This is a genomic window from Limnobaculum eriocheiris, assembly GCF_021010575.1.
Lineage (GTDB): Bacteria > Pseudomonadota > Gammaproteobacteria > Enterobacterales > Enterobacteriaceae > Limnobaculum > Limnobaculum eriocheiris.
The window spans coordinates 173,015-230,685 of record NZ_JAJNAG010000001.1; the positions used below are offsets into that span (position 1 = coordinate 173,015).

Consider the following 57,671-nt stretch of genomic DNA (forward strand, 5'->3'; position numbering starts at 1 on the left):
AGGGTAATAATAGCCCACAGCGTTGGAATCAGTAGCAGTAGCCTGCGCAGTATATATCTGGTCATTCAGGTTCCTTAGCGACGCTGTTCGGGTAAGTGGGCGGCTTTATTGGCGTCGTACCACCAGGTATCAATACCCAGCGAGCTTTTTGGCCTGATTTCTGGCATTGAATATTTATCCCAGTAGGCGAATCTATCATGGTTGGAATACCACATAGGTATCATCAAATGATGCCAGGTTAGGACCCGATCTAACGCTCTACCCAGCGACAGTAATGGTTTTTCTTGCCCCTGATAGGTAACAATAAGTTGGGTTAGTTCATCTACCGCAGGATCGCTGATTCCCGGTCGGTTATAAGTTGAGTCAATATAGGCAGAGTTCCAGAGGATCATCAAACTGACCGGAGAAGGGTACTCCATAGCGGAATAGCGCTGTGGGATCATATCAAAATCACGAGAACGTAAACGGCTGACAAACTGTGAGCTGTCGACATAGCGCGCTTCCATCTTAATGCCTAATTTAGCCAGATTTTGCTGAAAAGGGAGAACATACATGGCATCACTGCCACTCAACAATAGCAGTTCAAAGGTAAATGGTTGGCCGGTTTGGCTATTAACCAGCACGCTATTTTTTATCTCCCATCCGGCTTCCTTGAGTAGCTGAGTTGCGCGAAGCAGGTTCTCCCGATTATAGCCGGAACCATCGGTAACCGGTGGTTGATAAGGCTTGGTAAACACTTCGGCAGGGATTTTATCTTTCAGCGGCATTAACCATGCCAATTCATCTTTATCGGGAAGGCCGGTAGCGGCATAAACCGTATTTTGAAAATAGCTGCGCGGTTGCTGATAGGCACTGTAAAAGAGCGCTTTATTCATCCATTGAAAATCAAAAGCCAGCGTAATGGCTTCACGTACTTTGGGGTTAGAGAAGATGGGTCGTTGAATATTAAATGAGATCCAGCGGGTATCTTGAGCCGCCTGATTTTCCCAATCTTTTTTTACAATATAGCCCAGGTCAAAGTTTTTGCCTTGATATTGGGTCGCCCATTTCTTGGGTGAAGATTCAACGCGAAAATCGTAGGCACCGGCTTTAAACGCCTCTAACGCAACGTTATCGTCCAGATAGTAGTCGTAGCGAATAATGTCGAAATTGTAGCGCCCTTTATTAACCGGTAGGTTGGCCGCCCAATAATCATTCACTCGCTTATACACAATGTATTGGCCCAGCTTATAGCTATCAATGGTATATGGACCACCGCTAAGGGGCGGTGCATTTAATGGTTCGCCCAAGTTATGCTGCTGCCAGAATTTTTTTGAAAACACCGGTAAGCCACCCACTAAACCAAACATCTGTTCCCGGTCTGGCTTTGGTAAATCAAAACGTACAACCAACGGCGACAGTGCGGTGACTTTTACCCCTTTGTATATGCTGCGAAACTGAGGTACGCCCTCAGTCATAAATTTTTCAAAGGTAAATGCCACATCTTCCGCGGTAATCGGTGTTCCGTCCTGAAAACGTGCCTGTGGGTTAATCTGTACTTCCATCCACTGATAGTTATCAACATAACGGACAGAGGTGGCGATAAGTGGATAAAGACTATTGATTTCATCTTCTGAAGAGGCAAACAGCGTATCGCTAAGACGTTCGCTACCATCCAGAGGATTACCACGTAGCGCATAGCGGTTAAAATTATCATAAGTCCCGATAGCCGCTACGGTAAGCTGCCCCCCTTTAGGGGCCTGAGGATTGGTATAGTCAAAGTGCTGGAAATTTTCCGGGTACTTGGGGGCACCAATAAGTGAAAGAGTGGTTCCCTGTTTAATGATTTCTTTTTTATCTTCAGCGTAACTGCCGGAAGAGGAGAATAGTGATGCAATGCTTAAAACTAACAGAAGAGATGGAGTAATAAGGTTCTTCCATTGATTTGACTGCAACATATTCATAAAGATTTCTGCTCAACATTAAGACCATGAGTTGTGCCGCTGAAGCTTTTCACTTGTAAGACAGACGGTTTCACAGTAGATGATACAAATTATCTTTTAGTATATAGCATGTTATTGAGGTGTGCGATAAAAGGGATCGTAGCAAAGTGAGGAATCAAAAGCGGGTAGAATAACAGATAGCTAAAAACCTGAGCTGAATAATTATTCAGCTCAGGTTTTTGATAGCAGATTAACCTTTGCTCAGGATACGGCGAGCCTGATGGTAACGCGTATTCCAGTATTGCTCATTCAGACTGGAAATTATCACACCGCTGCTGGTGGATGCGTGTACAAAGTTATCATTGCCAATATAAATACCAACGTGACGACCAGTAGAGCCGGAACGGAACAGTACGATATCGCCAGGGCGTAGTTTTTCACGCTTAATTTGCTGACCTACGTTTTGTTGCATTGACGTTGAACGCGGAAGCGCTAAACCAAACTGCTCACGAAACGTGATCTGAACAAAACTGGAACAGTCAACGCCGCTTTTATTGGTACCGCCCATGCGATAGCGGACACCTTTCCAGCCGGCATATTGGTTAAGAATCTTTGACTTAATGTCAACGTTCTTAACCATGGATTCGAATTCATCCTGAGTAGATTGTAGTGACAGTCCTTGTCTCTCTTTTTGTGCCTGAGCATGCTTTGAATTTGATGCTTCGGCGGTTGATGAGAGTGTGCCACAGCCAGATAACATTACGATTGCGGCTACGGCAGGCGCTAATCGTAGAACGTATCTCAGAATCGGTTGAGATTTGACCATTTGTATGGAATTCCTGTGTAGTCCTTAACGACACCGTCGTTATAAAAAAGTTATTTACATGATCTACCGCACCAGGGCGTCAGATACTAATTCGGGCTGGCAAAAAGAGCGGAAAACAGCCCTCTGGCATTGCCAAGAGTACGCAATGAGTACGCACAAACGTCGGGAAGACTACTTGATTCGTTAATTGATTGCGAGTTTTTTCTATCAGGAAAGCGCGCCAGAGCACATTTTTCGATCCTTAACAATCCGCTAAACCGGCAGCTGGAACAGCTACGGGCTTAATTACAGTGCTAATTTTGCAGTCTGTTTTTACCCGGGATCGATCGATTGATAAAATTGATCGTTGCGTCACTGGCGGGAGTCAATAACCACCAGCTTAAACCGACACAGGCCATACTTAATGCACCGACATAAATGTCGGTAAACCAATGAGCACCAACCATAATTCTGGGTAAAGAGAAAATAATAACGTAGCCAACAGCGATGCAAAATGCCTTGCGGGTAAAGTAACGCAGCATAAATGCGGCAAAAATCATTAGCATCAAACCGTGGTCTCCGGGAAAGCTATCTCGCGAAGCGTCTTTCGTTGGAATACCGGACAGTTCACTAACCCGGTTAATATCAGTGAAAGTTAAGGTGGGGCTGGGGCGTCCTACCGGCAATAAACGACCGGACTGGTTAAGCAGCACGGCGGTCAATAACATCACGATACCCATGATGATCATCCAACGTTTACCAGCAGCATCTTGTTTAACAAAGAAATAGAGAAAAAGGCCCCCCATAGCCAGAAGGGATACCGTATCGAAAGCCCGATTATTGGTGATAGCAACCAGCTTTAAAAAGCTGTTGCTGGTGGCCAGGTGCTGATTAAAGTAATGGAAAATGGTGGAATCAATAGGAAACCAGAAACCGTGGTTTTCTGGCAGAAACCAGGAGAGGAATAAACCTATTCCAAATGCATTTAATAGCAAAATTGTAGGGAGATTACGCAAACCCATCAAAATACCTTCAAAAAGTTAACCAATAAAAATGTTGTTAAATAAATAGCATAAAACCTTTCTGGTGCTAAAAACGGTCTGTTACAGAGTGTTAACGCGAGCCTTGAGTAAGGCACTTTGCAGCTCATTCCACGGCGCGTCACTGGTATGAATGAGCTCTACCCGGCTATCCATTGGGGCGACCGGCTGAGTTTCGATTTTAAAATCGAATCCTTGTCGGTTGAAAATTAAGGTCCCCTCAGGGATGCGCATGACACCCTTAACGCGTTCAACAGGAGAAAGACGCACCCAGTCAAGTAGCTTTGTGGTTGAAAAACAGGTCTCGCCATCAAATATCCAACCACAGCTGGTATATCCCTGGCCCTGATTTAGCGCCCGTCGCCATCCCTGATTTCCCGATAAACTTAACGCTGCTAAACCATTAGCCCTTGAATGACTATGATGATGCGGACTGTCAGGTAAAGATTGCTGATTAGTGCGGTCGGTGTTTAATAATGCGCTATCAATTTTACCCTGTTCAATCAGATACAGAGGACGATTCAGTGGATCCTGATGATACCACTGGGTTAATGCATCGCTATCTTGCTGGCTATAGGTGTCTGATTTATTGGCCAGAATGATATCGGCGGCGGCCAACTGGTCGCGGAAGTTATCATTTTCTGTATAACGGGGTTCTGATAGCTGTCGGGCATCAAGTAAACAGAAGGTAGCTTGTAGCGTCAAAAAAGGCTGATAAACCTCAGAGGTTAACAGGTTCAATATTTGTTTAGGATGCCCTAATCCGGTTGGTTCAATCAGCAGGCGATCGGGTTTAGCCTGTTTTAATAACATGTTCAGGCCCACCTGCATTGGCAGTCCGTTAACACAGCACATGCAGCCACCCGGTATCTCTTTCAGCGTCGCACCCCGATTAGCCAGTAAGGCGCCATCAATACCTATTTCACCAAACTCATTAACCAGAATAGCCCAATTTTCAGTTTCTGGTTTTTGCTGAAGTAAGTGTTGAATGGTGGTGGTTTTGCCACTGCCAAGAAAGCCGGTAATAAGGTTAACCTTTGTCACAGAGAAAATACCTTAAAGTGAATATTATGAGAATGATAATTAATGAGTGTGAAACAATCGAGCAATTATTAACGCATTGTAGGCAGTGATGGGTAAATGGAGCTATATCTTAATAGAGGAACATTGATTCAATGTTCAATTGCTTGTTATTCGTTTAAGCGTTGTAAAGCATATCACACCGCTAATCGTTGAGATAAGTAGGGCTCTTTGGTATCGAATGGATATGAATAATATACGGTGAGGAGATAACGGCTAAAGGTTCATGATAATTAAACATGAGACTGGAGAAATTGTGTATGAAATATCAACGCTGGTTTTTCACAAAAGCAGGTTGGTTATTGATTGCATGGACAGCGTCGTTATCAATGGCATCTGCAGCTGACGGTGGCCGTATTACGTTTACCGGTGCAGTGGTGGAGGATGGATGTCAGCTTTCTAATAACCGAACGGAAGTTATTCAAAGCTGTATTCGTGATAATAAGGTAGTGAAAAGCCATTTATCAATTGGCAATATTCAGCAGAGCGCAATGCTAATACCGGCTAATGGCAATAATAAAATGAGCTTTCGCTGGATTGATAAATCGAAAGGATTAGGCATAACGGAAGTTGAGTATAACTAACGATATTTAGTTAGCTGCTTAAGTTGAACAGATGGATTTGAACCAGGTAACGCCATCACTAAAAAGTGATGGCGTTACTGCTTTTTTGTTAGTCTGCACGGCCCATATAGCGGCGCTCAGGGATATGAATACGGATTTTTTCTCCTGAATCCAGATATTCTGGCACCTGAATAACTAAACCGGTACTCATTGTCGCGGGTTTGTTACGAGCACTGGCAGATGCACCTTTGATACCAGGAGCCGTTTCGATAATTTCCATATCAACGGTTTGTGGTAATTCCAGTGCGATAACGCGCCCTTCAACGGTTAATACCTGAATGCCAGGCATGCAACCCTCAGGAATAAACAACAGCTCTTCTTCAATCTGCTCATGCTTAAAGATATAAGGTGTATAGTCTTCATTATCCATAAAGACATATTCGTCACCATCAATATAAGAAAAGGTAACCTGACGACGGCTCAGGTTGATTTCTTCAATAATATCATCGCCTTTAAAACGTTCTTCAACTTTCAATCCGGTAACGATATCGGAAAAGCGCATTTTATACAGGGTGCTGGCACCACGTGCACTTGGGCTCTGTACTTCAATATCGCGCACTAACAACATTTTACCGTTGTAATTAACCGCCATACCGCGTTTTATTTCATTAGCTTTTGGCATAAAAATGACCTGTTCTCACTGATTAAATGACTGGCGACAAATTACTCGTGACGGCTAAAACAGGCAAGCAGAATTCATCATAAGAGAGAAAAAATCGTGGGAGAAGAAAAGGCATCAGAAACGGAGGTGTTGTTTCTGATGCCGACAGGAAATTATTTGTAAACCGGAAGCAGATTTAGCGTTGAGGCTACATGGGCCACAATGTTGAGCAGGCCAAAAAGAATAACGAAATAAACCATCAGATTACCGCCGGGGGCATGATAAGTCGCCTGTGGGAATTTTTTACGGCTGGCATGTGCCATCATGGCTGGTACGATAACTGCCCAAATGGTTGCCGCCAGACCAGCAAAACCGATGGCGTACAGAAAGCCGTCAGGAAACAGCAGGGCAGCCAGCGTTGGCGGTACAAATGTCACCAGCGCTGATTTTGTTCGGCCTGCCGGGGTATCTTCAAATTTGAAGAAGTCAGCAATGTAATCCAGCAGCCCAAGAGAAACGCCAAGGAATGAACTGGCTAATGCCATGTAAGAGAAGGCATTCAGTAACTGTTTCACTAATGGGGTGACTACACCATTATCAAGCTGCGCCAGCAGGTTACCAATGTTTCCGCCTTCAGCAATCACCTGCTTAAAGCCTGAGCGAGGAATATTACCCTGAATAACATACTGCCATAACAGATAGATAATCAGAGCGATAAGGGTACCAATCAACAGACTGCGCACCACGGATTTCGCATCCTGATGATAGTATTTAGCCAGCCCTGGAATATTACCGTGATAGCCAAAAGATGCCAGTAAATAAGGGAAGGCGGCTAATGCATAAGGCAGATACTCGGCGTTGCTTTCATTACGGTTAAACAGAATTTCTGGATGAACCTGAGCGAACATATCACTCACGGAGAAAACAAAGGTAATCACCATACCGCCGATTAAAATGGTATTAATGCGGTCAACGGCCTTAGTGGATAACCAAACGATAAAGGCCACCAGAATAGCAAACAGCAGTCCGGCTATAGTCTGGTTAATGCTTAATACGGAAGTCAGAGTATGGCTGATAATTGAGCCACCGGCAGAAATATAGGCATAGGTCAGAATATAAAGCACAAATGCTACCGACAGGCCATTAATGCTGTTCCAGATATTACCTAACAGACTTTTTACCATAGTGTGAAAACTGGAGCCTACCGGATAGTTCAGGTTTGCCTCCAGCAGCATTAGCCCGGACATAAACATACAAAACCAGGTATATACCAGCATCAGGGTTGAACCGCTGAACCAAACGCCAGAGGTGACGATAGGTATCGAGAACATACCGGCACCGACAGCGGTTCCGGCGATAATCATCGCTCCACCAAATACAGAAGGGCGTTTATTAGGCGTTAGTTGGGACATATATATACTTTCCTGATTGGGTTATATTTCCGTACTAGTTGAATGATACGTGCTTGTATGCTTTTGTAAACAACTATTTCTCCATAATCGGTGCTGATGATGGAGCACTTATCGGTATGAAGACTATTTTTGCTGATGTTGTGGTAAATCGCTGGTTATCGTCACAGCGTACTGCTATGGTCAGACACCAGAATCGTTGAACGCGGATCGTTAAAATGGAATGTCGCACGGGTTGCGGAGCATGCTGTATCGGATTATCAATATCCAGTCCTATTCCTGGCATGCCAGAAGGCAAACCGGCGAATATTCCCTGTATTCATCTTGATGCATCTTTTCGCTGCAAAATTTTCCATCATCCCGATCGGCCCAAAGTCTGCGCCCAACTAAAACCTCGTGAAGATATGTGTTTTTCCCATCGGGATGAGGCGTTACGCTATTTGCAACAGTTGGAAATTCTTACCTCTCCCTGAGGATATTCGCAGTCATTTTGCATCGTGAGTCTCAAATATTCGGGGAATAATAGAGCAATTGAACAAAAATAGCGCTAGAATCACCTGAAACGATCCACCAGCCGAAAACAGGGAAACGCATCTTGCGTTTTTTGTTTTTCTGACGGTGTTGGAAAGCGGAACAGAAGCAAAAAAGAAGAACCAGATGAACAGACGTGTAGCAACCATAACCTTGAATCCGGCTTATGACTTAGTTGGCTATTGCCCAAATATTGTTTTGGGTGAGGTTAATCGAGTCCGGACTGCGGGGTTACATGCGGCCGGTAAAGGCATTAATGTAGCGAAGGTACTAAAAGATCTGGGTATTGATGTCACCGTTGGTGGATTTCTTGGTAAAGAGAATCAGGATGGTTTTCAGCAACTGTTCAGTGAATTAGGTATTGCTAATCGTTTTCAGGTGGTGCCGGGGCGCACTCGTATCAACGTTAAACTAACTGAAGCCAGCAATGAAGTGACGGATTTCAACTTCTCTGGTTTTGAAGTTTGCCAGAATGACTGGCAGCGTTTTATGGCAGATTCGCTATCATGGTTGGGGCAGTTCGACATGGTGGCAGTGAGCGGCAGTTTACCCGCAGGTGTCGATCCGGATTCTTTTAGCGACTGGATGCGCCAACTGCGCAGCGTTTGTCCCTGTATCATTTTTGACAGCAGCCGGGAGGCTTTTGCCGCAGGGTTGAAAGCTTCGCCATGGTTGGTAAAACCGAATCGCCGTGAGTTAGAAATCTGGATGGGACGTCCCCTACCAACATTAGAAGATGTGGTTGAGGCTGCTCATGCATTGCGTGAAGATGGTATTGCCCATGTGGTGATCTCTTTAGGTGTGGAAGGGGCGTTGTGGGTTAATGCTTCAGGTGCCTGGCTGGCAAAACCACCGGTATGTGAAGTTGTCAGCACGGTAGGTGCGGGTGATTCCATGGTTGGCGGTTTGATTTATGGTTTGCTGATGCGTGAATCCAGTGAGCATACTTTACGGCTGGCAACGGCGGTTGCGGTGCTGGCGGTGAGTCAGAGTAATGTGGGTATTAAAGATCGCATGCAGTTGGCATCGATGATGTCACAGGTTGAGTTAAAACCCTTTAACTGATGATACCGAATAAATAAGCTATTCAGCGTGTTAACGAAGTTAGTCATTTGACATCTATATATATTCCGACCGTAAAACAGAGTGCTTAACTCCGTTTTGTGCACGGTCGGTAATTCATCTGTACTTAGCTACTGAGCGCGGATGCGGCTCAAACGGCCTCTGCTACTTTCTGTTGGCTTTTTAACCAGGCTATTTCATCTTTCCAGATATCCGGATTAGTGGTTTCCAGAATCAGTGGAATATTGTCAAAACGCTCGTCGCGCATAATATAGCTGAAGACGGTTTTACCAATATTCCCTTCACCCAGACTGTTATGGCGGTCAACCCGACTACCAAATTCGCTTTTAGCATCATTTAAGTGCATACCGCGCAGATAGCTAAATCCAACAATATTACTGAAGCGGGAAAACGTCTTTTCGCAATCTTCTTCTGTACGCAGGTCATAACCGGCGGCAAAGGCATGGCAAGTATCAATACAAACACCAACCCGGGTTTTATCTTCAACGCCATCAATAATGGCGGCCAGATGTTCAAACTTAAAGCCCAGATTACTACCCTGACCTGCGGTGTTTTCTATAACCGCTACAACACTCTCGGTCCTGTCTAAGGCAATATTAATAGATTCAGCAATGCGCTTAAGGCATTTATCCTCATCGATTTGCATCAGATGGCTACCGGGATGAAAGTTCAGCAGCGTCAGACCCAGTTGTTGGCAGCGTTCCATTTCATCAATAAAAGCATCCCGGGACTTTTGCAGTCCGTCTTCCACCGGATGACCAAGATTAATCAGGTAACTATCATGAGGTAAAATTTGAGCGGAGCTATAGTGATACTGTTCGCAGGCGCTGCGAAAATCTGATATCACCTCTTCAGTTAGTGGAGCAGCTCGCCACTGACGCTGGTTTTTGGTAAACAGCGCGAAAGCCGTTGCCTCAAGCTCATGGGCCCGGATAACAGCCTGATCTAATCCACCCGATGCACTAACGTGTGCGCCAACAAACTTCATATCTATTCTCCTGTGTTGCCAGCCAACATTATCTCATACTTTGGGCGGTAACATCTATTAACAAATAATTAACGTTAACAGAAAACAGGTAATCGATTAAAAACCAAGCTGGTGAACGGCAAGATTAATCAGCGCCCCTCCGGCAATCAGCCAGATAAACAGTAGGGTGGCAAGTAATAGCGGTTTTATTCCTGCCTGACGAATAGCGCTGATGTGAGTGGTAAGCCCCAGAGCAGCCATTGCCATGGAGAGCAGGATGGTGTCCTGGTCGATCAACGTTTTTACTGCTACATGAGGAAGCAGGTCCAGCGAGTTAAAGCCGGCAACCACGATAAACAGTACGGCGAACCAAGGGATCACGATAGCGCTTTTTTGTGCACCCGCTGATGAGGTGTTTTTCTCACTGCGATTAAGATAGCCGGAAAGTAGTAATAAGAACGGCGCCAGCATCATAACGCGAATCATTTTAACGATTACCGCGCTGTTACCGGCGTCGTCAGAGATTGCCCTTCCGGCGGCGACAACCTGAGCCACTTCATGAACGGTGGAACCAATATAGATACCAAAATCGTTATCAGAAAATCCCAGCAGGTGAAATTTCATCTCTAACTGATACAGCCACGGGTAAAGGAACATGGCGATAGTGCCAAATATCACTACCGTTGCGACAGCAACCGCCACCTTACTGGATTCTGATTTAACCACCGGATCTGCTGCCATAATGGCCGCTGCACCACAAATACTGCTACCGGCACCAATTAACAGGGTGGTTTGTCTGTCCAGACCAAAGAGGTGCTTTCCCGCCCAGCAGGCCAGAAAGAAGGTGGTGGTCAGGGTAAGGGCATCAATAATAATACCGCTGGTACCGACATCAGCGATTTGTTGAAAGGTCAGGCGAAAGCCATACAAAATGATACCCAGTCGTAATAATTTCTGTTTGGCTAAATGTACTCCGGCATCGCAAACCGATGAGATTGCAGGATAGACCAGATTACCTAATACCATACCTATTACTATGGCCAGCGTTAAGGCGCTGAGCCCCAGCCGTGCAACCGCAGGTTGGTTTGCCGCATATATAGAGATCAAAGTAATGGCACCGGTTAGTAATAAACCCGGCAACAGGAGTGTTGCGGATTTCAACAGTGATGGTTTTACCGTAGTTAAATGACTCTGTTGCATATATGACGACCTGATTGGCTATGAATAGGTTTACAAAAATAAAGTAATTGGCCATAAAAGAGAAATTGATTATATATTTATAACTAATCGAAATAAGTGGTAAGGAGTAGCGATGCATATCACATTGCGCCAGCTTGAGATATTTGTTGAAGTGGTAAAAAGTGGTTCAACCACTCAGGCATCCTTGGTTTTGGCACTGTCTCAGTCGGCGGTGAGTGCCGCGCTGGCTGATTTAGAAAAGCAGCTTAATGTTGCGCTATTTGATCGGGTGGGTAAACGGCTGGTGGTGAATGAAAATGGTCGATTGCTTTATCCTAAAGCGCTTTCTTTATTGGAAAGAGCCATGGAGGTTGAGCAGCTTTTTCAACAGCAGGATGGCGCGTTACGAATTGCAGCCAGTACCACGATTGGCAACTATATGTTGCCGGAGATGATTGCTACTTATCGTCGGGATTTCCAATCCACACCGCTGGAGCTGATTGTTGCTAATAGCCGGGAGGTGATCCAACTGGTTTCTGATTTTCGTGCGGATTTAGGATTAATCGAGGGACAGTGTCATAGCCCGGAGTTGATATCTCGCCCATGGATGACTGATGAGCTGGTGGTATTTGCCGCCGCAGGGCATGCATTAACGCAAAAAAGCGTAACAATAGAAGATCTGATTAATGCCCCCTGGATACTACGTGAAGCCGGTTCAGGTACCCGTGATGTGCTGGAACACAATCTGATGTCACATCTACCGGGGGCCAGTCCCATTTTAGAACTGGGTAATTCTGAAGCCATTAAACATGCGGTTCGCCATGGTATTGGTATCAGTTGCCTGTCTCGCAGAGTCGTGGCAGAACAATTGGAAAGTGGTTCGCTGGTGGAGTTGAATATTCCTTTTGCGCCTCTTGAACGCAGGTTATATCTGATTTATCACCGCCAAAAGCATATTTCTGCCAGCCTGTTACGTTTCTTATCTTATTGCCAGGTAACGCCACAGATACTGGCAGAGATTCAACAGTCTGATTAAAGAGTAATCAAAAGTACATTATAGGGTTTTACTAATAAGATCTTCGGAATTATGAACGAATCTTATATTGAGAGGTTTGATGTTATCCCGCGATCTATCCTTTGCTACAATCGCGCTCTTTATAAGTAGCAGACAAGTAAATAAATAGGTTAAGAATGGCTCTGGTCGATACAAAAGATTCAAAGGAAAAAAACGTACCGGGATTGCGTCGGGTACTGAAAGCACGTCATTTAACGATGATTGCCGTCGGTGGTTCGATCGGTACTGGTTTGTTTGTGGCATCCGGTGCGACTATTGCTCAGGCAGGTCCTGGAGGTGCGCTGCTTTCCTATGCACTGATTGGCCTGATGGTTTATTTCTTAATGACCAGCCTGGGTGAGCTCGCCTCTTTTATGCCGGTTTCCGGTTCGTTTTCCACTTACGGTGCTAAATATGTTGAACCGGGTTTTGGTTTCGCGCTGGGGTGGAACTATTGGTATAACTGGGCGGTAACCGTTGCGGTTGATCTGGTTGCAGCTCAATTAGTGATGCAGTACTGGTTTCCGGAAACGCCATTTGGGTTGCCAAGTTGGATCTGGAGTGCACTGTTCCTTGGCTTTATGTTTTTACTGAATTACATTTCTGTAAAAGGGTTTGGTGAAGCAGAATTCTGGTTTGCACTGATTAAAGTGGTGACGGTAGTTATCTTTATTGGCCTTGGTCTGTTGATGATTTTTGGCATCATGAAAGGTGGGCCAACCTCAGGCTGGCATAACTGGACTATCGGTGATGCTCCGTTTGCCGGTGGTTTCTCTGCGATGATTGGGGTAGCGATGATTGTTGGTTTCTCTTTCCAGGGAACCGAACTTATTGGTATTGCCGCAGGCGAGTCGGCCGATCCGGCGCGTAACATTCCACGCGCTGTGCGTCAGGTGTTCTGGCGTATTTTGCTGTTCTATATTTTTGCTATTCTGATTGTTAGCGTATTAATTCCTTATACTGACCCAAGCCTGTTACGTAACGATGAAACAGATATTAGCGTGAGTCCGTTTACGCTGGTATTCCAGCATGCCGGTCTGTTATCTGCGGCAGCGGTGATGAATGCGGTTATTCTGACTTCTGTGCTTTCTGCCGGTAACTCAGGTATGTATGCTTCAACCCGAATGTTGTATGCTCTGGCTGCGGAAGGCAAAGCGCCGAAGATTTTTGCTAAACTGTCATCCGGTGGTGTGCCTCGTAATGCGCTGATTGCCACCACGGTTGTTGCGGGACTTTGCTTTTTAACCTCGATGTTTGGTAATCAACAGGTTTATTTATGGTTGCTGAATACTTCGGGAATGACGGGTTTTATTGCCTGGTTAGGTATTGCCATCAGTCATTACCGTTTCCGCCGTGGTTATATTACTCAGGGACATTCACTGGACGCGTTGCCTTATCGTTCTGGTTTCTTCCCATTAGGACCTATTTTTGCTTTTGTATTGTGTTTGATTATTACTTTAGGGCAGAATTACCAAGCCTTTCTGGAAGACAATATTGACTGGGCGGGTGTTGCGGCTACTTATATAGGTATTCCGCTGTTTTTGGCAATTTGGTTTGGATATAAAATAATTAAAAGAACAAAATTTGTCCGCTATAAAGATATGGATTTTCCCAAAACAGAAATTCGGGAAGAGTAATTATTCACCATAATATTTAAGAGCGGCGTATAATACGCCGCTTTTTAGTAGAAATAGTCATCAAGATGTATTATTACTATTGGGTATAAAACTTCAAAAGTGTGATCTACTTATTTGATGAATACTATATTCATATCTCTTTTCACGGTGTTATATTAAACTGTGCTAAGATTGGATAGGTTTCGCTTTGGCGAGGTTGTGCTGATTTTCGTTTTGTATCTTTATTGTAAACAGAACGATCTGAAGTTGTTTAGCGATACTCATTTTATTGCTTGCGTTATATACGATCGACCTTGGTCTGTATCATGCGATACATCTATAATTTATAAAACTGCAATCAATTTTTTAAGGTAACAGATTGATGAAAAGAACATTGATGTTGGCCGCAGTAGGGCTGGTCCTTATTAGCATCAACGGTTGTGCGAAGTTCGAAAAAAAGAACACCCCACAGGCTAATAGTAATGAACAGTCGTATAACCAGCGATTTCAGGGATGCCTTGTTCGTTTAGAGACATTAAAGAAGCTCGATTTTAACAGCTATAATCAGAGCAAAATGATGATGGACTCGAACATGGAAACTGCAACCAAGTATCTTGCTATGCGTTCAACATTGGGACCGGATACAGTAAATGTAATGGATAGCGTTTATCAGGCGAAGCTCGCCAGAACCTGTCAGCATATTGATGGCCAAATCTACTCATTATTGTTAGAGCAAGCAGACAGGAAATAATAGCTATGTTAATTAAACGTTATCACTGTGCATTGGTCCTCAGCGTTTTAACACTACTGGTGTCTGGTTGCGTCGACAAAAAACAAAACGATGACGCATCTTCTGCATTTGGTCAGCCCATCGATCCTTCACAACAGAATATGTTAGGTGGCCTGCAACAATATCTTTCTCAAATTCAAAGACAAGGCAATGCAGGTGACCAGATAGCACAGCGTCGGATGGGTGACATTCTTTTAGCATCAGGTGAAAAAGCACAAGGGCTGGGATGGATTAAGTCCTCAGCAATGAGTGGTAACGTTGATTCTCAGCTTCAACTGGCAGATATGTATGCAAACGGCGTAGATATGATGCCTGATTATGATGAAGCATTTATTTGGTATAAAAAAGCCGCTGAACAGGGTAATGCCCGCGCTCAGGGGCAAGTTGCTTCCGCCTATTTGAACGGCAAGGGCGTAGAGTACAACCTTGAGCAATCCATTTATTGGGATAACCTGGCGGCTAAGCAGGGCATTGCCAACTCTCAAAATAACCTGGGTGCAGCCTATACTCATGGTGAAGGTGTTCCGCAAGATTCGGAGCAAGCGGTGTACTGGTATACCAAAGCGGCTAATCAGGGTGTGACTGAAGCACAATTTAACCTGGCCGGTTCTTATTACTTAGGTCAGGGTATTGCAAAAGACGACCAGCAAGCTTACGCCTGGTACGCGACCGTTGCTAAATATGGTGACAGTGATATCGCTAATACCGCGAAGATGGTAATGGAAAAACTGACTCCGGTTCTGAGTAAAGCCGGTAAGCTGGCATCTTCCAAGAGTCTGGCCCAGCAATATATTTCAATGTATGCACCAACAAGAAAAAATTTAGTATTTACTGAATACTGATAGCGTTTCAGATAAAGCTGGGAAATCTGTATTGTCATTAAATTGATAATATCTGTTTCCCGGTTTTGTTATTTTTGCCTGATACTACTCTATTATCCCCCACGCTTTTACTAAGTATGACCCAGCTCTCTCTTTTGATTTGACACTCCTGATTTTTATGATTGATAATCATTCTCTTTTGCATTATTGTTTGCATCTTTGAAATCTGTAGGGAAGAGGCGTCATCTATGAAGCAATTTGATTATTCTCTGGTAAAACGTTTTAGTATATCCATATTATTAGGAAGTTCGCTGTTATTGAGTGCAGGTGCATGGGCTGAAACGATTACGGATATAGCCGACCGTAAGGTTGAACTCCCTAAGAAAGTCGATCGTATTTTATTGGGTGAAGGCCGCTTAATTTATGCAGTTGCACTATTAGAGGGGAATAAGCCGCTGGACCGTATTGTCGGGTGGCAGGGGGATTTTCGTAAACTTGATCCTCATACTTATGCTGCTTACAAAGCCAAATTCCCTGAGATTGATAAAATTCCACTTATTGGTAACACCACCGCTGAAAGCATCAGCCCGGAAAAAGTATTAACCCTTAAGCCAGATGTGGCTATCTTTGGGTTGTCTGGTCATGGCCCGGGCCGTAACAGCGAGCTGGTTACTCAGCTAGAAAAAGCGGGGGTACCGGTTATATTTATTGATTTCCGTACCTCACCGTTGAAAAACACCGTACCAAGTATGCGTATTCTGGGCAAAGCTTTGCAGCGGGAAGCACAGGCAGAACGCTATATTAAGTTCTATCAGGATAACGTGGCGAAAATCACCAATGTCACTAAAGATATTCCTGAAAACCAAAAGCTAAAAGTATTTATTGAGCTGAAAGCGGCGACCGCGGAAGATTGCTGTGGTACTGCGGGCAACGGAAATATGGGCGACTTTATTGATTTGGCCGGTGGTACCAATATCGCTAAGAATTTATTACCGGGTGCATTAGGTACCGTTAACCTGGAAAAAATTATCGCGACTAGCCCTGACGTTTATATTGCCAGCGGTGCGCGTGGCGCAGATGCGAAGGGCCAGGGAATTAAACTGGGAGCGGATGTTTCTTATGATGTGGCGCGGGCAAGTCTGGATAGCGCGCTAAAACGTAAAGGCATTGACACCCTACCTGCGGTAAAAGAGGGTAGAACCTATGCTATCTGGCACAGCCTCTATAACTCACCTTATAATGTGTTGGCTATTCAGGAGTTCGCTAAGTGGTTCTATCCTGAGAAATTTAAAGGTATCGATACAAATGAGACCATGAAGGCGCTGTATAAAGACTTCCTGGCCATTGAGCCAACAGGTACTTACTGGGTGGGTGCTGTAGGTGAAAATAATAAATAATCTATAAAGCAGCAATGGTTGTCATTGAATGAGCATAAGTAGCAATTTGGCAGTAAAAGCTAATACCCCGGCTGAAGTGGGTGTAATGGGTCGTTACCATCGTATTTTGCGTAAGCGCCTGATGATTTTAGCCATTGTTTTATTGGCGATTATTGGATCTCTTGTGCTTGATTTTATCATGGGGCCTTCGGGCCTCACGATAGCAGAACTGTGGCAAACATTGATACATCCTGAAACCGTCGATGCCGGAACTCAGGTTATCGTTTGGGATATTCGCCTGCCTTATGCCCTGATGGCCATAGTGGTAGGAATGGCTTTGGGTTTGGCTGGGGCTGAAATGCAAACTATCCTGAATAACCCGTTGGCAAGCCCTTTCACTTTAGGGGTTTCTTCCGCGGCTGCTTTTGGTGCTGCGCTGGCTATCGTATTAGGGATTGGTATTCCGGGTATTGATCCTCAATGGTTTATTTCTGCCAATGCGTTCATTTTTGCCTTACTGGCAGCATTTATGCTGGATGCGGTAACTCGCTGGACGCGGGTGGCCACATCGGGCGTAGTGCTGTTTGGTATTGCATTAGTGTTTACCTTTAATGCGCTGGTCTCCATGATGCAGTTTATTGCTTCTGAAGATACCCTTCAGGGGCTGGTTTTCTGGACCATGGGTAGTCTGGCGAGAGCCACCTGGATTAAGCTGAGCATTCTGATTGCGGTATTTCTGGTGTTGTTCCCATGGTCAATGATGAACGCCTGGAAATTAACGGCGTTAAGACTGGGGGAAGACCGGGCTATCAGCTTTGGTATTGACGTTCGCCGTTTACGCCTGACAACCTTACTGCGCATTAGTATTCTGTCTGCTCTGGCAGTCGCTTTTGTTGGGCCGATTGGATTTATCGGTCTGGTTGCTCCGCATATTGCCCGTCTGATTTTTGGTGAAGACCATCGTTTTTATTTGCCAGCCAGTGCGTTAATTGGTGCGCTGGTATTGTCGATGGCTTCTGTTGCCTCTAAAAACCTGATTCCCGGCGTGATCATACCGGTAGGTATTGTGACTTCATTAGTTGGTGTTCCGTTCTTCCTGAGCATCATTTTGCGCCACAGAGGGCAGGTATGATGACTGGTTTACAAGCGAATCACTTTAATGCGGGCTACCCGAGAAAAAAAATTATCACCGATCTCTCGATTCCTGGATTATCAAGAGGGGAAATCACCGTTCTGTTAGGACCTAACGGCAGCGGAAAATCGACTTTACTACGCTCTTTTGCCGGATTGAATCACGCGACTGGCGAACTGTTACTGGATGGTCAGGATTTGATGAAGCAGCCCTTTGCCCAACGGGCAAAAAGCGTGGTTTATCTACCTCAGTCACTGCCTGCGGGGGTGCATCTGCATGTGCTGGAATCCATAGTGGTTGCTCAACGAGCTTCCGGCGGTAGCTATACAGAAAAAGGTGAAACTGAAGTAATGGCACTACTGCAACAGTTGGGTATTTCTCATCTGGCATTAAGCTATCTGGATCAGCTTTCAGGCGGACAGAAGCAATTAGTGGGTTTAGCCCAATCTTTGATTCGTCAACCTTCGCTATTGCTGCTTGATGAACCACTCAGCGCACTGGATCTTAACTATCAGTTCCACGTTATGGATCTGGTGCGTAAGGAGACAGTGAAGCGCAATATCATTACGGTTGTGGTCGTCCATGATATCAATATTGCTTTGCACCATGCCGATCATGTCTTAATGCTACAAAATGGCAATCTTATTGCTGACGGTAAACCTGATGAAGTGATCACCCCTGAAAGTCTGGCGCAAGTTTATGGTGTTCGTGGCCGTATTGAGCGTTGTTCTCAGGGACGACCACAGGTATTAATTGATGGTTTAGTTGAACGTCCAATATATTGAAAGCGTTAGTTGTTTATATTATGGCTAAAGCCATAAATATGATAAGGGCTATGAAAATTCATAGCCCTTAGTTTAATACTACAAACAGTAGGATTACTTAACTGACATTCCCGGTTGAGCACCGCTATCCGGCGTAAGCAGGAAGATATCACTACCGCCAGGGCCTGCCGCCATTACCATGCCTTCAGATATACCAAAGCGCATTTTTCTTGGTGCCAGATTCGCTACCATCACGGTCAGACGGCCTTCAAGGGCTTTTGGATCCGGGTAGGCACTCTTAATACCAGAGAACACCTGACGAATTTCACCGCCCAAATCCAGCGTCAGGCGTAATAGCTTATCGGAGCCTTCCACTTCTTCAGCCTGCTTGATTAATGCAACGCGCAAATCAACTTTGGCAAAATCATCAAAAGTAATGGTTTCAGCGATTGGCTCATCGGCTAACGGACCTGTCGTCGCTGCTTTTGGCGCACCGGACTGCATCGCCTGTAAATCGGCTTTAGATGATTCAATCATGGCATCAACTTTATCGCTATCAATACGATTAAATAACGCCTTGAATCCGTTAACTTTATGACCTGACAACGGCTGTTCAATCTCATCCCAATGCAGTTCCTTATTCAGGAAGGCTTCGGCTCGTTCGGTCAGCGATGGCAGAACTGGCTTCAGATAGGTCATCAATACGCGGAACATATTGATACCCATAGAACAGATCAGTTGAAGGTCTTCATCACGGCCTTCTTCTTTAGCCACGACCCAAGGCGCCTGTTCATCGACGTAACGGTTTGCAATATCAGCCAGCGCCATGATTTCACGAATGGCTTTATTGAACTCACGCTGATCATAGTATTCCGCAATGGTTTTTGCCGACTGAATAAAGGTTTTGTACAGCGCTGAATCAGCCAGTTTTGTGGATAACTGACCATCAAACCGCTTATTGATAAATCCGGCATTACGGGATGCCAGATTAACGACTTTATTAACGATATCTGCATTAACCCGCTGAACAAAATCTTCCAGATTGAGGTCGATATCATCGATACGGGAAGAGAGCTTGGCTGCGTAGTAGTAGCGCAGGCAGTCTGGATCCAGATGCTTCAGATAGGTACTTGCCTGAATAAAGGTACCGCGCGATTTAGACATCTTGGCACCGTTAACCGTAACATAACCATGCACAAACAGATTGCTTGGTTTACGGAACTGACTGCCTTCCAGCATTGCAGGCCAGAACAGGCTGTGGAAGTAGACAATATCTTTACCGATAAAGTGATAAAGTTCGGTACCAGAACCTTCACGCCAGTACTCATCAAAGCTTAAATCACTACGTTTGTTACACAGATTTCTAAATGAACCCATATAGCCGATTGGTGCATCCAACCAGACATAGAAGTATTTGCCCGGCGCATCCGGAATTTCAAAACCAAAGTAAGGGGCATCACGTGTTATATCCCACTGTTGCAGGCCAGTATCAAACCATTCCTGCATCTTGTTAGCCACTTGTTCCTGCAATGCCCCTGAACGGGTCCAGGCCTGTAGCATTTCCTGAAATGCGGGCAAATCAAAGAAGAAGTGCTCGGTTTCACGCATTTCTGGCGTGGCACCAGAAACAACAGAGCGCGGATTAATCAGCTCTGTAGGGCTGTAAGTGGCACCGCAAACTTCGCAGTTATCACCGTATTGATCCGGCGCTTTACATCTCGGGCAAGTGCCTTTAACAAAGCGGTCCGGTAGAAACATCGACTTCTCAGGATCGTACAGCTGAGAAATCGTGCGGTTCTTAATAAATCCGTTAGATTTTAACCGGCTATAGATAAGCTCGGATAACTCGCGGTTCTCTTCACTGTGTGTTGAGTGATAGTTATCGTAACTAATGGAGAAGCCTGCGAAATCCTGCTGGTGTTCACGGCTCATCTCATCAATCATGCTCTCAGGGGTAACACCAAGCTGCTGAGCTTTCAGCATGATCGGTGTGCCGTGGGCATCATCAGCACAGATAAAGTTAACCTGGTGTCCACGCATTCGCTGATAGCGGACCCAAATATCTGCCTGAATATGCTCGAGAATATGACCGAGATGAATTGAACCGTTTGCGTATGGTAGCGCACAGGTCACCAGTATTTTTTTCGCGACTTGAGCCATAGTGAGTGTCTTATCTTTTGTTAAGTGGAATGAATGGGGACTATTGATGTTAACTGATTGAATCACACTCGGCTAGGTGCTATTTCCTTCTGATGGCGATAATTTTTGATTGAGCGCAGACATCGCATCTTTTTTATGGGTGAAACAGTTTATTAAACAGGAATGAGCGCAGAACAAGGTTACGTGTTTTTATTCGTCATCTGTTATGCTAATAGGCAGTATGAGTCGTCATTCATGTATCGCCATGTTTGTCGTAAAACTAGCTGATAATAAAGAGGAGTAGGGATGAGCCAACAATCCCAGGGGTCAGTGACGCCGGAAGCATTAAACCAACAGGTTACAGCGCTGCTTGCCACCTTTACCCATCCAACACTAAAGAAAAATTTGAGCCAGCTTAAAGCTCTTCATCACTGCGCAATGCTGGATAACATATTACATATCGAACTGCATATGCCGTTTGCCTGGAAAACCGGGTTTGAAGCATTAAAAGCGGAAAAGAGTGCTGAGTTGATGAAAGCCACGGGTGCGGCTTCCGTTGAGTGGCGTTTGCATAATAATGTTGTCACGTTGAAGCGCGCTAACGATCAGGCTGGTGTAAAGGGCGTAAAAAATATTATTGCTGTGAGTTCCGGTAAGGGCGGTGTGGGTAAATCCAGTACTGCGGTGAACCTGGCATTGGCACTGGCAGCAGAAGGCGTAAAAGTTGGTATTCTGGATGCCGATATTTATGGCCCTTCAATTCCAACCATGTTGGGAACTGCTCATGAACGCCCAACCTCGCCGGATGGTGAGCATATGGCGCCTATTATGGCCCACGGTCTGGCAACAAACTCCATTGGTTATCTGGTGGAAGACGGTAACGCCATGGTATGGCGTGGTCCAATGGCCAGCAAAGCGTTGTTGCAATTGCTACAGGATACGTTATGGCCTGATTTAGACTATCTGGTCATTGATATGCCGCCGGGAACCGGTGATATTCAACTGACGCTGTCTCAGAATATCCCAGTGACAGGCGCCGTTATCGTTACTACTCCGCAGGATGTGGCATTAGTGGATGCAATGAAAGGGCTGGTGATGTTTGAGAAGGTTCACGTCCCGGTGCTGGGCATTGTTGAGAATATGAGTATTCATATTTGTAGCAACTGTGGCCATCAGGAAGCTATTTTTGGCACTGGCGGCGCCGAGAAGCTGATTGCTAAACATGGTAGCCAGTTGCTGGGCCAGTTGCCGTTGCATATTACTATTCGTGAAGATTTGGATCGCGGCCAACCGACAGTGATTTCAAATCCTGGTAGTGAGCTCAGTGAGCTGTACCGTCAGGTTGCGGCGAAGATTGCAGCGGAGCTGTACTGGCAGGGACATACTATTCCCTCTGAGATTAATATCAGAACCATGCTGTAATTTGCTGCTTGTTTAAGATATACCGGTGTCCGTTTGGGCACTGGCATATTCCTGCCGAAATATTTTCTGGTTTTATCTCTGTTTCATTCATCATCTGAATACGGCATATTGCCGTTTTCTCTGGATAATAAAGCACCTGTTAACGGAGTCTCGCTATTATTAGAGGGATACTCTGGCAAACTGATGATAATATATCAAGATTATTGGTTTTAATTATTTGAAATCATAGCAAGTAGTGAAGTGAAACGACCAAAGACAGGAGAGTTAGCGCCATGAGATTATGCGATCGGGATATTGAAGCCTACCTTGATAGCGGCAAGCTGAAAATGACGCCCCGTCCGCCTGTTGAGCGAATTAATGGTGCAACCGTTGATGTTCGCTTAGGCAATCAGTTTCGCGTATTTCTTGGTCATACGGCAGCCTATATCGATCTGAGTGGACCCAAAGAAGAAGTGTCAGCGGCCCTTGAAAGGGTAATGAGCGATGAAATCAATCTGACAGACGACGAACCTTTTTTCCTGCACCCCGGAGAGTTAGCTTTGGCGGTTACGCTGGAGTCCGTTTCGCTTCCTGATGATATAGTCGGTTGGTTAGATGGGCGATCCTCACTGGCACGTTTAGGCTTAATGGTTCATGTCACGGCACATCGAATCGATCCGGGCTGGCAGGGCAAAATTGTGCTGGAGTTTTATAATTCAGGTAAATTACCGTTAGCGCTGCGTCCGGGTATGGTCATTGGTGCTTTAAGTTTTGAACCTTTGAGTGGACCGGCGGCCAGACCTTATCATCGTCGTGAAGATGCAAAATATAAAGGGCAGCAGGGCGCCGTGGCCAGCCGCATTGATAAAGACTAACTTATTAATTTGATGGATTAAATGTGTTAACCGTTGGGGACAGTATTCCATGAGACGATTCTTAACCACATTGGCGATCATTCTGGTAGTGATAGTTGCCGGAATGACAGCGCTGATTCTGTTGATTAATCCGAATGATTTTCGTGATTACATGGTGAAAAACGTCGAGGATAAAACCGGATATCAGCTAAAAATTGAAGGGGACTTGCGTTGGCATGTCTGGCCTCAGTTAAGTATTCTGGCCGGTCAGATGAGTCTGACGGCTCCCGGTGCTCCCAAACCGATAATTGGCGCAGAGAATATGCGTCTGGATGTTGAGCTGTTCCCTCTGCTATCCCATCAGTTAATCGTTAAGAATGTGGTGTTAAAAGGCGGCGTTATTCAATTAATTCCGGAAACGCAAAGCCAAAAACCACAGAATGCACCCATTGCACCAGCGGGTACTCAAGCGCCTAAATCTCCGGCTGAATCAACAGCATCAGCCTGGTCTCTTGAGCTGAATAAGGTAAAAATTGCGGATAGCCTGCTGGTTTGGCAACGTAGTGAAAACGACATTATCAATGTACGGGACATTAATCTGACGCTGACCCGCACAGATGCCCGTAAAGCAGATGTCAGTGCTAAAGCGCGCATCAATCGCGACCAGCGAGAGTTGAGTTTTTCACTGGATGGTGGATTAAACCTGAACCATTTTCCTCAGGGGTTAGAACTGGCGGTGAACAGCCTTGATTATCAGTTACAGGGTGCCGATATTCCGGTTGAAGGTATTCAGGGCAGTGGTAACTTTAATCTGGCTTATCTTAGTTCGCCACCAGGTATAAAAATATCCCCACTGGCTTTAACCTTTAATGGCAATCATGTTACTGCCGATATCTCTGCCTCACTGGATGACACACCGGTTTATACGCTGGCGGTAAAGGCAGATACGCTGAATTTGGATCAGCTATTTCCTCCTTCAGTGGCTAATGGTAGTAGCGAGGAGGGGGCAGCCACCGGCGCTAAAGAAGCCTCTGCTCCGGTTACTTCTTCTGTCAATGGCCTGACCATTCAGCCTGATTTAACTTTCCTACAGTCATTTAACGCTCAGTTAGAACTTGAGGTTAATAATCTGGTTTATCACGGCGTTCCAGTTAGCGCTGTGGTGATGAAGGGGAGCAATCAGCAGGGGAAAGCCGTAATTAATAATCTACAGGCATCCATAGCTGGCGGTTCGGTGAATGTATCGGGAACGGTAGATGCAACGTCCACGATGCCAAAAATTACCGTTAAACCGATAGTGCATGATGTGGCATTGGAGGATTTGCTGAAAACCCTGAATTATCCACAAACCTTAACCGGCTCGGTGACGGCTCAGGGTACTTTTAATAATGTGGGCAGTAATATCAGCGATCTTGAAAAAGGCTGGCAGGGGTATGCGCATATTAATATCGATCAGGTGCGTCTGCATGGACTGAATATTCAGCAGTTAATTCAGCAAGCGGCTTCCCGTAGTAACAGTGATGTAAAAGGGATGGAGCATTATGAGCGCTATACTGAAGTGAAAAATCTGGTGGTTGATACCGTCTTCAATCAGGGGCAACTTAAAGTCACCCGAATGAATGGTGCATCGGAGTTCTTGACGGTAGACGGAACCGGCGTATTGAATCTGCCGGCTAAATCCTGCGATATGAGATTAAATATTAATGTAACGCAAGGCTGGCAGGGTAAATCAGAAATTGTTTCATTGCTGCAAAAGAGCGTGATTCCTTTACGTATTTATGGGCCATGGAGCAAGTTGAACTATCAGTTGAACGTAGAACAAATACTGAGAGACCAACTGAAAGGCGAAGTGGGTAAAGCCATTGATAAGTGGATGGATAAGAATAAAGATAAGCAAGAGAGCAAAGATATTCAGAAAGTGCTGGAAAAATTAAAGCCGTAATCAAATAAAGAAGGCGCATATTGCGCCTTCTTTATGTCTTAATGATGTTGTTTTTAATAATTACTCATCTTCCGGTTCCGGCTCTGTCAGTGAAGTAATTCGGACCTTCAGAATACGGTGGCTGTTAACTTCCAGCGGTTCATAAAGCCATTCACCAATTCTGACCTGTTCACCGACTTCCGGAATACGCTGAGTATGTTCCATCAGTAAACCGGCTAACGTGTGATATTCACGTTTTTCTTCAATTTCGATTGGAATATAAACCACCAGATCGTCTAATGGCATATATCCATTGGCAATCCAACTACCGTCAGCCTCATGTTGAATATTATGGCGGGCATCGATATTTTCACCATCAACCGGCAGGTTACCTGCAATGGTTTCCATCACATCGGTCAGCGTAACAATACCTTCTACTGAACCAAACTCATCAACTACAAAAGCAAAGTGAGTTTTAGCCTTGCGGAATTGTTCCAGCGCCATCAGTAAGGATACGGTTTCCGGGAATATCAGCGGCTGTTTAATCAACGAACGGATATTTAAGTCAGGATGTTCCAGATGATGTTTTAGCAGATCGTTAACATGAACCACACCCAGCGGTTCATCAACCGAGCCATCTTCCGTTACCACCATACGCGTATGCTGGTTTTTGTGTAGCAACTGACGAATGGTCTCTTCAGGTTCGCTTAAATCCAGATTCTCAATATCATGGCGAGAAGTCATGATACTGCCAACGGAACGTTGAGCCATACCCAATACTCGCTCGATCATACGACGTTCTTGTTGGTTAAACAGACCGTCGTCTTCTTTGGTATCGGCAATCAGGTTTGCACTATAGTTATCCAGCTCGGCATCTTCATGTTTTCCACTCAGCATACGCAAGACAGCTTCTGCGGTACGCTGACGCAGAGGACGGCTGGAAGAGAGATATTTACGGCGGTTGGCTATTGATAGCTGATTAAAGACTTCAATCAGAATAGAGAAACCAATCGCTGCATACAGATAACCTTTCGGAATATGGAAGCCAAATCCGTCGGCTACCAGACTGAAACCAATCATTAACAGGAAGCTAAGGCATAAAATAACAATGGTTGGATGCGCGTTTACAAAGCGTGTCAGTGGCTTACTGGCCAGTAACATCAGACCCATAGCGATACAGACGGCAATCATCATCACCGCCAGATGATCGACCATACCCACCGCGGTAATCACTGAGTCTAATGAGAATACGGCATCCAATACCACGATCTGTGCAACAACCGCCCAGAATTTGGCACCTTTTTGCTGGGTTTGATCGTCGTGGTCCTTCCCCTCTAACTGTTCATTCAATTCCATGGTTGCTTTAAACAGCAAAAACAGACCACCAATCAACATGATCAGGTCACGTCCACTAAAAGGATGTTCAAGCAGGTGGAATAGCGGCGCAGTTAGCGTAGCGAGCCAGGAGATACTGGCAAGTAAACCCAGGCGCATAACTAACGCCAAAACCAAACCGACAACACGTGCGCGGTCTCGTTGATGTTTAGGGAGTTTGTCAGCCAGAATGGCAATAAAGACGAGGTTATCAATACCCAGTACGATTTCGAGCACAACCAGCGTTGCGAGGCCGGCCCAAATTGTTGGATCAGCGATCCATTCCATAAGTCAGGTGGTTACCTTCAGGTTACACAACACATGCTGCTTGAATAATTGTATGGTGTAAACGCGATGACGACAATAATTTATGCCATTGTAAATCATAGCAGAAGTTAAAAAGTCTATTAAAACGTGGCTATTTCACCTTTTTCAGGATGAAAATCACGGTGTTTTAGCAAACAGAAAGCGATATTAATCGCCTATGAAACAAGTACCCAGCCTAAAGGGTAGCGGTAATAAGATTAACACCAGCAATTTCTGTGATAGCAATTTCTGTCGTACCAATTGTAACTTTGGTGGAGTATCATAATTGTTATAAATAAGTTGTTCACTTGTCGTTATTTTTGCAGGTGAATTTGTCCGGTCAGCCAGGAGTTTTTATGTCTAAACAACAAATTGGTGTCGTTGGAATGGCGGTTATGGGCCGCAATTTGGCGTTGAATATTGAAAGTCGCGGTTATTCCGTTTCTATTTTTAACCGTTCCGGCGATAAAACCGATGAGGTTATTGCTGAGAATCCGGGTAAAAAACTGGTTCCTTGTTATAGCGTAGAAGAGTTTGTTAATTCGTTAGAAACCCCTCGTCGTATCTTATTAATGGTGAAAGCCGGCGAAGCAACGGATAAAACCATTGAGTCTCTGAAGCCTTACCTGGCTAAAGGCGATATTCTGATTGACGGTGGTAACACCTACTACAAAGATACCATTCGCCGTAATAAAGAGTTATCTGCCGAAGGTTTCAACTTTATTGGTACTGGCGTATCCGGTGGTGAAGAGGGCGCTCTGAAAGGGCCTTCAATCATGCCTGGTGGACAAAAAGAAGCTTATGAACTGGTAGCCCCTATTCTGGAAAAAATTGCTGCCAGAGCTAACGGTGAACCTTGCATCACCTATATTGGATCTGACGGCGCCGGTCACTATGTGAAAATGGTGCATAATGGTATTGAGTATGGCGATATGCAACTGATTGCAGAGGCCTATTCTCTGTTAAAGCAAGCCGTTGGGTTATCTAATGCTGAACTGGCAGAAACTTTTACCGAGTGGAATAAAGGTGAACTGGATAGCTATCTGATCGAAATTACCGCTGATATTTTCCGTAAGAAAGATGAGCAGGGTAACTATCTGGTTGATGTTATTTTGGATGAGGCGGCACAAAAAGGTACCGGAAAATGGACCAGCCAGAGCTCTCTGGATCTTGGCGTTCCATTATCGCTAATTACTGAATCGGTATTTGCCCGTTTCCTTTCTGCACTAAAAGATGAGCGTGTTGCAGCCTCTAAAGTTTTAACCGGTCCTAAAGCTCAAGCGTTTAGCGGTAATAAAGCGGAGTTTGTTGAGAAAGTTCGTCGTGCTCTCTACCTGGGTAAGATCGTCTCTTATGCTCAGGGCTTTGCGCAACTGAAATCAGCGTCTGATGAATATAACTGGGATCTGAATTACGGTGAAATCGCTAAGATTTTCCGTGCCGGTTGTATTATTCGCGCTCAGTTCCTGCAAAAAATTACGGATGCCTATGCTGAGAATGGCAATATTGCTAACCTGCTACTGGCCAGCTACTTCAAGAAAACTGCCGATGAGTATCAGCAATCTCTGCGTGATGTTGTTGCTTATGCAGTACAGCATGGTATTCCAACGCCAACGTTGTCAGCCGCTATTGCTTACTATGATAGCTACCGTGCAGCGGTATTACCTGCCAACCTGATTCAGGCGCAGCGTGATTACTTTGGTGCGCATACCTACAAGCGTACTGATAAAGATGGCGTGTTCCATACTGAGTGGATGGAATAATTCCTTCCTCAGTAAAATAAGAAGTCATATAGTCGAACTGCCCCCCAAAAGTTGGAGACCCAACAAGTAAGGGTGCAGTTTTTTATTAATACTCAGTAATGCAGAAAATTATCTTTTCAGTAGCAGAACGCGCCCGACTTACGTACTATCATAAGCAGATTTTATGATTCAAAACTGTTTATTTCTTAAGTAAGGGTACTATGATGGAAAACGCTAAACCTTCATTTCAAAATGTGTTGGAGTACGTACGCTTGTCTCGTCGTAAAAACAAACTGAAGCGTGAAATTGTGGATAATGAGAAGAAGATCCGCGATAACCAGAAACGTGTACTGCTGCTGGAAAACCTGGGGGAGTACATTAAGCCGGGAATGAGCATCGAAGATATTCAAGCCATTATTGCCAGCATGAAGAGCGATTATGAAGAGCGTGTGGATGAGTACATCATCAAGAATGCGGAGCTGTCTAAAGAACGCCGTGATATTTCACAGAAAATGAAAGCGAAATCAGACGTTAAATAAGAAACTATTATCAGCCAGTCTATAGACTGGCTGATATTTCCTCTTTTCAGGAAGCCTTTTGGCTTATCCTGAGTCGTAAATCAAAATATAAGATCCAAATACGCTTATGTATTGGCCGTCTGTTACATGCTATTCCAATGAATCAACGCTTATAACTTTTATAAAACTCATTTATCCCCAATAAAATTAGGCACCTTTGTTATTCATCCTGCTTGCTTATCGATAAGTGGGTTTATTTCTGTATTTATTATCATTATCTTGTTTGAAATTTAATTTTGAATAGGTAAGGTTTGTTGGTGGTATTTCGGGATCTGGTCTTATTAGTTTATTAGGGGGAGCCATTATGAGAGGAATAATTGGTTCTTTTGCACTTTTGGGTGGGACTTACCTTGGTAAGTATGAAATTAATGAGCTGGTTAAAGAGTACCACGACGCCTATACCAGTTATTAAACATTTATATATCTGGCAGAACTGTCTGCTGCTTAATAATAAAAGCCATCTTTATAAAAGATGGCTTTTAACGCTTAACACAGCAAAATACGATCAGTTATTACGGATGTACTCATCCATATCACTTTTCAGGTTGTCAGATTTGGTTCCGAAGATAGCCTGAATACCAGAACCTGCAACGACTACACCGGCAGCGCCTAAACTCTTCAGCTTATCCTGATCTACCAGAGCAACATCGGCTACGCCAACACGTAGACGAGTAATACAAGCATCCAGATTAGTGATATTACCTTTACCACCGAAGGCGGTAACCAGCTCACGGGCCATATCGGAGCTGTTGCCGCTGGTTATTTCTGCGGCGGAATCCTCTTCACGACCTGGTGTTTTCAGGTTTAGCTTGATAATAGCGAAGCGGAATATCACATAGTATAACAGGGCATATAGTGGGCCAAGGATAAAGAACATCCAGCCTTTGGTGGACAGATGATAGAACAGGGTAAAGTCGATAGCCCCGTGAGAGAACGTCATACCGTGTTTAACACCCAACAGGATGGTAATCACATAAGCTAAACCTGCCAGGATCGCATGGATAACATACAGAACCGGAGCAACAAACAGGAAAGCAAATTCAATTGGTTCAGTAATACCTGTCAGGAATGAAGTCAACGCGGCAGAGACCATGATACCGCCCACTTTTGCGCGGTTTTCTGGTTTAGCTGTATGCCACATAGCAATTGCAGCAGCAGGTAAGCCCCACATTTTAAACAGGTAGCCACCAGCCATATTACCGGCAGTTTTATCACCCAGCAGGTAGCGTTGAATTTCACCGGTAATCCAGCGACCATTTTCAGCTTTACATGCAGCTTCGCTGGCAATAGTCGTTACAATTTTACTATCAATAACGCAAGCCTGACCTGCTTCATAGAAGAAAGGAACGTTCCAGATATGGTGTAAACCAAATGGAATTAAGGAGCGTTCAACTACACCATAAATACCGAAAGCTAAAGCAGGGTTTTGGTAAGCAGCCCATTGCGAGAATGAACTAATGGCGTTTCCAATTGGAGGCCAAATAAAGGAAAGAACAATACCCAGAGCAATACAGATAAAACCAGTAATAATAGGAACAAAACGCTTACCGGCAAAGAAGCCTAAATAGTCAGGCAACTGGATGCGGTAGAAACGATTAAACAGATAACCCGCCAGACCACCAACTAAAATGCCACCTAATACGCCGGTATCAATTTTAGCAACACCCAGTACTTCGGCCATTACGTTTAGCGTTGCGGCCATAACGCCATAACCAACGATAGACGCCAGACCAGCAACACCGTCGTTATTGGTAAAGCCAAGTGCGACACCAACAGCAAATAACAGAGGCATTTGTTCAAATATTGAACCACCAGCCTGTTGCATAACTTTGGAAACAATTGTTGGTAACCAGCTAAAGTCAGCGGCACCTACACCGAGTAAAATACCGGCAATAGGTAACACTGATACTGGTAACATCAGTGCTTTACCGACTTTTTGCAAATTTGCAAAGAGATTTTTAAACATGGAAAGTGCTCCAGGATAACGTCTGATTTAGTCAGGACGGATTAAGAACAATGAGTCTGAATTTCAGGTCAGGGTATTTATTTTATAGCGTAAAATAAATACTCAGAACATAAGGTGATAGTTGTCACAATTTCTTAAAATTGTGTAAATGCCGAACATAACCCGGTGATTATAAGTCATTTGACTATTTCCCTAACACTATAAAATCTATATAAAAATGAGATTCATGTGTCATGGGGAATGTATGAATAAGTATAGCTGCTGTAAATTTGTTTGTTAAAAAAAGTAGGGTAGAAATGATTTTTATCAGCTAAAAACTCAACGGATAAAACCCACCATAACCAAGAGTTGCTAGTGGGCTGATTTTATTGTGAAAAAAAAGATAATTTTATATGTATAAAAAAACAGTATTGACAAGCTCTGATAAAGGGTTAGATTGGTCTATAACGCAGGCGCAATCAACCTTTTGGGTGATTTTGTAACGCTGGCGTGTTGTCTAAAAAACGCGATAAGGGCCTCGTAGTTAACGCATGTTAATGAGAAGAAGCCGCGATTGGGTATCAATTATGTCATTGCGGCAGAAGTCGGGTCACGGAGTTTAGAGTATCATCGCGTGCCGGGAACGAAAGGGCGCGTGACAGTTTCAAACTGATGATGAATTGAGAACCTGTTGCGTATAGGTGGTGTACTGAAGTTAGTTTAACCCAACAAAGCAAACTAACTTAATGGTTTAAATGTGCAGAAAATTATAGTGTTTCGGTCAATAAATCGGAGGGATTTTTAGCTATAAATACTTAATTTTTCTCTTATGTAAAACGTGTACATCTGGTTTTTAGTAGTAACGATCTGTTGAAGTATTAATGTTTAACTCACAATTTGTTTTACCCTAAAGCCCTGGCTAACACTGGTCAGGGCTTTTTCATATCAATAACTCTATATTTTTAATAGCACCATGGTATTAGTTATCGATAAGCAATATGTATAATAATTTATTGATATCTGCATCCTTATTTGATTGACATCGTTCACGGGCCAGTGAACAGGTTATTTTTATTATTTAAAATGGCATGGTGGTTTATGGCCTATTTGATACTAACGCTGGCAGCCATTTTTTGGGGCGGGAACTATGTTGTTGGTCATTTTCTGGTGGAAAGTGCCGACCCAATCATTCTTTCTGAAGCGCGCTGGGCCATTACGGCGATATTGCTGATGAGTCTTTATTGGCATCAAATAAAAGTAAACCGTATAAAAATAAAACACTCCTTTTGGGTCATCCTGTTTTTGGCCATTTTTGGACAAGTGTTGTTTCCTTTAACCCTCTATATAGGTTTGCAGTATACCTCCTCGTTGAATGCGGCTATTTATATGTCCGCCACACCATGTATGGTATTACTCATTAATAAACTGATTTTCAAAGATAATATCACGCGAAATAATGTGATTGGCGTGTTGTTGAGCCTGATGGGAGTTATCTATCTTATTTTAGAAGGCAAGGTGACTAATATAGAGGCTTTCCAGGCGATGAACGGGGGCGATCTATGGACCATGGGTTCGGCGCTAAGTTGGGCGTTTTATTGTTCATTCTTGAGATTAAAAGATAAGACTATTCCGGGAAATGCTTTTGTTGCGGTTAGCTCTTCTATTGGGGCGGTGATACTTATTCCTGTGATTATTATTTACATGATGAATGCTAGCGTTGCGTTTAATTTTAATGGCTACTTCAATATACGTTTTATTTTAGGGTTGATGTATCTGGTTATCTTTCCATCATGGTTGGCTTATGTTTTCTGGAACAGGGGAATACAGGAAATTGGTGCAACCAGAGGTGAAGTCTATACTCATATCATCCCGCTATCTGGCGGGCTATTAGCAATAATCTTTCAGAATGTTCAGTTGGAGTGGTTTCATGTTATTAGTGCACTGTTTATTGCCACTGGCATCTATCTGTGCTCTAAACAGGCCAGGCATGGTAGATAATCGTTGATGTAGCGCAGTGACTATCCCGCAATCCGGACCGACAGGCGTTGAAAATTCCTTATAACTCACAGCCGTTAAGAATCAATCAACCGATTCTGCTGGTAAATTCAGCATTAACTACGGAGCGAGTGACATTTAAAACGCGTTAATACCAGACTAAAACCAAAGTTATGCCGGGGCAGGCAAATAATATCGCTATTTTGAATGTTACCTATGAGTAAAGGCAGAGGTTTAATCGGTATATAAAGGATAATATTTTATCTGCGAAATGGATTATTTAATTGGCAGGAAAGTACAGAAAATAGCTACATCACAACGATAATGATGTCCTTTATGTGTACATTTCAGGATGGGGCAATGATTAAAAAGCAAAAGGCCCGCTAAATAGCAGGCCTTTCTAAATATGGCTCCTCTGACTGGACTTGAACCAGTGACATACGGATTAACAGTCCGCCGTTCTACCGACTGAACTACAGAGGAATCGTGTGAACAGGGCGCATGATATCTGCCATTGCTAATACTGTCAACCGCTCAACATGGGAAAATGGTGTGTTTGCTTATACTTCAAGCAAAATGTCCTATAGTTGCTTCTGTTTTAGTCAGTTAGTTTAACTATTGCTCATAAAGTTAAGGCTAACAGAATAACTTTTTTCTGTCTGAAACCGGGATTAATCAATTTTGATAATGATTTTTAGGTAAATTTTATAATTAGCATAGTCTTAGTCAGAAATAATATAGAATTAGACTATCTTTGGTTAAAGATATTGTTGTTCGCGGATAATGTTGGTTATTGTGTCGGTTGACAGAGAGGTCTTTATCATTCGTGAATGCGCTGAATCAAATAAACGGTAAGTGGTGAATATGTGCGATTATTAAACTCAATCTCTTTAAAACTGATTGTGACATCGCTTTTTGTCTTTATATTAACCGTTATGTTTGGTTTAGCCGTTTTATTACAATATCGCAGTGAAAACCGTATTTTTGATAGTCTGAGCGATAAGCTGATTTCTGCTCACATTGAGTATGTTCATACTAATTTGTTCAATTTTCTAAAAGTTCCAATACAGGCCAATGCATCAATTGAGATGACAATGCAAGAGCTGCTATCCGGAGGGATGGTCAATCTGGATGAGTTTGAGTCACCGCTAATGTCAGCCATGAAGCGGGTGTTTCCTTATTTCCCCCAATTGAGTCTGGTGGCATTTGGTGCAGTAAATGGTGACTATATTGGCGTTAGCCGTGAAACTATCACCGATACCTACACGTTAATTTTAAAAGATAAACGAACCCGGGGTGCCCTGAATTTCTACTCGGGTATGGGCACTCAAAATCCAGTGATTAAAACCAGCGAAGAATACGACCCCCGCACTCGCCCCTGGTTTCGTGAGGTGAATGCCAGTCGAAAGCCATCCTGGACCAGAGCATACTGGGATATGGATGCGATAAGAGGCGTTAGTATTTCATACAGTAGCCCTGTATATAATATGGATAACCGCTATGTTGGCGTGATATCCAGCGATATTAAACTAAACCGGTTTAACCGTTATTTGCAGCAGATACCCAATCTGGGCAATGGCGTCATTTTTATTGTTAACGATAACAATGAAATTATTTCTCACTCAACAATAGAAAAACCGGTTACCAGACCCGAGAGTGACCTGCCAGAGCAAGATCGCGCCCATCTGCTAACGCCGGAAAATAGTGAAAGTGCAATTATTCGTACTATTGCACCTTACTTATCACATTCTGAATATAATAAGATGACTTTAAATATCGACCATGGAACTTACTATGGGCGGATCGTCTCTTTCGGTAAAGAATTAGGATTACATAACTGGCGTATCGTCGTAGCCATACCCCAAACAGATTTTGTTGGCCAACTTAATGATGAAAGAAGAATTACCTTCAGTATGATTTTTATTATTTTTTTACTGGGGGTCACTTTAGCCTGGATTATTCTCTCCAGAGTCACGACGCCGATTCAATATGTAGCCACTCAGGCCCGCCCGCTGGCCAGACAAAAATGGTCTCCGGCTCATCAGTCTCGTTTCGAATTAAAAGAAATTAAACAGCTGAATGATGCCTTTAATGAAATGTCATCAACACTGTCGGCGGCGTTCTCTCGTCTGGAGCATCAGGTCTACTATGATTCTGTAACGGGTTTATTGAGTAAAGAAGGATTGCAGAAACAGCTTCAGACACTGAGTTCTCAGAACAATATCACCATCTGGGAAGGTTTAATCTTACTCAGTCTGGACAATATTAATCTGGTGAATAATAGTCTCGGTTATCAGAAGGGGGAGGCTTTACTGTGTGAGTTTGTTAAACAACTACAGGAAATTATTCCTCCCTATACATTATTGGCAAGGGTTAACGACGTTGAGTTTGCTGTTTGTTACCCTAAAAATGATGGCGTAGAGATAGATGAGGAAGAGATTAACCGCTATGTACATATTTATGCCAACTCCCGGGGCTGTGGGAGTGAACATCCATTATTTGCGGGAAATGTTGGTTTAGTTAAATATGAATTCGATGACCAAACGTTAGCAATTAATTTAAGGCATGCTTCCGTTGCTTTGGTCACAGCCAGAAAAAAAGGGGCCGGTGCGTATGAAATTTATCGCCCTGAGATGATGAGTCGGGCGGTTGAGAATACTCAAATGCTGAGAGAGCTTAACCAGGCTGAGTTAAATCAGGAACTACGGGTTTATTTTCAGCCAATTATCGATTTGCATAACGCGGAGGTGATCGGTGCTGAGGCACTGATTCGCTGGCATAGCAAAGCGTATGGCGTGGTCCCTCCTTATGTCTTTATTCCGTTGGCAGAAGATTCAGGTTTAATTTTATCTATTGGGCGGTGGGTGTTAAGAGAGTCTTGTCGCCAACTGGCCTTAAAAATAGCATCCGGGTGGCCGAATGATTTTAATATTCATATTAATGTCTCGGCTCGCCAACTGTATCAGGCCGATTTCTATGATGTGATTATTGCCACCTTGAATGAGTTCCGGCTATCGGCATGCAATCTGACTATTGAGTTAACGGAGTCTGTTTTACTTGAAAAGGGAACCTTTATTAGTGAACAGCTGGGGCGAATACGTGCCTTAGGTATTTCGGTTGCTATTGATGATTTTGGTTCGGGATTTTCCAGCCTTTCCTATTTGCATTGTTTACAGTTTGATTGCCTGAAGATAGACAGGGATTTCGTTAGCGGTATTTTGAAAAGCGCCCGAAATGAAGCCATTATTTCATCGGTAATTCGTCTGGCGAAGGGATTAGGCGTTCCGCTTATTGCTGAAGGAATTGAAACGAAGGAAGTGGCTGACAGGCTATATGAGCTGGGTTGTCCGCGAGGGCAGGGATACTATTTTGGTCGACCGATTCCGCTGGATGAATGGCAGGCGCCGGGGATAGTGAAGTAAAGAGATCAGACTAAAAAGTAAAAGGCCCGCTAAATAGCAGGCCTTTCTAAATATGGCTCCTCTGACTGGACTTGAACCAGTGACATACGGATTAACAGTCCGCCGTTCTACCGACTGAACTACAGAGGAATCGTTTGAACGGGGCGAATCATATCCATCTCTATTCAGGCTGTCAACGCTAAATTATCATCTTCAATTTGAGTGTTCATCAACTGAACAAATTGACGCGATGTTAGACAAAAAAGCCTGAATAGTTACCCCGATTATTTATCCGACAACGATTTTTTTAATGTGGCTTTTGCTGCAAAATCCCAGTTGCCTTTATATACCAGGTCATCAATAACCCAATTATCATTTTGCTTAATCATTTTTATTTCATCAGTCCAGTGAAGAATATCTTTGCCTTGTTCTGTACGGGTAAAGTTAGCCTGTAGGGTTACGTTGTCAGCGCTGGGCAATACTGGAATTGAAGGTATATCAACGGCGGTCGGTCCTTCAAACAGACTGGAGAACAGGTCGCCATCAGCATGTGATGGTTTCTCGTCAGGGTGCTGTTTTATCTCTTCAAGCTGACGTTTTTTGGCACTTTCAAGTGACTGGTAGAGCTCTGTACTTATATAAGGTTTATAGGCAGCAAGTTGAGTGTCAGTGGGAAGACCAGCACTGCCATTAAGAAAATACTGGCTATAAAATTTCTGTGCTGTCATTGCCGGATCGTTAGAACCGTAATGATGGCTGACGGTTGTTTCTGTTACCACACATCCGCTTAACGCAAAAGTGACTAATAAACTACATATTATTGATAACCAATACTTCATTTATACCCCTCACGCAATGGTTGTTTATGTAATCTGGTCGGAAGATGTCTGTGTTGATGGTTTCAATAATAAGTATAGAAGAGCTTTTTGGCCAGGTATAAGCGATAGTCAGGCAGGTTGTGATATCTGTATTGAACTAAGGAAATGTGGCCAGTCGGGAGGGGGGCTTACTCATAGTGATAATAAATGAAGGAAAATACAATAGTATGGGACTGTAATATAAAGGATTGTTTCTTCGAAATGCGCCTGATGATGCATTGTATAGGTATGGCAAATATAAACTTATTTTACCGGAGGATACAGCAGAGATTGAATCAAATTCATAAATTATCGCTATATCGTAACAGTGATTCCGCCAAATAATCGGAATGGTTATTTCATGATCAAAATTAAGTGTGGGAGAATTTTATTTTTAACGATGATATATTATTTTATATTATATGTCATATTCAGATGGTTTTTTATTATTGCTAAATGTGTAACTTCAAATAAAAGTGGTTACATAGTATTCTCACATATATTTTTGTATGTGGTATTTTACATGCTAGTTATACTGTTGCTAATATGTAGCAACGAGTTTAATAAAAGACATATTCAGACAGCCAATTAGCTATCTTACGGAGATAGCTAACGCTAATCCATTATCGGGTTTACTAAAAATATATACATTATAAGCGCAAAAAAGCGCACCTAAATCTTGGCCAGCTTACAGGCATAGCAAGCCAAATTAAGGTAAATAGTTAATAACAGTTCTTAATTTATAAAATAAATTATTTGACTTGAGACCAGATAGTTTTAGGTACTTTGCCCAGATCGAATAATTTACCCGCTACTAATTCTGCACGACGATGATCGGCAGCACGATACATATTAGCTAATACATTATTATCCACTAAAGAATAATTTAATTTATCGTAAAGACGCTCTAAACTATCGTGATTGGAGCATTTGCGGAACATCATTAAATAATCAATATCGCTCATTATATTTTACTTTTATTGCAGACTGAATTGAATGATAGCCCAAGCGAGCTAAACTAGCATAAGTAAATGTTACGTTAGGTGATAAACTGCTTGGTGAATAATATTATACCGAGTATCGACAGCATCGTCCTGCGACCCTCATATAATAGTATGCCGGCAGAAAATGAACAAGCATTTATAGTATTATTATTCTCTGCCAATAATTACTAGTAACTTAAACTCAATATTTTCCTGGCCTCTATTACTGAGATATCTTTATGCTCCCCCAGAGGTAATAAATTAAATCTTTTTAAATAGTTAATAGCTTCTTCAATTGCTGATTCAGGGATTCCATAAGCTCTGAGGCAGGTCGGTAACCCCATGTTTTCGAAAAATTGGCGTGTAAGGGTAATAGCACTATTTATACGCTCTTTTTCCGATCCTTCTGTGAGTTGCCATACTCTTTCTGCATATTGCAATAATTTGAGTCGTTTATTTTCTCTCTGCACATCTAATACTGCGGGAAGAAGAATCGCTAATGTCTGAGCATGATCAAGTCCGTGATGGATGGTAAAATAGTATCCAATACGGTGCGAGGCCCAATCTTGCGGCACGCCAACACCGATAAGACCATTAAGTGCCTGAGTGGCACTCCACATAATTGCGGCTCTGATATCGTAGTTCTCTGGCTCTTTTAAGGCTTTATGACCTTCTTCAATGAGCGTTAGCATCAGCCCTTCAGCATACCGATCCTGAACTTTACCATATACCGGATAAGTCAAATATTGCTCGGCAACGTGAACAAAAGCATCCACTACACCATTTGCCAGTTGTTTTGTTGGAAGAGTATAAGACTTACGTGGGTCAAGAATGGCAAAGCGTGGAAAGAGCAGGGGATGTTTATGGCTTAATTTAGCATTAAGAGCGGTATTACTTATTACTGCGGTACCATTCATTTCTGAGCCGGTTGCGGGAAGGGTTAATACGCAACCAATGGGTAATACTTGTTTTAATGGCGCGTTGCTAATCCATGTTTCCCAGGCATCATTTTCAAAATAGACCGCTGCGGCAATAAATTTGGTGCCGTCAATAACAGAACCACCACCCACCGCAATCAGATAATCGATTTTTTCCGCTTTGACAATGTCAACCGCTTTCATCAGTGTGTCGTAGTGAGGATTAGGTTCGATACCTCCAAATTCAATATATTCACGTTTCCCTAAGGCCTGAACCACTTCATCAATGGTGCCAAACCGTTTAGCACTTCCACCACCGTAGGTAATCAGTACTTTAGCATTTTCAGGTAATTGTGTACCAAGATCTTTGATACGCTCGGTACCAAACATAATGTGAGTTGGGTTGTAATAATCGAAGTTAAACATACTCAGCACCATTCATTGTCATCATCAATGACATGTTAATTAATTTTTGACGAGTTCGGTTGAAAAACTTTAAATAATCAAGATGGATTGAGGTTTTAAGTTATTCAGACAGGTTAGGTCGTTATACCGCTTTTCCTCGTTTACTGAAAGTCTTGTTTCTTAATGTGTTGCTAACAGTACACAAAATGAATACGGTCAGGTAGCTATCAATATAAAAATCAATATAGAAATCAATGGCAGGATGACTCACTTTGTGCCAACGCTTGTAGATAACACCAACGCTAAAAAAATAGCCAACCTCTTGGCTGGCTATCGTTAAAGCATTTTATTGTTGGCAATGGCTATTTCAAAAATACGCCGCCGGAATCGCCCAGGCGTTGCTCATTAGCCGCAGGCTTAGCTTTTGTTTTAGGTTTTGCCGTTGTTGCCTTTTTGGCTGCCTGTGTTTTATTTTCAGTAGGCAATGGTGCAGATAAACGGGCAACAGCCCCTTTTTCGATACTATCGATCTTACCGCTTTCAACAATACCGTAAGAGATTTTATCTTTAATCGTAGTGATCAGAATGGTAGCCACTTTCTCTTCCGCTGCTCCCAGTACTTCTCCGGTATCCGGATCGACCAACTGCTCACCTTGAGAGTAGATATCAAAACGGTCACCGTCATAAACCATGGCTTCACCACGGTTGATCACGACCTGACCGTTGGTTATCGCAACAACTTTGGCTGGCGTCAGCTTATTGACAATTTTATCGGCAATCACATCACTAATTTGCTTGCGGGCGGTTTCAATATATCGACCACCTTGCTCAAACACACTGAAGTCAGACCACTGAATGCCATGAGTCGCCGCTTCCAGTAGTGAATAGCGAACTGTTACTTTCGTTCTGTGGGAGCTGGTAACGTCAAATTCGCCGGTTAAATCAACGCTGGTAACTTTGGTGGTGGTTTTTACACCAGCTTCGGTCACATTGATAACCAGAATATAGTCTGCGAGCAGGGCTGTTTGCCCTACGCTGGCGGCATTATCTGAACGGCCTTCCAGCATTTTTTCTTCCTGAGCAAAGGCCTTCTCATTGGCAGTGCTACGATCGAGCACGGTAAAACGCTGTGATTGTACAATGCGATCGGTGATTTCCTGACGAAGCGTATTGGCGAAACCTGAACGGCTACGGTTACCGGTAGTAATGATAGCCAGACGGTCACGCTGAGAAGATGCTTGTGACGTTTTACGCCCAACTTTATCAACTTCAATGGTCAAAACAACGGTACAGCCCTTAGCATCGCAGTCGCGGGTTTTGACTTTATATCCTTTAACGATACCAGCACTGTGCGTGTTAATTTGAGCGCTCTGACCAGCATTGACAGTAACGTCGTGATTACTGTTCGCTGCGGCATTAATGTTGATATTTTCAGTATAAGTACTGTTACCTTTCTTATTGCTCAGAAAGGAATCATCTTTATTTTGGTCGTCCTGAACGCGGGTACCTTTAACATCACCACTAGCATCACTTTTATCATTGATACGAATATAGTTACCAGCACGTTCTGACTGTGTTGAAACGGTCATTCCATTAACCTGACGAACGGCATCGGCCAGTGCAGCATCAACCGCTTTTTCGTAGGTTTCACCGTATCCTTGTGCTTCAACGGTTTCAATTTTTGCATAAGCAGCAGATGAAAACGTAAAGAAAGCCACAAGTACCAGGATCCATTTTTTCATTCGGACATCCCTAATGGATTAAATAGGTTATGTAATGCTGTGGATTGAATAAACCAGCAGCATTACGTCAGACAATCATTACCAGCTGGCGGTGCGGTTGTCGCCACGCTTGATGATTGGATACTCTTTCTCCCAATAGGCTAAACCATCATCCAGATTGGTCAGGGTTAGCTGGAAATAGTACTCAACTTGTTGAGTACTGGAGTTCACACGTTGATTCTGTTGAATGATCTTACCGGTTAATGAGAAGTCGGGAGCGATTACGCGGCCATCTTTCTTCACGGTTTTTTGGTTAACCATTTTTGACTTACGCAGTTCACGAACTTTGCGCGTCATTTCATCTTCCGGACCATTAGCGTTAATCGCGGTGGTCACCACAAAGCGTCCTGAATTTAACAGGCTGGTACGAATTTTCTTGGTTAACTGATCGGTATCAATACGCTGATCGGTATCGTTAACAATACCGGTTACGGTTAACACATAGCGACCACCCTGAGGATGAACCAACAGGTCAGAACTCAGCATGTCATCAACCATATTGGTCGCAGCCATTTCAAAGTCTTTATAGTCCAGCGCCATAACAGCAACGCTGTCATTTTTGCTGTCAACATAGTATGTGCCTTGTTCAGCACAACCAACCAGTGAGAAAGCAACAGCCGCAGCAAGAAACGTCTTTTTGTTTAAAATTTTCATCATGAAAGTTCTCAATACAGTTTAATGATTAGAGTGATAATTCGGCCTGTTAAACAGCGCTAGATTGCATTTTTACTGGTTAACACATTGACCTGTGGAACCGTATTTGCGTTCAACGCCCTTACATAAACAACTACCGGCTGAGGCGTTGCGGGTAAATCTACCTGAATAGCTGCACCACCTGATGGATTAATTTGAAGCTGCCCATCCTTTGGCCATTTTACATAGGTTACCTGAAACTCGTAGGGTAGGGTATGCCAACTGCGAATATCTGCCTGCGTGGTGACCGCCTGCGCGACACCGGTAAGAGTGCCAAGTAATCTGACTGTTTTATTATCCGAGTTTCTCATCGAGGTCTGTGCGGTGGTTTTTAATACTGCACGAGTTAACTCTTTGATCAAAATACCGGTAAATTCCGTTTTAAATTCACCCTGAATAATTTTATCCATGTTGGCGAATGCTTCCGTTTGCTTCCCTCCGTTAACAGAAAGATAAGGGTACGTCGGACTACCGGACTCCAGGGTAGGTAATGCAATACCCGCATAGACGACACGACTGGTGACTAAAAACAGCGGTAAATCAATGCGGCGTTCCAGTTTACGGGCAGCGGTACCATTTTCAAAAATAACCCAAACGCCCGGCACAACGTTACGACCCGCATTAGCAAGATTGAGGTCGGCACGGATCTGTTTGCTACGAGTCAGTGCATAAGCACGCTTCAGACTCTCTTTCGCTTTGTTCAGGTCCGCAGCACTTTCGTTATTAATCAAAAAGTATAAGCCGTGCAGGTAGAGTGATGCAGGGTTAATATAGCTATCGTAAGGAGCCCATTTAGCCACATCAATGCCTGACTCACCTAACTGTTCCATCGCTCCGGAGTATGTTTCACCCAAATTATTGCTTTTCACACTATCTTTTTGTGCGTTGATCTCTTTGGAGAAATATTCTGCCGCCCGACGTTGTCGATCGTCTACCCGGTTCCACTCTACTCGCGCATCATTAAAATTGGCCTGCTGCCAAAAATTTAATGCCTTATAGGTGTTAACCATGACGCGGTCATATACTCGAGGGGTATAGCTCATCACGTTATCGTTAACCACCATTGAAGCGGCCTGGCTAAATCCCGATACAGCCAGATTTTGTGTCTCATTTTCTTTAATCAGCGTTTCGCTGGTATCAAAAACTTTGGTTGAGCGGTCCAGCTCTGAGTTCATACGCAACAATGTGCCAGCTTCAAGAGACCATAACAGTTCGGTAGAAATATCAGCGTCAGAGGAGACGCCTTCTTCCAGTGCGATTTTTTGCGCTAACTCCAGTTGTCCTTGCGAAAGTGTGTAGTCAAAGTTCTGTCGTGACGGCGGATATGAACAAGCAGCCAGCGCAAAAACGATACCACTACAAAAAATAAAGCGTTTAGTTTTATTATTCATATTATTTCTGTTATATGGAGAAAGCCACGGGAATGCATAGCGGATATAATTAATTGAGGTGATATACAATCATTGCGCAGTGTGATATTTCCTTTGTTTTGGAGTATATCTGCCTTTTTACGGGGGGTAAACTGAAAAGCCAACTGCCTGTTTATCGCTTCCATTTCCCATGTTTTCCCTGATTTCATCATTAACGGAATCTTTGCCATAATTTTATTTATTCTTAATCCGGTCGGGATGCCAGTATAAGGCGCTGATAGTTTGCGGTAATTAGAAAATAAAATAAAGACGTTAATATAAAAAATGTTAGCCAAACTCAGAGGGTTGGTTTTTTTGTTGGAAAAGATATAAGAGTGTGCGCTGATAATGCCCTGCCTGCTGTTATATCAACAAATATTCATCCTGAAATTTAGTTCTATAAGATTTTTTATAAAATTAAGGGGTGTTTATCTTATTGGTAGGAGTAAATTTTCGGGTCAACAGCGCAAAGCAAAGTCCGGCTACAGCACCTGCAATATGGCCTTCTGTGGAAATATCCGGGTCGCCTGGTAGCAGTCCCGAAGCTAAACCACCGTAATAGAGCAGAATTAAAATGGCATAAATAAAGTCGAGTACTCTTCTTCGGGTAAACGCGTTTGCCAGCAATAACATCCATAAGCCAAAAATCCAACCGCTGGCACCAATATGAATAGCGCTACGGGCAAAAATCCATACCAACAATCCACCGAATAAAATAATAAAAGTACTGGCACTAATATAATAGCGTACTGAGTATGTTAATAGTAACCCGCTTAATATGAGTAATATTGGTAAATTACTTAATAAATGTTCCCAATCACGATGTAAAAAAGGAGAAAATAAAATTCCAAAAAGTCCCTGAGCTGAACGGGGGAGAATACCAAAATGATTCAGAAAACCGCCGGTCAGCGTATTTACCAGCTGCAAACTAACGAGAATGATAGTTATCAGACCCAGTATTTTAATACGCTGTTTTATCCATAGTTCCACTGTTACTTTAACTCCTTAAAGCCTGAACGCTTTCAACCAGATCGGTCAGTTGTGCGACAACGCGTCCTCTTACATCTGCGCTATCACCGCCCAATGATTTATTTCTCATAAAGTCATGCTTAATTTGGCCCAGCGTTTCTCTTCTTCAGAGGATATCATATCGCGTATTGTTAAGCAGTTTTGTAAGAAGAGCGCCATTAGAGTCCTTTCTCAAACGGTGGGAGATTACAAAATTGTGCTAAGTAAATCAGGTTTCAGTGCGATTGGGTAGTGAAAATAGAGGCTTTTTTGATATTTGCCGCAACAAAAAGAGAATGTCATCTTATATGTGTCTGAGGAAGTTAAATAATCAAAAAATACAATGCGTTAAAGGCGAGAAAAGTTAACTTATTAAAAGATAAATATTATTTTATACTATCCGTTAAATGCTACTGATTGATGTAAAAGGTCGGATTATGTTCAGGTGTGGGCGAGTTATCTGTTTTCTTATGATATCTGTCATCGTGGGATTGGTTTCAGGCTGTAGTTCACTTCAGGATCGCGGAGATTATTGGGTGGATGACAGCCATGCTGCACTGGGTAATGAACCTCGGGTAAGTTTCCTGATTTTTCACTACACGGCAGAAAATGAAGTGAACTCATTAGCCGTACTGACCGGAGAAAATGTCAGCGTACATTATCTGATCAACCCATTGCCGGATGAGGTTTCAGGTAAGCCAGTGGTATTACAGCTGGTACCTGAAAATCGTAGAGCCTGGCATGCCGGGGCCAGTTTTTGGCGCGGGCGAATGAATCTAAATGATACCTCGGTAGGAATTGAGTTAGTTAATCCGGGTTATCACAAAGTGGGAATCGAACGACGCTGGGAACCCTATAGCGATGCGCAAATTGCGTCACTCATTGCATTATCGAATGACATCATCAAGCGTAATCAGATTAAGCCAGAAAACGTACTAGGCCACAGCGATGTTTCTCCTCAGCGTAAGGTTGACCCCGGACCGCTGTTTCCATGGCAAAAGCTGGCACAGGCTGGAATTGGTGCATGGCCGGATGCCGGACGAGTGAGCCACTATTTAGCCATTCGCCAAATGGAGAAAACCCCGGATATTGCAGCACTGCAAAATAATCTGAATCGCTATGGTTATCAGGTTCCATTAACGGGCGTGCTGGATGATGAAACCCGTAGGGTAGTTAAGGCATTCCAGATGCATTTCCGGCAGGCGAATTACTCAGGTATTCCGGATGCAGAAACCTTAGCAATTCTCGATGCTTTACTGGAAAAATATCGTGTCGGATGAAATGCCGCTTCGGCAAGAAGCGGCAAACAGAATTAAGAATGCTTTTTGTCTGCATCGGACTGTTTATCTAACTGTTCAGCCAGATAAGCGATTCGTTTTGCCATGCCCTTAAAAATAAACAGATGAGCAGGCATCATGACAAACCAGTACAACAGTCCTCCGAAACCAGCAGGGTGCCACCAGGCGCGAACATCCAGTTCGCGAAACTGCTTATTATCATTGATGCTTAATGTGAGTCGGCCTAATCCCGGTGCTTTCATACCAAATAGCATAGCCAGTTGGCGCAGTGGCTTGATGGAGATAACTCGCCATGAGTCAATGTGGTCACCGATGGCTAACTGCGCTTTATCGGGTCTGCCATAGCGTTTCTCTCCCCCTATCAGGTCGTCCATCCAGCCGCGGATATTCCATAAATAGTTAGCGTAGAAGTAACCCTCTTTGCCCCCAATTTGTTGAATGACGTGCCACAGGCTTTCTGCACTGGCACTGGTTTTTATGGTATAGCCAGCATGTTTTGGATAGAAGGGATAACCCGGCCGCCAGCGGGCCCTGGCTTCCGGGTCGTAGCCCCAGTCGGCGGAATTTACCGCGGACTGCTCTTTATGCATGGTGCTGATAACTGCCTCATCATAATTGATCAGTTTTTGCGGTATCAGTTGCTGCAAAGGTTCGGCGTCTGCCGGTAGGTTATGCTTTAAACCTTCAATCAGCGCTTTAGCGGTAGTCGTGGGAACAGTGGTAATCATATTCAGCCAATAGACGGAAATCAGCTGGGTTGGCAGCGGAATAGGGATAATCCAGCGCTTTTTTGCGGTGATTTTAATAAAGCGCTCAAACATAGTCTGATAGCTGATGTATTCTGGCCCGGCAACGTCAAATATGCGGTTTTCTGATGAGGGATGATGAATAATTTCAGATAAATAGACCAGCAGGTTTTCCAGCGCCACAGGTGAGGATTTGGAGCGAACCCAGCGTGGCGGTGTAAGAATCGGCAGGCTATATACCATATCACGCATCACTTCAAAGGCGGCTGAACCTGCACCAATGATAATTCCCGCCCGCAACTCAGTAACAGGAATACCGCAGGCGCGTAGCGTATCGCCAGTAATCTGGCGTGCCAGTAAGTGCTGAGAAGAAATGCTTTCTTTCGGCTGTATTGCCCCTAAAAAGATGATCTGTTTTACGTTGGATTGTTTTAGTGCCTGCTGGAGGTTTTGAGCCGCCATTTTTTCGCTGGACAGAAAGTCCGCTTTTTCTCCCATGCTGTGAACCAGATAGTAGACCACATCAATATTATCCAGCGCAGGTGTGATGGTCTCCGGTTTAAACAGGTCAACATACTGGCAGTTCACATTAGGGATTTGTTGCTCTTTTAGCCACTCAATACGTCGGGCCGCCGCAGTAACATGATGCCCCTGTGCCGTCAGATAGGGGATAAGGTTTTGCCCAATATATCCGCTGGCTCCAAGGATTAATATACGTTGTGGCGTCATAGCATGGCCCTGATATGTTTTTATTAGGTTAATGAATTGTTATCTGTTGTGAAGGGTAGCATAAGAAAGAAGAAATAGTTAGGTTTTCAGGGGAATAGCAAAAGGTAAGTGAGGGAGTTATGCCATAAAAAGAGGACTGAGAGAAGATAAATACCAGAACACCGCATATTAAATACACCGTGTTCCGGTATAGCGCAAAGTTAGCGTGGCTACAGGTATCAGGCGATAACGACATCTCCAATTAACTGGCAACTACAGGCCAGTACATAGCCCTGAGCTATTTCATCATCAGTCAGGCTCATTTGGCTGGAGGTTGTGTAATTACCTTTAACGATTTGGGTTTTGCATGAGCCACATACCCCTGAACGACAGGCGGCAATCACCGGTACTTTATTCTGTTCCAGCGCGTATAGCAGGGTGGTACCTACCGGTGAGGTAAACTGTTGGTTAGTGCGGATAACAGAAATATTCAACAGGGGTTCATTGCCGGTTATGCATTCGGCAGCGGTATGAAACTGCTCTTTATGAAAACGTTTATGGCTAACACCCAGTGCATAACTGATAGCTTCTACCTGTTCCATATACACTGCCGGACCACAGGTCATTACAGTACGGGTAGCAATATCACTCACTTTTTCTGCAATCAGCGCCTGAGAGATTCGGCCAGATAGATAGCCTTCATCCGCCTGATGTTCTGCCATCAGATACAGGATAAGTTGAGCGGGATAACGTTGAACTAATTGCTGCCATTCTTGTGCAAATATCACATCCGCCGGGGTTCTGACGTTATAAAAAACAATCAAATGGCTTTCTGATTGATTGGCTAATAGCCAGCGGGTCATTGACATAATCGGTGTCACGCCGCATCCACCGGCCAACATCAGATAGCGATTATCTGTGATTTTAGCGCAGGTAAACTCCCCCTGAGCATCGGAAAGCCACAGGGTATTGCCGGGTTTGACTTCCTGAGTCAGCCAGGAAGAACCTTCTCCACCGGGTAATGCGCGTACCGTTAAGGTCACAAACCGGCTTAATCCGGGAGAGGAAGAGAGGGTATAGGCTCTGAGGGTACTTTCGCTATTGCGAATACTAACCAGCGCATATTGACCGGGGAGATAAGGATAGAAGTCCTGTGCGATCAGTTCCAGCGTCCAGACATCGGCAGTTTCCTGCCTGATGCTGTGAACCTGCATAGCATTTGGACAGAGGGTGGTTGGCATTGTCATACGGTAAGCTCGGTATATAAGGTGGAGGTGAGAAGATTCACCTCCACAGGATGATGACTAATCAGGCAGCCAGAATTTCGCTGATATCTTGCTCTACGGTTGTTATAGAACGCATACCAAAGTTCTCTTTCAACACGTTTAACAGGTTATCCGTCAGGAAGCCTGGAGCCGTTGGGCCGGTATAAATGTCTTTTACACCCAGTGCTAACAGGGTGAGTAAGATAACAATGGCTTTCTGCTCAAACCATGAAAGTACCAGTGTCAGCGGTAAATCATTGACGCTACAACCCAGTTTTTCGGACAGCTTAACTGCCAGCATAATTGCAGAGTAGGCATCATTACATTGGCCGACATCCAGTAAGCGAGGCAATCCTTCCAGAGTACCAAAGTCCAGTTTATTAAAACGATACTTACCGCAGGCCAGCGTCATAATCAGACAGTCTTGTGGAACGCTACGGGCAAAATCGGTGTAGTAGCTACGCTCACCACGGCTACCATCACAGCCGCCGACTAAAAAGACATGGCGCAGTTTTTTCTGTGATACTAAATCAATCACGGTATCTGCGGCATTGAGCAGCGTCTGGCGACCAAAACCAACGGTGATTAAATGCTCAATTTCGCTATAAGGGAAGCCGACCAGTGATTGAGCCTGATTAATAATGGCACTGAAATCATCCCCTTCAAGATGTTTAGCGCCCGGCCAGCCAACAATGCTGCGAGTCCAGATACGGTCAATATAGTTACCGGGATTTGGATCAATAATACAGTTTGAAGTCATAACAATAGGGCCCGGGAATTTCGCAAACTCGGTTTGCTGATTTTGCCAGCCGCTACCGTAGTTACCCACTAAATGTTTATATTTACGCAGCTCAGGGTAGCCATGAGCCGGAAGCATTTCTCCGTGGGTATAAATATTGATACCGGTGCCTTCTGTTTGTTGCAACAACATTTGCAGGTCTTTTAAGTCGTGACCGGAAATCAGAATCGCTTTGCCGGCAACGGGTTTGACGTTCACCGATGTTGGAGTTGGATCGCCATAAATACTGGTTTCACCATGATCAAGAATCGCCATGATACGGAAATTCATTTTGCCAATGTTCATGGCATTATCCAGTAAGGTGCCCATTTCCGTTGGGTTGGTACCCAACCAAGCCATCAGTTGATGATATTCCGCGTAAATTTCATCATCATACTGGCCAAGCACCAGTGCATGTTCCATATAGGCAGCAGCACCTTTCAGGCCATACAGACACAACATACGTAAGCCGTGAATATCATCGCCGATTTCTGCTTTGTCTTTATTCAGTGCAAACTCGGTAGCCTGTTGCAAAATGGCTGGCAGAGTCGCCGCCAGTTGCAGGTTAGCCATTGGGTGATCCAGTTGCAGATTACCGTCAATAGCGCGGCAGCGGTTGACCAGAGATTCACGCAGAATAATCGCATCGCGTGCATAGCCAATAATACGGTCAGATTCAAAGTTAACGTTAGTTAAGGTAGAGAAGAACGCTTTTGGCGCGAAACCATCAATATGGTGGTCGATAATACCTAAATCCCGCGCTTTTACTGCCCATGCTGACAAGCCTTCCAGCACGGCTACCAGCAAGTCTTGCAGGTCAGATACTTCAGCTGTTTTTCCACACATGCCTTGTGCATAAGAGCAGCCATTGCCAGCAGGGGTGCGGATCGTTTGTTCACATTGCACGCAGTACATAATCATAACACCTTTATAAGTTGTATTTTGAGTTCATGTTTATCATAAAGCGATGGATTGAAGTTAAAAAGGTATTTTAAATGCAACTTTAAGAATTATTGATTTAAATCAAAAAACATTAAATCTGAGAACAGTTTCGTCCACTGGCAGTGCAGTGTATAGATACAGTTGTGCAAGTGGCTGGGCAGGAGGTGCCAAAGCGAGCACCGCCGCAGCTGAATTCTCGTGCCCCTGAAGGTTAAAGGCAACTTCAAAGGATATGTTATGGCGCAGCAAAAAATGCCATTAACACCGGTGCCAGCAAACTAAGAATAAACCCATGCACTATGGCCGGAGGGATCATTTCAACGCCGCCACTGCGTTGCAGAACCGGGAGGGTGAAATCCATAGAAGTGGCTCCGCAAACTCCAAGGGCGGCGGAAGGGCTGGAGCGTACCAGCGTTGGGATCAACATAATGGCTACCAGTTCTCTGGCGAGGTCATTAAAGAAAGCGGCGCTACCGAGTACCGGGCCAAGAGAGTCGGTGAGCAGAATGCCTGAGAGAGAATACCAACCGTAAGCGGAGGAGATAGCCAGTCCACTCTTTATTGGTAAGCCAAGGAACAATGCCGCCAGCGCACCGCCCGCCAGTGCGCTGATAGTAACCACCAGCGCAATCACCATACCCCGTTTATTCAGCGTAATTTCTTTTAGCGTCATCCCGCTATTTCTGAGCTGAATACCCACCAATAGCAACAGAAATATCAGGGCAAACTCGCTGGCCTGAGAAGCGTAAGTGAACCAACTCCACTGGCTTAACCCTAATAAGAAACCGACAACCACTACGCCACAGAGCTGTAATGACTCCAGCGCCATATGCAGGCGAGAGGGAAGTTTTTCCTGCCGGTGATTATTCTTCCAGGGCCACTGCTTATCCAGCAGATTTAAGGCCAGTGCGTTGGCAGTAAAAATACAGACAAAAAATACGCCAGCATACAGAAATATCATCTGCAAATTAGTACTCAGATTATCGAGAAATGCCAGGCTGATACCCATAAAAAACAAAATAACGTACACCATCGCGCTTAACAGACGGTTAATACGCCGTAACAGAGGCAAATTTTTTATCGGTATCAGATAACCGATAACCAGCGGAAGCAGAATAATGATTAGACCTGAGTACATAGATTATTAGCAGTAACTAGCCTGATTTTGTGTGATTTTTATTTAGCGAATATATACGCTAACCAAAAGTGTGGGGGGAGTAAAGTACCATTTACAGAAGAATTGAAGCCGGATTGAGTGCCATTCAGCCAGTTATTTTCATTGAGTTAATAGTTTTTGGCGTTGGCTAACATATAATTATCTTGTTACTCAGTAAATTATAGCTAAGACAAAACACTTTCTGCCTCTGGCTAAGTGAGACAATATGTATTTAGAGCGCGTTGAAATAGTAGGATTCAGAGGAATTAATCGCCTGTCGCTAACGTTGAATGAAAACGTAGTGCTAATTGGTGAAAATGCCTGGGGTAAGTCAAGCCTGCTGGATGCACTCACGCTGCTATTCTCTCCCGGTAGCGATCTTTACGCTTTCAAATTACAGGATTTTCATTATCCGATGGGAAATGAGTCATCCCGTCAGGATCATCTGCATATGGTTCTTACTTTCTGCGCCAGAGATGTTGACTCTCCGGATATGCCTAAATTCCGCAAACTCTCCCCATTATGGATAAAAGGTAATGATGGTCTGTCTCGTATTCTCTATCGACTGGAGGGGGAAATTCAGAAAGAGGGGAATGTGATAACCACCCGATCTTTTCTGGATGTTGCCGGTCATGCGATGGAGCTTGATCAGATTGATGCATTAGCCCGGGAGATTGTTCGTCTGCACCCGGTATTACGATTAAGAGATGCCCGCTTTGGACGACGTTTCCGACAGGAAACTGCGCAGTTACAGGAACAGGAAAATGAGGCTCTAAGTCAGCAATTAGCCAAACTGGCAGAAGAGCTGGAGTGTAACCCTCAAAAGTTAAGCAATAAAGATTTGAAACAGGGATTACAGGCGATCCATGCTTTACTTAAGCACTATTTTATTGCGCTGAATGCCAAAGAGAGCAGTGAAAATATTCATTATAAGGATGAAAAATACCGCCATAATACACAGTTATGGCAGTCTCTAAACTATTTGAACCAGCTTATTTCTGAGCCTGAAAGCCGCAATATGCGCATGATTTTATTGGGTGTGTTTTCAACCTTAATTCAGGCCAGAGGCACCGAGAATTTAGATGCCAAAGCGGTACCTTTATTATTAATTGAAGACCCGGAAAGTCGACTACATCCTATTATGTTATCCGCGGCCTGGGGGCTGCTCAGTAATCTGCCGCTGCAAAAGATCACTACCACCAACTCAGGGGATTTGCTCTCTCTGGTTCCGCTGGAAAGTGTTTATCGTTTAGTTCGTCAGTCTAATCGGGTGTCCGCTTTCAGAATTGAGTCAGGAGATCTGAACATTCAGGAACGCCGGCGTATTTCGTTTCATATTCGTTTAAACCGAGCCTCTTCGCTGTTTGCGCGCAGTTGGCTATTGGTGGAAGGCGAAACGGAAGTGTGGTTATTAACTGAACTGGCCCGTCAGTGTGGATATCACTTTGAAACCGAAGGTATTAAGGTTATTGAGTTTGCCCAAAGTGGTCTGCGGCCATTATTAAAATATGCCAGTAAGATGGGCATCGAGTGGCACGTGCTGGTGGATGGTGATGATGCCGGTAAAAAATATGCCGACACGGTACGTTCATTTATTAATGGTGGCAGGGACAGCGATCGGGAGCGTTTAACCCAATTACCGGCCTTGGATATGGAGAATTTCATGTTTAAAGAAGGGTTCAGCAATGTCTATTACGAGGCGGCGGGCATCCCTTCTAATGTTCATATGCCAATGCGTAAGATTATCAGCAAAGCGATTCAACACAGCTCTAAACCCGATCTGGCTATTGAAGTGGCGGAACACGCAGGACAAATGGGAACGGATAGCATCCCTCCGTTATTAAAACGTATGTTTTCCCGTATCTTATGGTTAGCCCGGGGTAGGGCTGGTAACTGAGTTTTGCATATCACTCAGGTGGTCTGAACGTGAAAGGAATGGTGAATAATTTCAGCGTTCAGACTACAAATTTGTATCTAAATGTTAGTTTATGTGACTTTCCTTTTTTACCTGTGCTGCAACACATCCTTAAATAACGAACTTTTTGTTGTTTTTCAGGGTCAAAAAATTTTGATTATCATGCGATAAAAAGTCATTATTCAGTAAAAGCAGTAACGGAAATCTGCTTACTGCCTGAAGGTATATTTATCGATATATTCTTGCTTTGGAGGTCAGTGCTATCTCAGATAGTGGTAATTGGGTCGGCAAATTCCGGCGCTACCAGCGAAGTCAGAGGTGGTTTCAATTTAAATCACCATTCTTTTATTAACTCAGGCAAACTATCTGACAGATATCTCATCAGGATAAATACCAGAGTAAAACGGCATGTTGGAAATGAATAATTTACGCGATTGGCTAAGCTTGGAAGAGCTGGCTGACTCAGAATTAGATGAGAAGCTGAAACAACCACCTCCGATGTATCAGGTTATACTGAATAATGATGACTATACGCCGATGGAATTTGTGGTGGAGGTGTTACAGAAATTCTTCTCCTATGACATTGAACGGGCGACACAATTGATGTTAGTCGTTCATTATCAAGGTAAGGCAACGTGTGGAGTCTTTACTGCAGAGATTGCAGAAACGAAGGTAACGCAAATTAATCGCTACGCGCGAGAGAATGAGCATCCATTGTTGTGTACGTTAGAAAAAGCCTGAAAAGGCCATTTATGTGGAGGTGCCCATGCTTAATCAAGAACTGGAACTCAGTCTCAACATGGCGTTTGCTACAGCCAGGGAACAGCGCCATGAATACCTGACCGTCGAACATCTGTTGCTGGCGTTATTGAGCAATCCGGCAGCGAGAGAGGCACTTGAAGCCTGTCAGGTAGATATTGTCGCGTTACAGCATGAACTTGAGTCATTTATTGGGCAGAATACGCCGCATTTGCCAGAGGGAAGCCCCGAGTCGGAAACTCAACCAACCCTGAGTTTTCAGCGGGTGTTACAGCGCGCGGTATTTCATGTCCAGTCATCTGGCCGAACTGAAGTCAGCGGTGCTAATGTGCTGGTGGCCATTTTCAGTGAACAAGAATCCCATGCCGCCTACTTACTGCGTAAGCACGATGTCAGCCGTCTGGATATTGTGAACTTTATTTCTCACGGTACCCGTAAAGATGGTTCACAGGATGACATCGGCGCGCAAGGTTCTATCCCCAGTGAAGATGAACAAACCAGCGCGGAAGACCGCATGGATAACTTTACGTCCAATCTGAATCAATTGGCTCAGAACGGCAGTATAGATCCACTGATTGGTCGGGAAATGGAGCTGGAGCGTACTATTCAGGTTTTATGCCGTCGTCGTAAAAACAATCCACTATTAGTTGGAGAGTCTGGCGTTGGTAAAACCGCTATTGCTGAAGGTCTGGCCTGGAGGATTGTTCAGGGCGATGTGCCTGAAGCGGTAGCAGATTGCACCGTATACTCTCTGGATATCGGCTCGCTGTTGGCGGGTACCAAATATCGCGGTGATTTTGAAAAACGTTTCAAAGCGCTGCTGAAGCAGCTTGAAGCGGATAAAAACAGCATTCTGTTTATTGATGAGATTCATACCATCATTGGTGCCGGTGCGGCATCGGGTGGTCAGGTTGATGTTGCAAACCTGATTAAACCAATGCTTTCCAATGGGCGCATTCGGGTGATGGGGTCAACGACTTACCAGGAGTTCAGCAATATCTTTGAAAAAGATCGCGCTCTGGCTCGTCGTTTCCAAAAGATTGATATTACCGAACCTACCGCAGAAGAAACGGTGCAAATTCTTACCGGGCTGAAGCCGAAGTATGAAAAACATCATGATGTGCGCTATACGGCGAAAGCAATTCGCGCCGCGGTTGAGCTGTCGGTGAAGTATATTAACGACCGTCATCTGCCGGATAAAGCTATTGATGTAATCGATGAAGCCGGGGCTTATTGTCGGTTAATGCCTGCCAGTAAACGTAAGAAAACGGTCAATGTTAGTGATATCGAAACCATTGTTGCCCGTATTGCCCGCATTCCGGAAAAAACCGTATCGGCTAACGATCGTACCGTATTGAAAACCTTAGCAGAACGTATGGGTATGATGATTTTCGGTCAGGATAAGGCGATTAACGCGTTAACTGAAGCCATCAAAATGAGCCGTGCAGGGTTAGGGGATGAGCGCAAGCCGGTTGGTTCGTTCCTGTTTGCCGGTCCAACCGGCGTGGGTAAAACCGAAGTTACCGTACAGCTGGCAAAAGCGTTGAGCGTTGAGCTGCTGCGTTTTGATATGTCCGAATATATGGAGCGCCATACCGTCAGCCGTTTGATTGGTGCGCCTCCTGGCTATGTAGGTTTTGATCAGGGCGGCTTACTGACCGATGCGGTAATTAAACATCCTCATTCGGTTCTGTTGCTGGATGAAATCGAAAAGGCTCATCCGGACGTGTTTAATCTGTTATTGCAAGTGATGGATAATGGTACTCTGACGGATAATAACGGTCGCAAAGCGGATTTCCGCAATGTGATTCTGGTGATGACCACGAACGCCGGAGTTCAGGAAACCCAGCGGGAATCCATAGGTTTTAAACGTCAGGATAATCAGACCGATGCCATGGGGGAAATTAAACGACTGTTTACCCCGGAATTCCGTAACCGTTTAGACGGCATCATCTGGTTTAACCATCTGTCTCCGGAAGTAATCCAACTGGTGGTAGACAAGTTTATTGTGGAACTGCAGGCACAGTTGGATGCCAAAGGTATTTCTCTGGAAGTCAGTCAGGATGCTCGTCATTGGTTAGCGGAAAAAGGCTACGACAAAGCGATGGGTGCCCGCCCAATGGCCAGAGTTATTCAGGAACACCTGAAGAAACCACTAACTAACGAACTGCTGTTTGGTTCTTTAGTGAATGGTGGTTCAGTCAGCGTAACGCTGGATACTCAGGCAAATGGCCTGGCTTATCGGTTTGAGAAAATGAAAAAACCGAAAGTTGAGAAGGCCGTTCAGTAATCCATTTTCCGTAAATAAAACGCCCTTGCCAACAGGTAAGGGCGCAGGAGATTAACTCCAACGGGTTCCGCAATATCAGTGCGGAGTACCGCTTATTAACGGCTACGGAAGATGATGCGGCCTTTGCTCAGGTCATACGGGGTCAGTTCGACAGTGACTTTGTCACCCGTCAGAATGCGGATATAGTTTTTACGCATCTTACCGGAGATATGGGCTGTAACCACGTGACCATTTTCCAGTTCAACGCGGAACATTGTGTTAGGCAACGTATCTAAGATCGTGCCTTGCATTTCAATATTGTCTTCTTTGGCCATCGAATCCTCTAGGTGTAACTACCTTAGTTTTTAACCGGCAAGATAATGCCGAAAAACAAGCAAAGTGTAAAGGACAGAGTGTAAAGAAAAGTGGGTTAAGCTGCTTTATTGTCACTCTGTTGGCTCATCATATGACGGTTTTAACGCAAATATTGAGGAACCCAACAGGCCGGAGAGAGTGGCTGTTGCCGTAGTTTGTATAAAAATTGTAAATAATCTGAGCGAGGGATCTCGGTAGCGCCCAATGACTCAGTATGAGAATTTAAAATCTGACAGTCGATTAATTTACCACCGTAGCGGATAAAATGCTGACAGAATACATATAAAGCCAGTTTAGAAGCGTTAGTTTGCCGACTGAACATCGACTCACCACAAAATAGCGAACCTTGTTCAACGCCGTACAATCCCCCCACCAGTTTCTGCTGATCCCATACTTCAACAGAATGCGCTATTCCCTGTAAGTAAAGCTGAATATAAGAGTGCTGAATGGATGGATCAATCCAGGTGCCCTCACCGCGCTCATTAGCACAGGCTTCAATCACCTGATGAAACGCAGTATTTATCGTTACTTTCAGGGATGTTCTGTTAATAAACTTCATCATGCTGCGACTAACATGCAACTGTTCAGGTACCAGAATAGCCCGGGGATTCGGTGACCACCACAATATAGGGTCGTCAGGGCTGAACCAGGGAAAAATCCCATTCTGATAAGCATTCAGTAGCCTCTCCGGGGAGAGATCGCCGCCCAACGCCAGCAGGCCATTGGGATCTTCCAGAGCATAGTCTACCGGTGGAAAATCGGTTGAATCTGGCGATAGCTGAATCAGCGGCATAATAACGTATGACCTATCAAAATTATCTCTCAGGATAATTATCAGACTAATAACAACGGATGCCAGTTTAGCAGAAATAGGCGAGAGATAGGACAAATAGATTCCTGAGTGGGAAGAATGGCAGCTTATCCATTGTATAATATTACTCAAAAACGGATTATTGCC

Annotated in this window: 46 protein-coding genes and 2 tRNA genes (1 of these 48 cut by a window edge); 21 read left to right on the forward strand and 27 right to left on the reverse strand. The window is 44.1% G+C overall.

What is annotated here, in order from left to right; all coding sequences use genetic code 11:
- The 5 genes from LPW36_RS00765 to LPW36_RS00785 all read right to left on the reverse strand — a co-directional run.
- Window positions 1-65: the 5' end (the start) of a microcin C ABC transporter permease YejB gene (locus LPW36_RS00765; protein WP_230607605.1), read on the reverse strand. It extends 1,030 nt beyond the left edge of the window; the window shows 65 of its 1,095 coding nt (coding positions 1-65); it begins with the start codon at window positions 63-65; the stop codon falls past the left edge of the window.
- Window positions 66-74: 9 nt separating this feature from the next.
- On the reverse strand, window positions 75-1,937 hold the full coding sequence (locus tag LPW36_RS00770) for an extracellular solute-binding protein (protein ID WP_420844694.1): 1,863 nt from the start codon (window positions 1,935-1,937) through the stop codon (window positions 75-77).
- Window positions 1,938-2,172: 235 nt separating this feature from the next.
- Window positions 2,173-2,748: a bifunctional murein DD-endopeptidase/murein LD-carboxypeptidase gene (mepS, locus tag LPW36_RS00775; protein ID WP_230607606.1), complete on the reverse strand. Its 576-nt coding sequence runs from the start codon at window positions 2,746-2,748 to the stop codon at window positions 2,173-2,175.
- A 293-nt stretch (window positions 2,749-3,041) separates the two neighbouring features.
- Complete coding sequence (locus LPW36_RS00780; RefSeq protein WP_230607607.1) at window positions 3,042-3,749, reverse strand: phosphatase PAP2 family protein; 708 nt, start codon at window positions 3,747-3,749, stop codon at window positions 3,042-3,044.
- Window positions 3,750-3,830: 81 nt separating this feature from the next.
- On the reverse strand, window positions 3,831-4,811 hold the full coding sequence (locus tag LPW36_RS00785) for a CobW family GTP-binding protein (protein WP_230607608.1): 981 nt from the start codon (window positions 4,809-4,811) through the stop codon (window positions 3,831-3,833).
- 296 nt (window positions 4,812-5,107) lie between these two features.
- Here LPW36_RS00785 and LPW36_RS00790 point away from each other — a divergent pair, with 296 nt between their 5' ends.
- Window positions 5,108-5,431 (forward strand): hypothetical protein, encoded by a 324-nt coding sequence (locus tag LPW36_RS00790; RefSeq protein ID WP_230607609.1) that lies wholly within the window; start codon window positions 5,108-5,110, stop codon window positions 5,429-5,431.
- A gap of 88 nt (window positions 5,432-5,519) precedes the next feature.
- Here LPW36_RS00790 and yeiP read toward each other — a convergent pair whose 3' ends face one another.
- Together yeiP and mtr are read right to left on the reverse strand one after the other, a co-directional pair.
- Window positions 5,520-6,092, reverse strand: coding sequence for an elongation factor P-like protein YeiP (gene yeiP / locus LPW36_RS00795; protein WP_230607610.1), 573 nt, complete (start codon window positions 6,090-6,092; stop codon window positions 5,520-5,522).
- 152 nt (window positions 6,093-6,244) lie between these two features.
- A complete protein-coding gene (mtr, locus tag LPW36_RS00800; protein ID WP_230607611.1) occupies window positions 6,245-7,483 on the reverse strand; it encodes a tryptophan permease in 1,239 nt (412 codons plus the stop codon).
- A gap of 215 nt (window positions 7,484-7,698) precedes the next feature.
- Between mtr and LPW36_RS00805 the strand changes: the two genes are divergently transcribed.
- Together LPW36_RS00805 and fruK are read left to right on the forward strand one after the other, a co-directional pair.
- Window positions 7,699-7,953 (forward strand): YkgJ family cysteine cluster protein, encoded by a 255-nt coding sequence (locus tag LPW36_RS00805; protein WP_230607612.1) that lies wholly within the window; start codon window positions 7,699-7,701, stop codon window positions 7,951-7,953.
- Between the two features lie 184 nt (window positions 7,954-8,137).
- On the forward strand, window positions 8,138-9,076 hold the full coding sequence (gene fruK, locus LPW36_RS00810) for a 1-phosphofructokinase (protein ID WP_230607613.1): 939 nt from the start codon (window positions 8,138-8,140) through the stop codon (window positions 9,074-9,076).
- Between the two features lie 148 nt (window positions 9,077-9,224).
- Here fruK and nfo read toward each other — a convergent pair whose 3' ends face one another.
- Entirely contained in the window at window positions 9,225-10,082 is an 858-nt protein-coding gene (nfo, locus tag LPW36_RS00815) for a deoxyribonuclease IV (RefSeq protein ID WP_230607614.1), read from the reverse strand.
- 96 nt (window positions 10,083-10,178) lie between these two features.
- Entirely contained in the window at window positions 10,179-11,261 is a 1,083-nt protein-coding gene (locus LPW36_RS00820; protein WP_230607615.1) for a YeiH family protein, read from the reverse strand.
- 112 nt (window positions 11,262-11,373) lie between these two features.
- Between LPW36_RS00820 and yieE the strand changes: the two genes are divergently transcribed.
- The 7 genes from yieE to LPW36_RS00855 all read left to right on the forward strand — a co-directional run bounded on the left by yieE (window position 11,374) and on the right by LPW36_RS00855 (window position 18,814).
- The gene (gene yieE / locus LPW36_RS00825) at window positions 11,374-12,276 is read left to right on the forward strand and encodes a DNA-binding transcriptional regulator YeiE (RefSeq protein ID WP_230607616.1); all 903 of its coding nucleotides are present in this window, start codon (window positions 11,374-11,376) and stop codon (window positions 12,274-12,276) included.
- Between the two features lie 155 nt (window positions 12,277-12,431).
- Window positions 12,432-13,931, forward strand: a complete 1,500-nt coding sequence (locus tag LPW36_RS00830; RefSeq protein ID WP_230607617.1) for an amino acid permease — start codon at window positions 12,432-12,434, stop codon at window positions 13,929-13,931.
- Window positions 13,932-14,292: 361 nt separating this feature from the next.
- The gene (locus tag LPW36_RS00835; protein ID WP_230607618.1) at window positions 14,293-14,661 is read left to right on the forward strand and encodes a hypothetical protein; all 369 of its coding nucleotides are present in this window, start codon (window positions 14,293-14,295) and stop codon (window positions 14,659-14,661) included.
- Window positions 14,662-14,666: 5 nt separating this feature from the next.
- On the forward strand, window positions 14,667-15,542 hold the full coding sequence (locus LPW36_RS00840; RefSeq protein WP_230607619.1) for a tetratricopeptide repeat protein: 876 nt from the start codon (window positions 14,667-14,669) through the stop codon (window positions 15,540-15,542).
- Window positions 15,543-15,769: 227 nt separating this feature from the next.
- Entirely contained in the window at window positions 15,770-16,918 is a 1,149-nt protein-coding gene (locus LPW36_RS00845) for an ABC transporter substrate-binding protein (RefSeq protein ID WP_230607620.1), read from the forward strand.
- A gap of 28 nt (window positions 16,919-16,946) precedes the next feature.
- Window positions 16,947-18,029 carry a FecCD family ABC transporter permease gene (locus LPW36_RS00850; RefSeq protein WP_230607621.1) on the forward strand — a complete coding sequence of 361 codons (1,083 nt, stop codon included), beginning with the start codon at window positions 16,947-16,949 and terminating at the stop codon, window positions 18,027-18,029.
- Window positions 18,026-18,814 carry an ABC transporter ATP-binding protein gene (locus LPW36_RS00855; protein WP_230607622.1) on the forward strand — a complete coding sequence of 263 codons (789 nt, stop codon included), beginning with the start codon at window positions 18,026-18,028 and terminating at the stop codon, window positions 18,812-18,814. Before LPW36_RS00850 ends, LPW36_RS00855 begins: the two co-directional genes overlap by 4 nt.
- A gap of 93 nt (window positions 18,815-18,907) precedes the next feature.
- Here LPW36_RS00855 and metG read toward each other — a convergent pair whose 3' ends face one another.
- On the reverse strand, window positions 18,908-20,953 hold the full coding sequence (metG, locus tag LPW36_RS00860) for a methionine--tRNA ligase (RefSeq protein WP_230607623.1): 2,046 nt from the start codon (window positions 20,951-20,953) through the stop codon (window positions 18,908-18,910).
- 285 nt (window positions 20,954-21,238) lie between these two features.
- Here metG and apbC point away from each other — a divergent pair, with 285 nt between their 5' ends.
- From apbC to asmA, 3 genes are all read left to right on the forward strand, one after another.
- Complete coding sequence (apbC, locus tag LPW36_RS00865; RefSeq protein ID WP_230607624.1) at window positions 21,239-22,354, forward strand: iron-sulfur cluster carrier protein ApbC; 1,116 nt, start codon at window positions 21,239-21,241, stop codon at window positions 22,352-22,354.
- A gap of 272 nt (window positions 22,355-22,626) precedes the next feature.
- On the forward strand, window positions 22,627-23,208 hold the full coding sequence (dcd, locus tag LPW36_RS00870) for a dCTP deaminase (protein ID WP_230607625.1): 582 nt from the start codon (window positions 22,627-22,629) through the stop codon (window positions 23,206-23,208).
- 49 nt (window positions 23,209-23,257) lie between these two features.
- Window positions 23,258-25,129, forward strand: a complete 1,872-nt coding sequence (gene asmA, locus LPW36_RS00875) for an outer membrane assembly protein AsmA (protein WP_230607626.1) — start codon at window positions 23,258-23,260, stop codon at window positions 25,127-25,129.
- A gap of 60 nt (window positions 25,130-25,189) precedes the next feature.
- Here asmA and LPW36_RS00880 read toward each other — a convergent pair whose 3' ends face one another.
- Complete coding sequence (locus LPW36_RS00880; protein ID WP_230607627.1) at window positions 25,190-26,770, reverse strand: TerC family protein; 1,581 nt, start codon at window positions 26,768-26,770, stop codon at window positions 25,190-25,192.
- Window positions 26,771-27,144: 374 nt separating this feature from the next.
- Here LPW36_RS00880 and gndA point away from each other — a divergent pair, with 374 nt between their 5' ends.
- Both gndA and tmaR read left to right on the forward strand, forming a co-directional pair.
- The gene (gene gndA, locus LPW36_RS00885; RefSeq protein ID WP_230607628.1) at window positions 27,145-28,551 is read left to right on the forward strand and encodes an NADP-dependent phosphogluconate dehydrogenase; all 1,407 of its coding nucleotides are present in this window, start codon (window positions 27,145-27,147) and stop codon (window positions 28,549-28,551) included.
- Window positions 28,552-28,754: 203 nt separating this feature from the next.
- Window positions 28,755-29,069, forward strand: coding sequence for a PTS system regulator TmaR (tmaR, locus tag LPW36_RS00890; protein ID WP_230607663.1), 315 nt, complete (start codon window positions 28,755-28,757; stop codon window positions 29,067-29,069).
- A 544-nt stretch (window positions 29,070-29,613) separates the two neighbouring features.
- Here tmaR and ptsG read toward each other — a convergent pair.
- The gene (gene ptsG, locus LPW36_RS00895) at window positions 29,614-31,074 is read right to left on the reverse strand and encodes a PTS glucose transporter subunit IIBC (protein WP_230607629.1); all 1,461 of its coding nucleotides are present in this window, start codon (window positions 31,072-31,074) and stop codon (window positions 29,614-29,616) included.
- Window positions 31,075-32,151: 1,077 nt separating this feature from the next.
- Between ptsG and LPW36_RS00900 the strand changes: the two genes are divergently transcribed.
- Complete coding sequence (locus tag LPW36_RS00900; RefSeq protein ID WP_230607630.1) at window positions 32,152-33,051, forward strand: DMT family transporter; 900 nt, start codon at window positions 32,152-32,154, stop codon at window positions 33,049-33,051.
- Between the two features lie 404 nt (window positions 33,052-33,455).
- On the opposite strand, the gene LPW36_RS00905 is transcribed toward LPW36_RS00900, so the two are convergent.
- Window positions 33,456-33,531 (reverse strand) — tRNA-Asn (locus tag LPW36_RS00905).
- A gap of 383 nt (window positions 33,532-33,914) precedes the next feature.
- On the opposite strand from LPW36_RS00905, the gene LPW36_RS00910 reads away from it, so the two are divergent.
- A complete protein-coding gene (locus LPW36_RS00910) occupies window positions 33,915-36,470 on the forward strand; it encodes a bifunctional diguanylate cyclase/phosphodiesterase (protein WP_230607631.1) in 2,556 nt (851 codons plus the stop codon).
- A gap of 53 nt (window positions 36,471-36,523) precedes the next feature.
- Here the strand turns inward: LPW36_RS00910 and LPW36_RS00915 are convergent.
- The 8 genes from LPW36_RS00915 to LPW36_RS00950 form a co-directional block, all read right to left on the reverse strand.
- Window positions 36,524-36,599: transfer RNA gene (locus LPW36_RS00915), tRNA-Asn, on the reverse strand.
- 134 nt (window positions 36,600-36,733) lie between these two features.
- Window positions 36,734-37,288, reverse strand: a complete 555-nt coding sequence (locus LPW36_RS00920; protein WP_230607632.1) for a DUF3828 domain-containing protein — start codon at window positions 37,286-37,288, stop codon at window positions 36,734-36,736.
- 770 nt (window positions 37,289-38,058) lie between these two features.
- Window positions 38,059-38,271: a transcription modulator YdgT gene (gene ydgT, locus LPW36_RS00925; RefSeq protein WP_130590848.1), complete on the reverse strand. Its 213-nt coding sequence runs from the start codon at window positions 38,269-38,271 to the stop codon at window positions 38,059-38,061.
- Window positions 38,272-38,477: 206 nt separating this feature from the next.
- Complete coding sequence (locus LPW36_RS00930; protein WP_230607633.1) at window positions 38,478-39,632, reverse strand: iron-containing alcohol dehydrogenase; 1,155 nt, start codon at window positions 39,630-39,632, stop codon at window positions 38,478-38,480.
- A gap of 341 nt (window positions 39,633-39,973) precedes the next feature.
- Window positions 39,974-41,353 (reverse strand): LPS assembly lipoprotein LptE, encoded by a 1,380-nt coding sequence (locus LPW36_RS00935; protein ID WP_230607634.1) that lies wholly within the window; start codon window positions 41,351-41,353, stop codon window positions 39,974-39,976.
- Window positions 41,354-41,431: 78 nt separating this feature from the next.
- Window positions 41,432-42,049, reverse strand: coding sequence for a penicillin-binding protein activator LpoB (lpoB, locus tag LPW36_RS00940; RefSeq protein ID WP_230607635.1), 618 nt, complete (start codon window positions 42,047-42,049; stop codon window positions 41,432-41,434).
- 56 nt (window positions 42,050-42,105) lie between these two features.
- On the reverse strand, window positions 42,106-43,476 hold the full coding sequence (locus tag LPW36_RS00945; RefSeq protein ID WP_230607636.1) for a COG3014 family protein: 1,371 nt from the start codon (window positions 43,474-43,476) through the stop codon (window positions 42,106-42,108).
- Between the two features lie 435 nt (window positions 43,477-43,911).
- Window positions 43,912-44,484 carry a rhomboid family intramembrane serine protease gene (locus tag LPW36_RS00950; RefSeq protein ID WP_230607637.1) on the reverse strand — a complete coding sequence of 191 codons (573 nt, stop codon included), beginning with the start codon at window positions 44,482-44,484 and terminating at the stop codon, window positions 43,912-43,914.
- 455 nt (window positions 44,485-44,939) lie between these two features.
- Here LPW36_RS00950 and LPW36_RS00955 point away from each other — a divergent pair, with 455 nt between their 5' ends.
- Window positions 44,940-45,782 carry an N-acetylmuramoyl-L-alanine amidase gene (locus tag LPW36_RS00955; protein WP_268991406.1) on the forward strand — a complete coding sequence of 281 codons (843 nt, stop codon included), beginning with the start codon at window positions 44,940-44,942 and terminating at the stop codon, window positions 45,780-45,782.
- A gap of 32 nt (window positions 45,783-45,814) precedes the next feature.
- On the opposite strand, the gene LPW36_RS00960 is transcribed toward LPW36_RS00955, so the two are convergent.
- The 4 genes from LPW36_RS00960 to LPW36_RS00975 form a co-directional block, all read right to left on the reverse strand.
- Window positions 45,815-47,275, reverse strand: coding sequence for a DUF2867 domain-containing protein (locus LPW36_RS00960; protein WP_230607638.1), 1,461 nt, complete (start codon window positions 47,273-47,275; stop codon window positions 45,815-45,817).
- Between the two features lie 218 nt (window positions 47,276-47,493).
- Window positions 47,494-48,501, reverse strand: a complete 1,008-nt coding sequence (gene hcr, locus LPW36_RS00965) for an NADH oxidoreductase (RefSeq protein WP_230607639.1) — start codon at window positions 48,499-48,501, stop codon at window positions 47,494-47,496.
- Between the two features lie 61 nt (window positions 48,502-48,562).
- Complete coding sequence (gene hcp / locus LPW36_RS00970) at window positions 48,563-50,212, reverse strand: hydroxylamine reductase (protein WP_230607640.1); 1,650 nt, start codon at window positions 50,210-50,212, stop codon at window positions 48,563-48,565.
- Window positions 50,213-50,474: 262 nt separating this feature from the next.
- Window positions 50,475-51,377: a LysO family transporter gene (locus LPW36_RS00975; RefSeq protein ID WP_230607641.1), complete on the reverse strand. Its 903-nt coding sequence runs from the start codon at window positions 51,375-51,377 to the stop codon at window positions 50,475-50,477.
- 244 nt (window positions 51,378-51,621) lie between these two features.
- Between LPW36_RS00975 and LPW36_RS00980 the strand changes: the two genes are divergently transcribed.
- From LPW36_RS00980 to clpA, 3 genes are all read left to right on the forward strand, one after another.
- The gene (locus LPW36_RS00980) at window positions 51,622-53,292 is read left to right on the forward strand and encodes an ATP-dependent nuclease (RefSeq protein ID WP_230607642.1); all 1,671 of its coding nucleotides are present in this window, start codon (window positions 51,622-51,624) and stop codon (window positions 53,290-53,292) included.
- 435 nt (window positions 53,293-53,727) lie between these two features.
- Window positions 53,728-54,051, forward strand: coding sequence for an ATP-dependent Clp protease adapter ClpS (gene clpS / locus LPW36_RS00985; RefSeq protein WP_108901932.1), 324 nt, complete (start codon window positions 53,728-53,730; stop codon window positions 54,049-54,051).
- A gap of 25 nt (window positions 54,052-54,076) precedes the next feature.
- Entirely contained in the window at window positions 54,077-56,359 is a 2,283-nt protein-coding gene (clpA, locus tag LPW36_RS00990) for an ATP-dependent Clp protease ATP-binding subunit ClpA (RefSeq protein ID WP_230607643.1), read from the forward strand.
- Window positions 56,360-56,454: 95 nt separating this feature from the next.
- On the opposite strand, the gene infA is transcribed toward clpA, so the two are convergent.
- Together infA and aat are read right to left on the reverse strand one after the other, a co-directional pair.
- On the reverse strand, window positions 56,455-56,673 hold the full coding sequence (gene infA, locus LPW36_RS00995; protein ID WP_029093554.1) for a translation initiation factor IF-1: 219 nt from the start codon (window positions 56,671-56,673) through the stop codon (window positions 56,455-56,457).
- A 140-nt stretch (window positions 56,674-56,813) separates the two neighbouring features.
- Window positions 56,814-57,506 (reverse strand): leucyl/phenylalanyl-tRNA--protein transferase, encoded by a 693-nt coding sequence (gene aat / locus LPW36_RS01000; RefSeq protein ID WP_230607665.1) that lies wholly within the window; start codon window positions 57,504-57,506, stop codon window positions 56,814-56,816.
- Between the last annotated feature and the right edge of the window lie 165 nt (window positions 57,507-57,671).

Excerpts from the sequence above, each read along its gene's own strand:
- LPW36_RS00770 (WP_420844694.1), bottom strand. The coding sequence starts at position 1,937 with ATGTTGCAGTCAAATCAATGGAAGAACCTTATTACTCCATCTCTTCTG.
- mepS (WP_230607606.1), bottom strand. The coding sequence starts at position 2,748 with ATGGTCAAATCTCAACCGATTCTGAGATACGTTCTACGATTAGCGCCT.
- LPW36_RS00780 (WP_230607607.1), bottom strand. The coding sequence starts at position 3,749 with ATGGGTTTGCGTAATCTCCCTACAATTTTGCTATTAAATGCATTTGGA.
- LPW36_RS00790 (WP_230607609.1), top strand. The coding sequence starts at position 5,108 with ATGAAATATCAACGCTGGTTTTTCACAAAAGCAGGTTGGTTATTGATT.
- yeiP (WP_230607610.1), bottom strand. The coding sequence starts at position 6,092 with ATGCCAAAAGCTAATGAAATAAAACGCGGTATGGCGGTTAATTACAAC.
- mtr (WP_230607611.1), bottom strand. The coding sequence starts at position 7,483 with ATGTCCCAACTAACGCCTAATAAACGCCCTTCTGTATTTGGTGGAGCG.
- LPW36_RS00805 (WP_230607612.1), top strand. The coding sequence starts at position 7,699 with ATGGAATGTCGCACGGGTTGCGGAGCATGCTGTATCGGATTATCAATA.
- fruK (WP_230607613.1), top strand. The coding sequence starts at position 8,138 with ATGAACAGACGTGTAGCAACCATAACCTTGAATCCGGCTTATGACTTA.
- nfo (WP_230607614.1), bottom strand. The coding sequence starts at position 10,082 with ATGAAGTTTGTTGGCGCACACGTTAGTGCATCGGGTGGATTAGATCAG.
- LPW36_RS00820 (WP_230607615.1), bottom strand. The coding sequence starts at position 11,261 with ATGCAACAGAGTCATTTAACTACGGTAAAACCATCACTGTTGAAATCC.
- yieE (WP_230607616.1), top strand. The coding sequence starts at position 11,374 with ATGCATATCACATTGCGCCAGCTTGAGATATTTGTTGAAGTGGTAAAA.
- LPW36_RS00830 (WP_230607617.1), top strand. The coding sequence starts at position 12,432 with ATGGCTCTGGTCGATACAAAAGATTCAAAGGAAAAAAACGTACCGGGA.
- LPW36_RS00835 (WP_230607618.1), top strand. The coding sequence starts at position 14,293 with ATGAAAAGAACATTGATGTTGGCCGCAGTAGGGCTGGTCCTTATTAGC.
- LPW36_RS00840 (WP_230607619.1), top strand. The coding sequence starts at position 14,667 with ATGTTAATTAAACGTTATCACTGTGCATTGGTCCTCAGCGTTTTAACA.
- LPW36_RS00845 (WP_230607620.1), top strand. The coding sequence starts at position 15,770 with ATGAAGCAATTTGATTATTCTCTGGTAAAACGTTTTAGTATATCCATA.
- LPW36_RS00850 (WP_230607621.1), top strand. The coding sequence starts at position 16,947 with ATGAGCATAAGTAGCAATTTGGCAGTAAAAGCTAATACCCCGGCTGAA.
- LPW36_RS00855 (WP_230607622.1), top strand. The coding sequence starts at position 18,026 with ATGATGACTGGTTTACAAGCGAATCACTTTAATGCGGGCTACCCGAGA.
- metG (WP_230607623.1), bottom strand. The coding sequence starts at position 20,953 with ATGGCTCAAGTCGCGAAAAAAATACTGGTGACCTGTGCGCTACCATAC.
- apbC (WP_230607624.1), top strand. The coding sequence starts at position 21,239 with ATGAGCCAACAATCCCAGGGGTCAGTGACGCCGGAAGCATTAAACCAA.
- dcd (WP_230607625.1), top strand. The coding sequence starts at position 22,627 with ATGAGATTATGCGATCGGGATATTGAAGCCTACCTTGATAGCGGCAAG.
- asmA (WP_230607626.1), top strand. The coding sequence starts at position 23,258 with ATGAGACGATTCTTAACCACATTGGCGATCATTCTGGTAGTGATAGTT.
- LPW36_RS00880 (WP_230607627.1), bottom strand. The coding sequence starts at position 26,770 with ATGGAATGGATCGCTGATCCAACAATTTGGGCCGGCCTCGCAACGCTG.
- gndA (WP_230607628.1), top strand. The coding sequence starts at position 27,145 with ATGTCTAAACAACAAATTGGTGTCGTTGGAATGGCGGTTATGGGCCGC.
- tmaR (WP_230607663.1), top strand. The coding sequence starts at position 28,755 with ATGGAAAACGCTAAACCTTCATTTCAAAATGTGTTGGAGTACGTACGC.
- ptsG (WP_230607629.1), bottom strand. The coding sequence starts at position 31,074 with ATGTTTAAAAATCTCTTTGCAAATTTGCAAAAAGTCGGTAAAGCACTG.
- LPW36_RS00900 (WP_230607630.1), top strand. The coding sequence starts at position 32,152 with ATGGCCTATTTGATACTAACGCTGGCAGCCATTTTTTGGGGCGGGAAC.
- LPW36_RS00920 (WP_230607632.1), bottom strand. The coding sequence starts at position 37,288 with ATGAAGTATTGGTTATCAATAATATGTAGTTTATTAGTCACTTTTGCG.
- ydgT (WP_130590848.1), bottom strand. The coding sequence starts at position 38,271 with ATGAGCGATATTGATTATTTAATGATGTTCCGCAAATGCTCCAATCAC.
- LPW36_RS00930 (WP_230607633.1), bottom strand. The coding sequence starts at position 39,632 with ATGTTTAACTTCGATTATTACAACCCAACTCACATTATGTTTGGTACC.
- LPW36_RS00935 (WP_230607634.1), bottom strand. The coding sequence starts at position 41,353 with ATGAAAAAATGGATCCTGGTACTTGTGGCTTTCTTTACGTTTTCATCT.
- lpoB (WP_230607635.1), bottom strand. The coding sequence starts at position 42,049 with ATGATGAAAATTTTAAACAAAAAGACGTTTCTTGCTGCGGCTGTTGCT.
- LPW36_RS00945 (WP_230607636.1), bottom strand. The coding sequence starts at position 43,476 with ATGAATAATAAAACTAAACGCTTTATTTTTTGTAGTGGTATCGTTTTT.
- LPW36_RS00955 (WP_268991406.1), top strand. The coding sequence starts at position 44,940 with ATGTTCAGGTGTGGGCGAGTTATCTGTTTTCTTATGATATCTGTCATC.
- LPW36_RS00960 (WP_230607638.1), bottom strand. The coding sequence starts at position 47,275 with ATGACGCCACAACGTATATTAATCCTTGGAGCCAGCGGATATATTGGG.
- hcr (WP_230607639.1), bottom strand. The coding sequence starts at position 48,501 with ATGACAATGCCAACCACCCTCTGTCCAAATGCTATGCAGGTTCACAGC.
- hcp (WP_230607640.1), bottom strand. The coding sequence starts at position 50,212 with ATGTACTGCGTGCAATGTGAACAAACGATCCGCACCCCTGCTGGCAAT.
- LPW36_RS00975 (WP_230607641.1), bottom strand. The coding sequence starts at position 51,377 with ATGTACTCAGGTCTAATCATTATTCTGCTTCCGCTGGTTATCGGTTAT.
- LPW36_RS00980 (WP_230607642.1), top strand. The coding sequence starts at position 51,622 with ATGTATTTAGAGCGCGTTGAAATAGTAGGATTCAGAGGAATTAATCGC.
- clpS (WP_108901932.1), top strand. The coding sequence starts at position 53,728 with ATGAATAATTTACGCGATTGGCTAAGCTTGGAAGAGCTGGCTGACTCA.
- clpA (WP_230607643.1), top strand. The coding sequence starts at position 54,077 with ATGCTTAATCAAGAACTGGAACTCAGTCTCAACATGGCGTTTGCTACA.
- infA (WP_029093554.1), bottom strand. The coding sequence starts at position 56,673 with ATGGCCAAAGAAGACAATATTGAAATGCAAGGCACGATCTTAGATACG.
- aat (WP_230607665.1), bottom strand. The coding sequence starts at position 57,506 with ATGCCGCTGATTCAGCTATCGCCAGATTCAACCGATTTTCCACCGGTA.